Here is a 57,671-nt window from a genome sequence, read left to right as displayed (position 1 = left end):
CGTTGGTCGGCCACGCGAACGACAGGTCGGCCCCGATCGACCGCGAGTCCATCACGATGTACGCGCCGCCGTACGCCTTGCGCACGACGAGCTGGACGCGCGGCACGGTGGCGTTGCAGTAGGCGTACAGGAGCTTGGCGCCGTGCCGGATGATGCCGTTGTGCTCCTGGTCGGCGCCGGGCAGGAAGCCGGGCACGTCGACCAGCGACACCAGCGGGATGTTGAACGCGTCGCACATCTGGATGAAGCGCGCGCCCTTCTCCGAGGCGCCGATGTCGAGCACGCCCGCCAGGTGCTTGGGCTGGTTGGCGACGATGCCGACGACGTGGCCGTCGAGGCGGCACAGGCCGGTGATGAGGTTGGGCGCCCAGTTGGCGTGGAACTCGAAGAACTCGCCGTCGTCGACGATCTCCTCGATGACCGACGCCATGTCGTACGACTGCGCCGGATCGGCCGGCACGAGGTCGACGAGCGCGTCGGTGGGACGGTTCGGCGGATCGGCGGGCACCACCGAGGGCGGCAGCTCGCGGTTGTTGGCCGGGAGCAGCGACATCAGGTAGCGCACGTCCTCAAGGCACGTGACCTCGTCGGGGTGGACGAACCCGGCGACGCCCGACCGGCTCCCGTGCACGCCCGCGCCGCCCAGGTCGTTCTGGCTGATCTCCTCACCGGTGACGGCCTTGACGACGTCGGGGCCGGTGATGAACATCTGGGCGGTGCCCTCGACCATGAACACGAAGTCGGTCAGCGCGGGCGAGTAGGCGGCGCCGCCCGCGCACGGGCCGAGCATGACGCTGATCTGCGGGATCACGCCCGACATGCGCACGTTGCGGGTGAAGATGCCGCCGTATCCGGCGAGCGCCGTGACGCCCTCCTGGATGCGGGCGCCGGCGCCGTCGTTGAGGCTGATCAGAGGCACCCCGGCCGCCTCGGCCAGGTCCATCGCCTTGTGGATCTTGGTGGCGTGGGCCTCACCGAGCGCCCCGCCGAAGATGCGGAAGTCGTGGGCGTAGACCATGACGTCCCGGCCGAAGATCTTGCCCCACCCGGCGACGACGCCGTCGGTGTGGGGGCGCTTGCGCTCCAGGCCGAAGCCGGTGGCGCGGTGCCGCCGGAACACCTCGATCTCCACGAACGATCCGTGGTCGAGCAGCACGTCCAGGCGTTCTCGGACGGTGAGCTTGCCCTTGGCGTGCTGGCGCAGCGTCGCCTCTTCGTCCGGGCCTCGCAGGACGCTCTCCCTGATGAGCGCCAGCTCGGCGATCCGGTCCCGCATCGTCTCGACCGGCAGCCGGGCCGATGCGGGGACCTTTCCGATCTCCTCCTGAATGTGCACGCGATACCTCCGGGTCAGGTCGTCAACGGGCTGCCGAACTCCAAGCTGGGCGGAAGGTCCGCCCTGCGGGTGACGTTCAGCTTCTTGTACGTCTGGGTCAGGTGCTGTTCGACCGTGCTCACCGTGATGTAGAGCTTTCCGGCGATCTCACGGTTGGTGTATCCGGCCGCCGCCAGCACGGCCACCCGGCGCTCGGCGTCGGACAGTCCCGCGGTGGGGGCCGGCGCGGCGTCGGGGGTCTTCTCGTCGGCGCCGTCGCGCAGGAGCTTGCGGACCAGCGGTTCGGCCTGGCACTCCTTCGCGACGCTCAGGGCCCGGCCGGTGATCATCCCGGCGCGGCGGTACTCCCCGAGTGCCTGGTAGGCCTCGACCAGGTCCAGCAGGGACCGGGCGAGTTCGTAGCGGTCGCCGCCCACTTGGAGCAGCTCCGCCGACTGGCGCAGCAGCATCGGCCGGTGCCGGATCTCGCCGGTGGCGGCGAGAACGCGCATCGCGATGCCCTGCACCCGCTTGGTGGCCGGGCCGCAGCGGCGCAGCTGCGACTCGACGAGCTGACGGGCCTGGTCCTGTCGCCCGGTGCGCAGGCACGCCTCCGCGGCGTCGATCCGCCACGGGAGGAAGCCGGGCACGTCGAGCTCCCACTTGCGGACCAGCTCGCCGCACGCCTGGAAGTCGCGCAGCGCGGAGGTCGGGTGACCGGTTGCCAGGCTGTAGCGGCCCCGGGCATAGAGGTAGTGCAGGCCGTAGCGGGTCTCGAACATCGCGTCGGGGACGGGACGGTCGAGGAACTCGGCGCCGGTGTCGTAGCGGCCCATGGCGGTGGCCGCCAGCACGAGGCCGGAGATCGGGCCTCCGACGGCGACGCCCCAGCTGGTGGCGGGGATGGTGGCGAGCGCCTGGCGGGCGCTCTGCTCTGCGGCCGGCAGGTCGCCCTGACGGATCGCGATCTCCGCCCTGATGGCGTCGAGCCGGGCCTGACGGCTCGGCGCGTGCCGGGAGGCGGCTTCCACGCTGAACAGGTCGCACCAGGTGACGGCCCGGTCGCAGGCCCCCGCGTAGGTCAGCGCGAGCAGGGCGCTCTCGACGGTGTCGAGGGACGTCTCCTCCAGGCGCGACCCGCGCAGCAGCCGGTCGACTCCGTCGGCGAGCCCTTCGCGCGGGCCCCGGGTCAGCACTTCGGCCAGCGCCGAGGTGGCCTCCAGCCGACGGCTGGCCGCCACCGACATCGCCGCGCGCCTGACCGGCTCGCCGCCGAACGGGCCGGGAGCCTCCGGGTGGGCGGCGCGCAGTTCGGCCAGGAACGACGGATGGGTGACGCGCAGCCACGGGTGGGCGACGGCCAGCTCTCCGGCGGTCTCGGCGTCCGACAGGTCGGCGTCCGTGGCCAGGTGCTCCAGGACCTCGCGGGCGTCGGTGGTGCGGCCGTGCCACAGCAGCGCGCGGGCCAGCACGGCGGCGTCGCCGCCCCGCAGCTGCCCCCGCTGGAGGGCGCCGGTGAGCTCGGCCAGGTGGGCGGCCGGGGCTCCCGGGTTGATCCGCCACTCGGCCCTGACCAGCATCGTCAGGATGCGCATCCGGTGCTGCTCGTCGGTGCACTCGCGGGCGGCGAGCTGGAGATAGGCGACGCCGGTCTTGACGCGCCCCTCGCGCAGCGCGCCCCTGGCGGCGTCCTCCAGCACCGGCACCACCCACGGGGCGCCGATGGGTCCGGCCTGGAGCAGGTGGTCGGCGACGGCGGCGGGTGCCGCGCCGCCCTCGTGCGCGAGCCGTGCGGCGGCCCGGTGGAGGTCGGCCCGCTCCAGGGCGCCGATGTCGGTCAGGACCGCGGCCCGTCCCACCTCGTGGCGGAACGCGCCCCCGCCCACGACGCCGCAGGCGGACAGGGCCTGCAACGACTGCGTCACGCCGGTCTGGGTCAGCCCGAGCAGCACGGCGAGCGACTCGGTGCTGCCGAGAACCGCCAGGCCACGCGCGACCTGGAGGGTCATCGGCTCGCCCCGGTGCAGGCACGACAGCACGGCCTGCCCATAACGGTCGCCGACGACCAGCTCGGCCGGCGGCTCGGACGCGTTGCGGGCGACGCTCTCGTAGTCGTCCATGAGGGCGGCGGCCAGCAGCGGGTTGCCGCCGGACATGGCGAACCAGTCGGACGAGAAGCGGTTGGCCACCGGACGGCCGAGCCGCTCGGCGACCAGTGCGGTGACACCGGACGCCGACAGCGGCGCCAGGTGGATGCGCCGGGCGTGCGGCTGGCGCATCAGCTCGGTCTGGAAGAAGGTCTCGATGTAGCGGCCGTGGTCGGGGTGCCCGAACACGGCGACGATCCGGGCGAACCGCACCCGCCTGGCCAGATAGGCCAGGCACAGCAGCGACATCCGGTCGGCGTGGTGGACGTCGTCGACCACGATGAGCAGCGGATGGCGCTCCGATAGTTCCAGCAGGATCGTGCACAGCGCGTGCACGACCTGGACGTCGACGGGCTCCATCACGGCGCCGGTCGGGTCGTCGTCGTGCACCTCACGCCCGGCCGCCAGGGCCGCGCTCTCGGCCATCAGGCCCATCGCGCGCTCGCGGTCGTCCGGCGTCAGCGGGGCGTCGAGGATCAGCTGGCCCAGCACCCCGAGGGGCAGGTTCTGCTCCGCCCGCGATCCCGATGCGGTCACCGCCAGGACGCCGAAATCGGACGCCCGTTCGGCGAAGTCGTACAGAAGTTCGCTCTTACCGGTGGCGACGGTGCCGGTCAGCAGTGCGACCCGGCCCTTGCCCGACCTGGCGTCCGCTGTCAGTCCTTCGAGCGCGGCGAACGCCTCCGCTCTCTCCACAAGGCCCATGGCCTCCCCCTCTGCTCAGGGATTCCCATTACTCTGGCGATATGGAGGCTATGGGCCGCCGGTTTTCTGGGATTATCATTCGGCTATCCGAGCCCGCCGAGCCACCCCTAACGTCACGCATTGGGCGTAGAGCGGAAACTTCTCTGGGGTCGTTCAGGGGTCGTCGGGGAGGCCCCGCGTTTTCGCTGGTGGCGGTCGTTTTCCCTGACAGCGTTGGGATTGCGGCCGTCTTGACATGCGGTCTGGAGCATTCCGACAAGCCATTGTTTCGATAACGTGGACACGAGAAGTCTCGAACACGAGGGAGCTATCGTGCACGCGTCTCCGTTACCAGGTACGGAATCGGTCCCCGAGGCAGGGTCTGCTCCCGCGCTGGAATTGGAGGGACTCAGCAAGCGGTTCGGCCCGAAAGTCGCGGTCGACCATGTGACCCTGTCCGTGCCCCCTGGATCGTTCTACGGTCTGGTGGGCCCCAATGGCGCCGGCAAGACCACATCACTGTCCATGGCCGTCGGCCTGCTCCGCCCCGACTCCGGCCACGCCCGCATCTTCGGGGTGGACGTCTGGGCCGACCCGATCGACGCCCGCGCCCGCGTGGGCGTGCTGCCCGACGGGCTGGCACTACCCGAGCGGCTCACCGGCCGTGAGCTGCTCACCTACCTCGGCCGCCTGCGCGGCCTCGACAAGGCCACCGCCGACGGGCGGGCCAAGGAACTACTGGAGATCCTCGAACTCGACCAGGCCGAACGGACCCTGGTCATCGACTACTCCACCGGCATGCGCAAGAAGATCGGCCTGGCCACGGCCATGCTCCACGGCCCGCGCCTGCTCGTGCTCGACGAGCCCTTCGAGGCCGTCGACCCGGTGTCGGCGCTGACGATCCGGGCGATGCTCAAGAGCTTCGTCTCGGGCGGCGGCTCCGTCGTGCTGTCGAGCCACGTGATGGCGCTGGTCGAGCAGCTGTGCGACCACGTCGCGGTCATCGACAAGGGCCGCGTCGCCGCCGCCGGGCCGCTCGACGAGGTCCGCGCGGGCGGCACCCTCGAAGACCGTTTCGTCGAGCTCGTCGGCGCCCACGTCGACGCTATGAAGGGGCCGTCATGGTTGGCGTCCTGATCGGCATGAAGCTGACGGTGCTCCGGCACTCGATCGGCGGTTCCCGCGCCGCGGGCATGGTGATGGGCGGCCTGGCCGGGCTGATCCTGGCCATCGGCACGATCGTGGTGGCCGGCACCGACATCGCCTCCCCCGAGGTCAACGCCGACCTGCTCGCCGGGCTCTTCGCGGTCTGGCTGTTCGGCTGGATGCTCGGCCCCATCTACACCGGCGGCGGCGACGAGAGCGTCCGGCCCGAGCACTTCTCGCTGCTGCCGGTCAACCCGCGCAAACTGGCCTTCGGCCTGCTCGGCACGGCGTTCGTCGGCATCGCCCCGATCATCAGCCTGATCGCCTTCTCGGCCCTGGCGGTCTACTCCACGGCCCACGGCGTGGCCGGTTTCACGGTCGCGCTCGTGGCGATCCCGCTCCAGCTGGTGCTGGTCGTGGCGCTGTCGCGGCTGATGATCGGCGTGCTCGGCGTGGCGGTGCGCTCGCGCATCGGCGCGATCCTGGCCGCGCTGGTCAACTCGTCGATGAACGTCATCCTCAACCAGTCGTGGGTGCTGGTCTGGGCGGTCGTCCAGCTCGACCTGCTGCAATACGGCCTGCCCGACGCTTTCTCCACCACCGTGCACTGGCTCCCGTCGGGCTGGGGCATGGCGGCCGTCGACGCCGCCGGCCGCGGCGACTGGCTCGTCGTCGCCGCGGCCCTCCTCGGCATCTGCGCGATCATCGCCCTGTCGCTGCTGGTCTGGTCGGTCCTGCTGGTCCGCCGCACCACCACCAAGCCGCTCCACTGGGTCCCCCAGGGCAGCGGCGCCGAAGGCGGCTTCCTCGACCGCGTCGCCGCCCGCGGCGCGACCGGCGCGGTGGCGGCCAAGGAGTTGCGCACCTGGTCCCGCGACCTGATGCGCACCCACCTGCTGTGGTTCGCCATCTTCTTCGGCCTGCTCTACACGATGGTCCCGATCATCATCGACTGGTACGGCATGCTGCCGTGGGCCGGAGTCCTGGTCGTCGTCATGGCCGCCGCGACGTCGGCGAACCTGTTCGGCCTCGACGGCACCTCGCTGTGGCTGAACCTGGTCACCCCCGGCACCGAGAAGGCCGAGGTCCGCGGCCGCCAGATCGCGTGGCTGCTCCGCGTCGCCCCGGTCGCGATCGTCTTCACCGTCGCCGGCACCATCATCGGCGGCGAGGGCTGGACCTGGCCGTGGGCCCTGTCCATCCTCGGGGCCGTCCTGGGCGGCGGCGCGGGCCTGATCGCCTTCGTGTCGGTCTACATGCTGGTCCCGGTGACCGAACCGAACAAGCGCAGCGGCAACCCGCTGGAGGCCGGCAACATCTTCGGCCAGGTCATCATGATGCTCTTCCTGGTCATCGTGACCGCTCTGCCCGCGGCCGGGTTGTCCTACCTGGGCGACCGCTTCGACCTGCCGGTCGTGTCGTGGCTCGCGGTGGCGGTCGGGGTCGGAACCGGGGCGTGGCTGGCGGTGTGGCTCGGGCGCCTGGCCCAGCAGCGGCTTGCCTTGAAGGGCCCGGAACTCCTCAGCCTGATGCGCTCTGGGGGGACCGTGACGCCCGGTTCTTCCGACGACGCGACGTTGTCGGTGGGGCGGCCTAAGGTGAAGCTGCCTCCTGGGAAGCAGGCGTTGGTGTTCTTCCTGTGGGTGGTGTGCTGGATTCCGCTGTTCCCGCAGGGGCTCGTGCCGTTGTGGCTCATCTTCAACGATAGCGAGACGAAGCTCTGGTTCCTCGCCTTGCATCTGGAAGATCCTTGGCGGGTACCGGTGGCGGTCGCGTTCGTCGTGGTCGGCATCGCGATGATGTGGTGGGGAACCGCCATCCAGAACCGCCACGAGAAGGCGGTCCGGGAGCAGCAGGACAACGCACCGGAGGACAACGGGCACGATCGGGACTTGGAGAGCGTGCACTGACAGCTTCCACCTGAACGACCAGAGGGCGACCCAAAGGGCCGCCCTCTTCTTTTTGTGTAGTTTGTGTACAGTTTTCAACTGCACAAATAAGGACAAAACCCATATTGCGTCTGGGGATACATCTCGCACTTCACTCTTTGCTTCGATACCCTGGCGGCTTTGGCCAAGCGAACAAGGAGTGCGGCCCGGGATGCTGCTGTCAAGAATCAGGGCGAGTAAATTCCTTTCCTTCGAGGAACTGGATCTGACCCTTGAACCGGACCTGACGATCATCACCGGCCCGAACGGAGCCGGAAAGACCAATGTCGGCCGATGCCTCGACATCGTTCGCTCCGTCATGGAGCACATCTCCGGAAATCCGAAAGTGGACTCGCTACACACCTACCTGTCCGCAGGCCGAGACGGCTCGCCCTCATTCGACGTTGCCCTCGATATTACGCTCGACCAACCATGGGAGAAGTCCCTAGTTCAGAAATTCATCCAGGCCGCGTTTTCGACCGGTACATATCGAAACTCCGAGCTCTCCACCGAGATCGACATGCATGCCCGCAACAAAATCACCTTGGCTTCGGTCGCTCCCCTATGGTCGGGAAGGTTAAAGATCCACTTCGATGCCATGAACCCAGCCCCATGGAGTGCAGCCTGGGAGTTCGAACACTGCGGGGAGAAGTGGATAATTTATCTACACAACGGCCCTCGAGAAGGATACCTGCACTCCACTTCGGCCTCGCCATCAGAAATTGCCCAAAAAAGCAGGATCGAAGTCGCCGATTTCCTGCTTGATAGGTCCATAGCCCGGAACCCACGAGAACTACTCACCCACACGATCAACATCGAAGAGATCGACCTTTCGGCCGCACTCGTCAAGTTTCCAGATTCATTGATAGATTTAGTATGTGGAGCCGTTAGCCCAAAGGTAAACTTACCTCTCAGCCTGATGGAGCTGGCCACCGAGCTGGATATGCAGCCCTACGAACACGGTTTCCAATTCGGTAAAGTCATAGCATGCATCCTTCGCAGAGCCACCATTCTAACAGCGAACCGTCGTGTTCCGACCAGAAGGACTTTCGGCGTGGGTGAAATGAACTCGTTCATGGATCTGCGCGATGGTAGCAATATCGGAATGCGCCTCTTCCAGCTCAAAAATGGAAGCGCCACGCAACGTGAGACCTATGCCGCGATAGAGCACACCTTTACCTGGCTCACCAACCGGAAATTCGGACTACGCACGTCCCACGCAGCCAGCGAGAAGGCTCCAAGCGTAACTATCGAGCCGACGGTGATCACCCCAACTGGGGAGATACCACTCGAACTCTCGGGCGCAGGAATAGAGGAAGTTGCCGTGCTGAGCACCTTGCTCGCCGGCCCGCCGGGGCGCTTCTTTCTTCTAGATGAGCCCGCAGTCCACCTGGAACCGACGATGCAGCGCCGGGCAATGTCTGCATTCCGTAAGGCCGGCCAGAGTCTGATCATCACGCATAGCCCGGACATGGTGCCGGTTTCCGGAATTGATGATCTGCGGGGAATCGTCCGCCTGGCGCCTGGTCCAAAAGGCCCACTGGTCAAGCGCATCAGTGACGTCTCCGACGACGACCTGACTCGGTGGCTGCAGCTGCTGGAGCCCACTCACGTTCGTGCGCTTCTGTTCGCCTCTCGGGTCATCCTTTGTGAGGGGTCTACCGAGGTCGGCGCACTCGCACAGTGGTGGCAGGACACGGCCGGCCTGGGTCTTCCCGATCCTGAAGCGGCGAATATTCCGATCATCACCGTCAATGGAGACAAGGCGTTCGGGGGCTACATCGACTATCTCGACGCCTTTGGAGTCCCCTGGGCTGTCGTCGCCGATGGGCCGGCACTGCTGCCTGACAGCGTCTTGGCCAGATGCCTCAAGAAGAAGGACCGCCCGGCAGGTGGCCAGCCCACCCGCGAGGATTTCGCCGAGTGGAAAGCCCATTGGGCCAGGGCGGGTGTTTTCACTCTCGCCGATGAGTTCGGCAACGATCGCGATAAACAAGGCGAATTCGAGGCTTTCCTCGACCGGACCAACCCACAGCTTTTCGAGCAGGCCAAGAAAGAGTGGGGGCGCAGCAAGCCCCAGGTAGGCAGGTTCTTCGCCATGCGGCAAGCACGGCCCAAGGAGATTGACGACCTCTACATCGCCATCATGAATCACTTCGGCAATTCATGAGCTCAATTCGTACAGAAAAAGGAAGTGCGGGCCCTTGCGCGGACCCGCACTTTTCGATCATGCCGTGACGGGGAATTCCAGCAAGCCGCGGATCACGCCCGACTTGCGGCGCTTCACCTCGCCGGCTCGCTTCATCTCCGGCAACCGTTCCGCCAATGCGCGGAAGGCCACATCGCCCTCTAGGCGAGCCAAGGGCGCTCCGGCGCAGTAGTGGGCGCCGCCTGAGAACGCCAAATGGTCAGCCGGGTTCTCGCGGGTGATGTCGAAAGAGTTCGGGTCGCTGTAGACGCGGGGGTCACGGTTGGCGGCCGCGTTGATGATGGCGACCACCTCGTCGACGCCCAACGACACGCCGCCGACTTCCACCTCCTCATGTGCCACCCGTACCTGGATCTGCACCGGGGTGTCGAACCGCAACGACTCCTCCACCGTCGCCGTCGAAAGGCTCGGGTCGTTGGTCAGGAGGTCCCACTGGTCGGGGTTGTCGAGCAGGGCCAGGATGCCGCTGCCGATCATGTTGACCGTCGTCTCGCTGCCGCCCAGGGACAGCATGGTGCAGATGGTCACGGCCTCGGGCACCGTGAGTTTGTCGCCTTCCAGCGCCTTCTGGATGCGGCTGATGACATCCCCGGCCGGGCGCGCCGAGCGCTCTTCGATCAGTTCGGCGACCAACGTGTTCATGCCCTCGATCGACTCCGCCAGGTCACGTGCCGCGGGCAATGTCAGGTTGCCGTCGAGGGTGTGGGTGAGTCCCTTGCAGAAGCGCTGGAACTGGGGGCGCTGCTCCTCGGTGATGCCGAACAGGCTGGCGATCACGTTGACGGGGACCTGGCGGGCGAAACTCTCCATCAGGTCGAACTCGCCGCTGGTGTCGATCTTGTCGATCAGGTCGTGGCAGAGTTTCTCGACCTCCGCGCGGTACTGCTCCACGACGCGCGGCAAAAAGGCGGGGGCGGCGATGCGGCGGAGGCGGTTGTGGTCGGGGGCGTCCATGCCGACGAAGGAGTTGTCGAACTGGGGCACCGACGGGGCGACCCGGCGGCCGTCTTTGAAGCGGACGCCGAAGCGGCGGTCGCGGGACAGTTCGTGGGCCAGGTCGTGTTCGGCCGTCACCCACGTGCCCAGGCGGCTCTTCGACATCGGGCCGTAGGCGCGGATCTTCTCGTAGACGGGATATGGGTCGTCGAGGCCGCGTAAGACCAGGGCATACGGGTCGCCCAGGGCGCCTACCGACCACAGGGCGGCCTTCGACTTCCTCAGGTGGGAGCTGAGCTCACTGTCCGACAAGACTGTCATCGCGCACCTTCCTCTGCGAGGTCAGGAAACGGTTGATCACGGCGATCACGTCGGCCGCGTGGGGGGTCAGGAAGAAGTGGCCGCCCGGGTAGACGCGCAGGTCGAAGGCTCCCTCGGTGTGGTGCTGCCAGGCGCGGGCCTCCTCGACGGTGGTCTTGGGGTCGTTGTCGCCGGTCATCGCGACGATCGGGACGGTCAGGCGCTGGTTCGGGTCGCAGACGTAGGTCTCGATGGCGCGGTAGTCGTTTCTCGTCGCCGGGAGGACCATGCGCAGGACCTCCTCGTCGCCGAGGAGGCTCGCGTTGGTGCCGCTGAGGCGGATCAGTTCGGCGACCAGGCCGTCGTCGCTGCGCTTGTGGACGTTCTCGGTCCGCTTCGTCGACGGCGCGCGGCGGCCCGACGCGAAGATGCCGACCGGTGGGGTGCCGGCCGCTTCCAGGCGTAACGCCACCTCGTAGGCCAAGGCCGCGCCCATCGAGTGGCCGAACAGGGCCGTGGGGCGGTCGACCCAGCGGGACAGCACCTCGGCGATCCGGTCCGCCAGGGTCATCAGGTCGGGGATCAGCGGTTCGCTCCGGCGGTCCTGGCGGCCCGGATACTGGACGGCCAGGACGTCCACCTTGGGCGACATGATCGAGGAGACGGGCAGGTAGAAGCTCGCCGAGCCGCCCGCGTGCGGGAGGCAGACGAGGCGGGCGGGGGCCTTCGGCGCCGGATGGAACCGGCGGATCCACAGGTCGTCGTTCATGCGGTCTGCTCCTTCAAGGTGGGGACGGCCGCGGTCAGCCAGTCGTTCACGGCCGCGGCGACGGCGCCCGCGTGGGCGCCCATCATGGTGAAGTGGTCGCCAGGGGTGTCGACGGCCGTGTGGTCGTGGGGCCAGGTGGCCTGCCAGCCGTCGACGGGGGTGCCCAGGGGGTCCGACGCGCGGACCAGCAGGACTGGGGCGGCCAGCGGTTCGGGCTTCCACTCCATGAACAGGCGGGCGTAGGCGGTGCTCGCGGTCAGGCGGTGGTCGTCCAGGGGGACGGTCGTCTCGGCCAGGACTCCCCCGGCCAGCTCTGACTGCCAGCCGGTCAGGACCTCGCTGAACGGGGGGTAGACGTCCACCAGCACGAGTCCGGCGGGGCCCACTCCGGCCTCCTCCATGTGGCGGGCCAGGGCGTGGGCCATGATCGCGCCAGCCGAGTGGCCGACGAGGACGAACGGGGTGGTGCCGACCGCGTCCACGATGGTTCTGGCCTGGGCTCGGAGGGCTACCTCGCCGGTGGCGGGGAGGTCCTCTCCTGCCGCGAAGCCGGGTAATGCCACGGCGTCGACCTGGCGGAGGCCGCGCAGGCCCGCCGCGAAGCGGGCGAACTCGTGGGGGCCGCCCGCGGCCGTCATGCCGCTGCAGCCGATGATCACCGGGTGGTCGGGGCCGGAGGAGAGTCGTACGAGATCGGGAGTGACCTCACTCGGGTCGGTGAAGACCGGGCGGAACTCCGAGGCGTCGGAGACCAGGGTCATGAAGTCGTCGAGGCGGTCGGTCTCGGCGGCGCGGCGGTAGAGCAGGCCGAGGATGCCGCCGTCGCCCCTCGGCGCGGGGGCGGTGAGTTCGGCGCCGAGGAACTTCGCGAGCAGAGCGGGCGTGGGGTGGTCGAACGTGAGGCTGGCCGGGAGGTCGAGGCCCGTCGCGACGGAGAGGCGGCGGCGCAGCTCCAGGGAGGCCAGCGAGTCGAAGCCGAGTTCCAGGAAGCGGCGGCCCGGCTCGATCTCGGCCGGGTCGTCGTGGCCGAGCACCGCCGCCGACAGGGTCACCACCGCTTGGAGGAGGTCGCCCTCGGGGCGGTCGGCGAGGATCGGGGTGCGCTCGGCCTGCACCGGCGGCGCAATGGGGAGGCGCACGCCGGGCCAGAAGCGGCGGCGCTGGAAGGCGTAGGTCGGCAGGTCGACCGGGTTTCCGGGCTCCGCCCACCGCACGGGCACGCCGTGGACGTGGAGTTCGGCCAGCGCGGTCAGGAAGGTCCGCTGTTCGGGCCGGCCCCGGCGCAGGCACGGTGCCTGAACGGTGGCGCCCGCGTCGGCGGCCATCGCGGTGAGCACGGCGTCGGGGCCGATCTCCAGGTACGCCGTGACCTCCCGTGCCGCCAGCTCGCGCAGTGTGGCCAGGAAGCGGACCGGTTCGACGATGTGCGCGGTCCAGAAGCCGGGTGTGGTCACGTCGCCGTGGGCGACGAACGGGATGCGCGGCGGGTGGAAAGTGACCTTCCCGGCGATCCTGGCGAAGTCGGCGAGGATCGGCTCCATCAGGGGCGAGTGGAAGGCGTGCGAGACCTGGAGGATCTTGGTCTTGCGGCCCGCCTCCGACCAGAAGCCGGCGACCGAGAGCACCGCGGCCTCCTCCCCCGACACGACCACCGAGGCCCGGCCGTTGACGGCGGCGATGGCGGTGCGGCCGGTGAGGGTGCCGCGCACCTCCTCCTCGGACGCCTCGATCGCGGCCATCGCCCCGGCCTTCGGGAGCGCCTGCATGAGCGCGCCCCGGGCGCCGACGAGCGCGCACGCGTCGTCCAGGGTGAGGACGCCCGCCGCGTGGGCGGCGGCGAACTCGCCGATCGAGTGCCCGGCGACGACGTCGGGGGTGACGCCGAACGATCCGGCGAGCCGGAACAGGGCGACCTCGACGGCGAACAGCGCCGCCTGGGTGTGCGCGGTCTCGTCGAGCCCCTCGCCCGACCAGACGACGTCGGCGAGGCCGGGGAACCGGGCGCAGACCTCGTCGAACGCCTCGCGGTAGACGGGGTAGGTGTCGTAGAGCTCGCGTCCCATGCCGGGACGCTGGGCGCCCTGGCCGGTGAACAGGAACGCGACCTTCGCCTCCTCCACCGCGACGCCCTGGACGGCGCCGCTGGGGCTGTCACCCCGGGCGATCGCGTCGAGCAGGTGCGCGTGGTCGTCGCCGAGGAGCACGGCGCGGTGCTCGAACGCGGTGCGGGCGGTGGCGAGCGCATGCCCCACGCCCTGATGGCCGACCTTCGATTTGAGCCTTAACGCTTGAGCACGCAACGCCTGGTGGGTGCGGCCGGAGATCACCCACGGGACGTCCTCGTGGACGACCGGTTCGACAACCGGCGCCTCTTCGAGGATGACGTGGGCGTTGGTGCCACTGAAGCCGAACGACGACACCCCGGCGCGGCGGGGGCGTTCCCCGCGCGGCCAGGCGGCCGGACGGGTCAGCAGTTCCACGCCCGACCAGTCGACGTGCGGCGACGGCTCGTCGACGTACAGGGTGCGGGGCAGTTCCTCGTGCGCCAGGGCCAGGACCATCTTGACGATCCCCGCGACCCCGGCCGCCGCCTGCGTGTGGCCGATGTTCGATTTCACCGAGCCGAGCAGCAGCGGCTCGTCGCGGTCGCGGCCGTAGGTGTCGATGAGGGCACGGGCCTCGATGGGGTCGCCGAGGGTCGTCCCGGTGCCGTGGGCCTCGACGGCCGACACGTCGGCGGGGTCGAGCCCGGCGTCGGCGAGGGCCTGCCGGATCACCCGGCGCTGCGAGGGGCCGTTGGGGGCGGTGATGCCGTTGGAGGCGCCGTCCTGGTTGATGGCGGAGCCCTTCACCACCGCGAGCACGCGATGGCGGTTGGCGATGGCGTCGGAGAGGCGTTCGAGGAGGAGCACGCCGACGCCCTCGGACCATCCGGTGCCGTCGGCCCCGGCCGCGAACGCCTTGCACCGGCCGTCGGAGGCGAGCCCGCGCTGGCGGCTGAACTCGACGAACGCCGACGGCGTGCCCATCACGGTCACGCCCCCGGCCAGGGCGAGGGTGCAGTCGCCGCGCCGCAGCGACTGGGCGGCCAGGTGGAGTGCCACCAGCGACGAGGAGCAGGCCGTGTCGATCGTGACGGCGGGCCCTTCCAGACCGAGGGTGTACGACACCCGTCCCGACAGCACGCTCGCCGCGTTGCCGGTGCCGAGGTAGCCCTCCACGCCCTCGGGCGGGGCGCTGAGCACCAGCCCCGTGTAGTCCTGGCCGTTGGTGCCGGCGAAGACCCCCGTACCCGAACCCTTGAGAGAACGGGGGTCGATGCCCGCTCGTTCGACGGCCTCCCACGACGTCTCCAGGAAGAGGCGCTGCTGGGGGTCCATCGCGAGGGCCTCGCGCGGGGAGACGCCGAAGAACGCAGCGTCGAAGTCGGCCACACCCTCCAGGAAGCCGCCCTCGCGGACGTAGGAGGTGCCGGGGGTGTCGGGGTCGGGGTCGTAGAGGGAGGCCAGGTCCCAGCCCCGGTCGTCGGGGAGCGGGCTGAGGGCGTCGCCGCCGTTGGCGAGCAGCCGCCAGAACTCCTCGGGGGTCGTGACGCCGCCGGGGAACCGGCAGGCCATGCCGACGATCGCGATGGGCTCCCGGTCGGCCGCCTCCAGGTCGGTGATGCGCTGCTTGGCGGCGTGCAGGTCGACCATCGCCCGCTTGAGGTAGTCGCGGAGTTTCTCTTCGTTCGTCATCGGAGCTCCTTGTCGAACAGCTCGAAGAGCTCGTCGTCGGTCGCGGTGTCGAGGCGGTCGGCGTACAGGCCGGTGTCGCCGGGGTCGCGGAGCCGGGCGAGCAGGGCCTCCAGTCGGGCGGTGACTCCGGCGCGGTCGTCTTCCGCGAGGGCGGCGAGGCGGGTCTCCATGCCGTCGAGCTCGGTCCGCCTGCTCTCCTCGGCGCTGGGCAGCACCTCGGCCAGAAGGTGGGCGGACAGGTCGGCGCAGGTCGGGTGGTCGAAGACGAGCGTCGCCGGGAGGGTCAGGCCGGTGGCCGTACCGAGCAGGTTGCGCAGTTCGACCGCCGTCAGCGAGTCGAAGCCGAGCTCCTTGAACGACTGGCCGGGCCGCACCTGGTCGGCCGACTCCATGCCGAGCACCGCCGCGACCCGCGACCGCACCAGCGACAGCACCGCCGCGGGGCGCTCGGCCTCGGGCAGGGCGGCGAGCCGGTCGGCCAGCGGGGGTTCCGCGGTCGTCCCGGCCACGGCGAACGCGGCGATCAGCGGGCGCGGCCTCGCCGCGGCGTAGGCGGGGGCGAAGCGCGGCCAGTCGACGTCGGCCACCACGCCGGTGGCCTGCCCGGACGCCAGCAGGCGGCCGAGCGCGGCGACGGCCCGGTCGGGACGCATGGCGGGCAGCCCCCTGGCTTTCAGGCGTTCGCCGATCTCGGCTCCGGCCATGCCGCCTTCGGCCCAGGCGCCCCACGCGACCGAGGTCGCCGGGAGTCCGCGCGCCCTGCGGAGTTCGGCCAGGGCGTCGAGGTAGGCGTTGGCTGCGGCGTAGTTGCCCTGACCGGCGGCGCCGAGCGTCCCGGCGATGCTGGAGAAGAGCACGAACGCGTCGAGGTCTCCGGTGAGTTCGTGCAGGTTCCAGGCGGCGACGGCCTTGGCCCTGGCGACCGTGGCGAACCTGCCCGGGGTGAGCGATTCGATCACGCCGTCGTCGAGGGTCCCGGCCGCGTGGAAGACCGACCTGACGTCGTGCGCGGCGAGCAGTTCCTTCAGTTGTGCACGGTCTGCGGCATCGCAGGCCGCGATGGTGACGGCGACCCCGGTGGCCTCCAGCTCTGCTTTGAGGCGGTCGGCGCCGGGGGCGTTCGGGCCTCGGCGGCTGGTCAGGAGGAGGTGATCGGCGCCGCGACCGGCGAGCCAGCGGGCGACGTGGGCGCCGACCGAGCCGGTGCCGCCGGTGATGAGGGCGGTGCCCGAGGTGGTCCATTCGGCGGTGGGCAACGGGCCTGACCTGGTGAGGCGGCGGGCTCTGACGCCGCCGTCGATCGTGAGGTCGTCTTCGCCGGACGCCAGCGCGGCGCGCAGCAGCGACGCGTCCGGGGCGTCGGGGATCTCGACGAGGCCGCCCCAGCGGTGGGGCTGTTCCAGGGCGGCGACCCGGCCGAGGCCGCGGGTCATCGCCTGGTCGGGGTCGCCCTGGCGGGTGAGCGCCCAGAGCGGGGCGCTCAGCCCGGCCGTGGCCAGGGTCGCGGTGGCGGCCAGGCCCGCCGGGACGCCCGGCGCGATCGGGCGGGTGTCGAGGGCCAGCAGCGAGAGGACGCCGGTGGCGTGGGCGTGGTCGGGCAGGCCGGTCCAGTCGGGGTCGAGGGCGTCGACGGCGAACGGGATGACGTCGTCGCCCTGCTCGCGCAGCGCCTCGGTGAGCCCGGCGTCGGCGGTGCCGGGGGTGATGACCAGCCAGGTCGCCTTGCCGGGCGGCACCGGGTCGAGGTGCTGCCAGGTGACGTCGTAGTGCCAGGGCGACTCGGCGGCGCGGGCCGGGGCCGGCCAGTAACGCTGCCGCTGGAAGGGGTAGGTCGGCAGGTCGGCCTTTGGGCCGGGGAGGATCCGCGACCAGTCGACGTCGACGCCCCGGGTGAACAACCGGCCGACGGCCATGAGCAGGGTGGCGGCCTCGGGGCGGTTCCGGCGCTGGGTGGCGACGGCGCCCTCGGCCATGGCGGCGAGGACGGCGTCGGGGCCGATCTCGACGAACGTGGCCTGGGGGAAGCGCTGGAGGGTGTCGTGGAACCTGACGGTGTCGCGGACGTGGTTCACCCAGTAGTCGATGGTCCGGCCACCCTCGAAGGGGATGGTCGGGTCGTGGAAGGTGATTCCTCCGATGGCCTGGCGGAAGTCGTCGAGCATCGGGTCCATCAGGCGCGAGTGGAAGGCGTGGGAGACGGTCAGGCGCTTGGTCTGCTCGAAGCGGGCCGCCTCGGCCAGGACGACGGTCTCGTCGCCGGAGATGACGACCGAGTCGGGGCCGTTGACGGCGGCGACATCGACGTCAGGCGAAATTTCGCCCGCCGTGGCCTTTATCGCGACCATGGCGCCGCCCTTCGGGAGGGCCGACATCAGGGAGGCGCGGGCCGACACCAAAGTGCAGGCGTCGTCGAGCGTCAGGACGCCCGCCACGTGGGCGGCGGCGATCTCGCCGATCGAGTGACCGGCGACGGCGTCCGGTGTGAGGCCCCACGACTCCAGGAGCCGGTGGAGGGCGACCTCGAAGGCGAAAATCGCGGGCTGGGCCCAGCCGGTGTCCTCGGGGTCGTCGGTGGTGAGGTCGAGGCGCGACCAGATCTCGTCATGGGCGGCGGCGAAGACGGGGTAGGCCGCTTTGAGTTCCTCGCCCATGCCGGGGCGCTGGGAGCCCTGGCCGGTGAAGAGGTAGACCAGCGGGCCGGTGGGGGCGGCCTCGCCGGTGACGACTCCGGCCTGGTCGCCGAGCGGGAGACGTCCATCAACGTGGTCGTCTGCCAGCACGACGGCGCGGTACTCGAACGCGGTGCGGGCGGTGAGCGCGGCGGCGACCTTCGCGTGGTCGGTACGACCGCGCAGGCCGGTGGCCAGCGCCTTCAGGGCTTCGGAGGTGCGGGCCGAGAGCGGCCAGACCGTGACGCCCGGTTCTTCCTCGACGGCGGGAACGGGAGGGGCCTGTTCGAGGATGGTGTGGGCGTTGGTGCCGCTCAGGCCGAACGACGACACCGCGGCGCGGCGCGGGCGGCCGGATGAGGGCCAGGCGCGGGGTTCGGTGAGGAGTTCGACGGCTCCGGCGGTCCAGTCGACGTGCGGTGACGGCTCGTCGACGTGGAGGGTGGCGGGCATCTCGGCGTGCTGGAGGGCGAGGACCATCTTGATGAGTCCGGCGACCCCGGCGGCGGCCTGGGTGTGGCCGATGTTCGACTTGACCGAGCCGATTCTGACCGGTTCGTCGCGGTTCTGGCCGTAGGTGGCGATGAGCGCCTGCGCCTCGATCGGGTCGCCGAGCGAGGTGCCGGTGCCGTGGGCCTCGACGATGTCGACGTCCTTGCCGGTCAGACCGGCGCTGGCGAGCGCCTGCCGGATCACCCGCTGCTGGGCGGGGCCGTTGGGGGCGGTGAGACCGTTGGAGGCGCCGTCCTGGTTGACGGCCGAGCCGCGCACGACCGCCAGGACCGGATGCCCGGCGGCCAGGGCGTCGGAGAGGCGCTCGACCACGATCATCCCGGCGCCCTCGGCGAACCCGGCGCCGTCGGCGGCGGCGGCGAACGCCTTGCAGCGGCCGTCGGAGGCGACTCCGCGCTGGCGGGTGAACTCGACGAACAGGCCCGGCGTGGACATGATCGTCACACCGCCCGCGAGAGCCATCGAGCACTCGCCGTTGCGGAGCGCCTGGACCGCCATGTGCAGGGCGACCAGCGACGACGAACAGGCGGTGTCGATCGTGACGGCGGGACCTTCGAGGCCCAGGGTGTACGCGATCCGCCCCGACAGCACACTCGCGGTGGTGCCGGTGCCGAGGTAGCCGCCGAGGTCCTCGGTGGCGTGCATGAGCAGTGGGAGATAGTCCTGGCCGTTGGTGCCGGCGAACACCCCGACCGGCGCGCCCTTGAGCGTGGCGGGGTCGAGACCGGCCCGTTCGACCGCCTCCCAGGCGACCTCCAGCAGGACGCGCTGCTGCGGGTCCATCGCGAGGGCCTCGCGCGGGGAGATGCCGAAGAAGGCCGGGTCGAAACCGGAGGCGTCGTCGAGGAAACCGCCTTCGAGCGACTCGCTGGCGATGCTCTCCAGCTCCCAGCCCCGGTCGCCGGGGAACGGCGCGATGCCGTCGCGCCCTTCGGACAGCAGCCGCCACAGGTCGTCGGGCCCCGTCACGCCGCCGGGGAACCGGCAGCCCATGCCGATGATCGCGATCGGCTCGTCGGAGGCGGCCACCACCGCCGCCTGCTGCTCGGCTTCGCCGTCGCCACTGAGTTCCCTGCTGATGTACGCCGCCAGCGCCTTCGGCGTCGGATGGTCGAACACCAGCGTGGCGGGCAGCCGGAGCCCCGTGACCAGGGCCAGCCGGTTGCGCAGCTCGACGGCGGTCAGCGACTCGAAGCCCAGCTCCTTGAACGCCCGGCCGGGGTCGACGGCATCGCCCGACTCGTGACCGAGCACCTCGGCGACCTGCCCGCGTACGACGTCGAGTAGATCCTTGCCGGAGAGGGCCGGCATGGCGGGCTCTTCGCTGCGGCGGCCCGCGAACTCGGGGAGGTCGGCGAGCAGGGGGCGGAGCGGGGCGCGGCTCCAGTCGATGTCGGCGACCGCGACGAACGTCTCGTCGCAGGCGAGGGCCTGGTCGAGCAGGGTCAGCGCCTTGGCCGGGTCGAGGGGGGTCAGGCCACGGCGCTTCATCTGCTCTTCGACGACGTCGTGACCGGCCATGCCGTCGCCGGCCCAGTGGCCCCAGCCGATCGAGGTGGCTTTGAGGCCCAGCGAGCGGCGGTGGTGGGCGAGGGCGTCGAGATAGGCGTTGCCGGGGGCGTAGTTGCCCTGGCCCGCGACGCCGTAGGAGCCGGCGAAGGAGGAGAACAGGACGAAGAAGGCCGGGTCGGTGGTGAGTTCGTGCAGGTTGCGGGCGGCGTCGACCTTGACCCTGAGGACCTTGTGGACCTGATCGGCGGTGAGGGCGTCGATGACGGCGTCGTCCAGGATCGCGGCGGTGTGGATCACTCCGCTCACCGGGTGCCGTTCCAGCAGGTCGGCGAGCTGGTCACGGTCGGAGACGTCGCAGGCGACGACGGTGGCGCCGAGTTCCTCGGCCAGTTCCGCAGCCCCCGGAGCGTCCGGGCCCGAGCGGCTGACCAGGAGAAGGTCCCGGGCGCCCTTGTCGTGGAGCCAGCGGGCGACCTGGGCACCGAGCGCGCCGGTGCCACCGGTGACCAGGATCGTGCCCTCGGGCATCCAGTCGCGCGGAGTGCGGGCCGGTCGCGTCCCGTGGACGAGACGGCGGGCGAACACACCCGATGGCTTGATGGCGAGTTCGTCCTCGTCGGAGGCGAGCGCCGCCGCGAGGTGGGCGGGGTCGTAGCCGTCGGAGAGGTCGATCAGGCCGCCCCAGCGGTCGGGGTGCTCCGTCGCGACGACCCGGCCGAAGCCCCAGATCATGGCCTGGTCGGGGCCCGCCTGCGGGTCGGTGACACACCAGAGCGGAGCCGCGACCCCGGCATCGCCGAGAGCCTGGACGAGGGTGAGCGTCGCGGGCAGCGTGTCGAGCAGGGAGATCACCCCGTCGACAGAGGTGAGCGCTTGCGCGTGGGCCGCGCGGTCGGCGGGGGCGAGCTCATCGTCAGTGGGAGCGAGCGTCTGCGCGTAGGTCGTGCGGTCGGGGGTGCCGAGTTCGAGGACGCGGGCGCCGCGCAGGGCGGCGGGGAGGCCGCGGTCGGGGGCGCCTTCCGGCACGATGACCAGCCAGTTTCCGGGCAGCGGGCGGGCCGGGAGGGTGACGGGCTTCCAGACGATCGTGTGGCGCCAGGCGTCGGTCTCGCTGTGCTCCGACCTTGCGCGTCGCCAGGCCGACAGGGCGGGGAGGACCTCGTCGAGGGCCTCCCTGGAGACGTCGAGGTCGAGGTCGCCGTTGTCGACGGCCTGCCAGAACGCCGCGTCCGCCGGTTCCGCCGCGGGGGCCGCCGGGGCGGCGACGGGCCAGAAGCGGCGGTGCTGGAAGGCGTAGGTGGGGAGGTCGGCGGGGGTGCCGGTGGTTCGCCAGTCGACGCCGACGCCCGTGACGTGGGCCTGGCCCAGTGAGAGGAGGAAGCGGTCGAGGCCGCCCTGGCGGCGGTGCAGGGTGCCGAGCACGGCCGCCTCGCTGCCGGTCTTCCTGAGGGTGTCCTCGATGCCGACGAGGAGGCCGGGGTGGGGGCTGACCTCGATGAAAGCGCCGTAGCCCGCATCGCCGAGCGCGGTCACGACCTCTTCCAGCCGAACGGTGTTGCGGAGGTTCCGGTACCAGTACTCGCCGGTCATCGTGGTCGTGTCGAGCCAGTCGCCGGTGACCGTGGAGAAGAACGGCACATCACTGCTCTGTGGCGAGATTTCGGCCAACAAGCGGATCAGGTCGTCGTGGATCTCTTCGACGTGGTGCGAGTGGCTGGCGTAGTCGACCGGGATGACGCGAGTTCTCGCTTCTACCGAGGCGCGGAGTGCTTCGATGGCGTCCACGTCGCCGGAGACGACGACCGACGACGGGCCGTTGACGGCGGCGATGGAGAGGCGGTCGCCGAGGTCCAGTTCCGACGCGGGCAGGGCGACGGACATCATGCCGCCGCGCCCGGCCAGCGCCAGGATCGCCTTACTCCGGAGGGCGACCACGGCGGCGGCGTCCTCGATCGAGAGCGCGCCCGCCACGCAGGCCGCGGCGATCTCGCCCTGGGAATGGCCCACCACTGCGGCGGGCTCGACACCGTAGGAGCGCCACAGTTCGGCGAGGGAGACCATCACGGCCCACAGCACCGGCTGCACCACGTCGACCCGCTCCAGCTCACCGCCCCGGGCGACCTCGATGAGGTCCCAGTCGATGTGCGGGCTCAGCGCGGCGGCGCACTCTTGGAGGCGGGTGGCGAAGACCGGGGAGGTGTCCATCAGTTCGGCGGCCATGCCGACCCACTGCGACCCCTGGCCGGGGAAGACCATGACGGGGCGGTCGCCCAGAGACGTACCGCGAACGAGATTGTCGGCGGCGCGCCCGGAGGCCAGTGCCTCTAGGCCCGAGCGGAGGGCGGCGCGGTCGCCGACCACGACGGCGCGGTGGTCGAGCAGCGCGCGGGTGCTGACCAGCGCGTGGGCGACGTCGGCGATCGGCGCCTCGGTGTCGAGCAGGCGGAGCGCCTGGCCCGCGACGGCGTCGGGCGACTTCCCGGAGAGCACCCACGCGACCGGGCCGGTGTCCTCTCTCGTCTCGGTCGTGGCGGTTTCCGGGGCCTGCTCCAGGATCGTGTGGACGTTGGTGCCGCTGAACCCGAACGACGAGATCGCCCCCCGGCGGGGACGGCCGGTCTCGGGCCACGGCATCGTGTCGCGGACCAGCTCGACGTCGCCGAGGGTCCAGTCGACGTGGGGCGTGGGCTCGTCGACGTGCAGGGTCTTGGGCAGGACGCCGTTCTGGAGCGCCAGCACCATCTTGATCACGCCGGCCACACCGGCGGCGGCCTGGGTGTGGCCGATGTTCGACTTCACCGAGCCGAGCCACAGCGGCTCCACGCGGTCCTGGCCATAGGTGGCGAGGAGGGCCTGCGCCTCGATGGGGTCGCCGAGAGTGGTTCCGGTGCCGTGGGCCTCGACGGCGTCGACATCGGCGGTGGTCAGGCGGGCATTCGCGAGGGCCTGGCGGATGACGCGCTGCTGAGACGGGCCGTTCGGGGCGGTCAGGCCGTTGGACGCGCCGTCCTGGTTCACGGCCGAACCTTTGATCACCGCGAGGACCGGGTGGCCGTTGGCCTGGGCGTCGGACAGCCGCTCGACGACCAGCAGGCCCGCGCCCTCACCCCAGGAGGTGCCGTCGGCGGACGCCGCGAACGCCTTGACCCGGCCGTCGGCGGCCAGCCCGCGCTGGCGGGAGAACTCGACGAAGGTACCCGGAGTGGACATGACGGTCACCCCGCCCGCCAGCGCCAGCGTGCACTCGCCCTGGCGGAGGGCCTGCACGGCGAGGTGCAGGGCGACCAGCGACGCGGAACAGGCCGTGTCGACCGTAACGGCGGGCCCTTCCAGACCGAGGGTGTACGACAACCGTCCGGACACCACCGAGGCCGCGTTGCCGGTGCCGACGTGGCCCTCGACGAGCTGGCGGGTGGCGAGCAGCAGGTTCGCGTAGTCCTGGCCGTTGGTGCCGACGAAGACTCCGGTACGACCGCCCTTGAGCGACAGGGGGTCGATGCCGGCCCGTTCGAACGCCTCCCACGAGGTCTCCAGGAGGAGCCTCTGTTGCGGGTCCATCGCGAGGGCCTCGCGGGGCGAGATGCCGAAGAAGTCGGCGTCGAAGTCGCCCACGCCGTGCAGGAAGCCGCCTTCGCGGGTGTACGACGTGCCCGGGTTGTCGGGGTCGGGGTCGTAGAGGGCGTCGACGTCCCAGCCCCGGTCGGCCGGGAGGTCGGTGATGGCGTCGCGGCCTTCGACGAGCAGCTTCCAGAGGTCCTCGGGCGAGTCGACGCCGCCGGGGAACCGGCAGCCCATGCCGACGATCGCGATGGGCTCGTCGTCGGCGACGGTGACGACGGCCTCGACGGCCCGGTCGCCGGTTCCGGTGAGACGTCCGTCGAGGTGCTCGGCGAGGGCGGCGGGGGTCGGGTAGTCGTACACCAAAGTCGGAGGCAGTTTCAGCTCCGTCGCCACTGTGAGCCGGTTGCGCAGCTCGACGGCCATCAGCGAGGTGAACCCGAACTCGGTGAACGCCCTGGCGGGGTCGACACCGGCGGGGTCGTGCCCGGCGACCAGGGCGACGGTCTGCCGGACCAGCGCGCCCATGTCCGCCACCTTCGGCGGCGCGGCGCTCTCCTGGCGGGTCTCCGCCAGGTCGGCCAGCAGGGGGCTGGGGCGGACGGCGGTGAAGCCGCGGGCGAACACGTCCCAGTCGACGTCGGCAACGGTGAGCAGCGCGTCGCCGTTGGCCAGCGCCTTGGCGAGCGCCCCCACGGCGAGGTCCGGCGGCATCGGGGTGAGCCCCGCCCTGACCAGCCGCTCCCCCACTTCGTCGGCGGCCATCCCGCCACCGGCCCACGGACCCCAGGCGATGGCCGTGCCCGGGAGGTCGTTCTCCCGCCTGGCCTGGACGAGAGCGTCGAGATAGGCGTTGGCGGCGGCATAGTTGGCCTGCCCCGCCGACCCGACCGCACCCGCCAGCGACGAGAAGACGACGAAGGCCTCGACGTCGCGGGCGAGCTCGTGCAGGTTCCACGCGGCGACACACTTGGCCGTGACGACGGCGGCGACCCGCTCGGGCGTGAGTGCGTCGACGACCCCGTCGTCGAGGACCCCGGCGGCGTGGAACACGGCGGTGATGGCGTTGTCGTGCAGCAGCGCTTCGAGCTGGTCGCGGTCGGCGACGTCGCAGGCGACGACGCCGACGTTGGGCTCCTGGAGCAGCTCCGCCGCGCCGGGGGCGTCGGCGCCCCGGCGGGAGACGACGATGACCCGCTCGGCACCGTTCCGCGCCAGCCACCTGACGACGTGCGCGCCGACCGCGCCCGTTCCGCCGGTGACCAGGACGGTGCCCCGGGGGGTCCAGCCCGCGGAGCCGGTGGCGGGACCGGCCTTGGCCAGCCTTCTGGCGAAGACGCCGGAGTCGCGGATGACGACCTGGTCTTCGGTGCGGGTGGCGAGGACGGCGGGGATCCGGGGGTCTTCCAGGTCCTGTACGTCGATGAGCCCGCCCCAGCGGTCGGGGTGCTCCAGCGCGACGGACCGGCCGAAACCCCAGGTCATGGCCTGAACGGGGTCCGACTCACCGGAGGTGAGGCACCAGAGGGGGGCGGAGATCCCGGCGTCGCCGAGGGCTTGGATGAGGGTCAGGGTGAGGACCAGACCGGTGGCGATGTCGGGGGGCGTGTCGACGAGGTGGGGTGGGGTGGCGAGTCCAGAAATATCCGGCGCCTGCACCGCGCCACGGACGCCCTCGGGTGAAGCCGAGAACTCCAGACCTGGACGAGCGGTGTGCTCCTGCTGGCCCGTGTGATCCACGTTGTCTGCGCCACTCGGATCCTGTGCGCGGCCGGCACCCTCCGCATGAGCCAGGCGCTCCTGTCGATCTGGGCCGTCGACCCGGGCTGCCGACTCCCCACGAGTCTCTACCTGGCCCGGAGCGTCCGCGGGGATCGGGCGCTTCGCGCCCGAAATTTCGGTGTATCCGACCCCAGACAGGGCGGTCAGGGAGATGACCCCCGTGACGTCGCCGATCTCGCGGAGGCGGGCGGTCATTTCCGCGCGGTCGGCCGTGGCCTCCACCGTGACGACGCGGGCGCCCGCGCGGGTGAGGGCGGCCGCCAGCCGAGAAACTCCTGGTTCCCGCGCGGGGACTACGGTCAGCCAGGTGCCCGTCAGGATCGGGGGCGCGGGGGGTACCGAGGTCCATTCGGCGCGGTAGCGCCAGCCGTCGAGGCGGGTGCGGTCGGCGCTGTCGCGGTGCCAGGCGGTCAGGGCCGGGAGGACGGCGCTCAGGGGGTCGTCGGCCGAGACGTTCAGCAGGCCGGGGAGTTCGCCGCGCTCGACCGCCAGCCAGAAGGCCGAGTCGGCGGTGTCGGCCCGGAAGGCGCCCTCGGGCTCCTCCAGCCAGTAGTGGGCGTGTTCGAAGGCGTAGGTGGGGAGTTCGGTATGGGTGCCGCCGGGGAAGGCGGCCTTCCAGTCGACGGTCGCACCGTGTGACCAGAGGGCGCCCAGGCCGCGATAGAAGGCGGTCACCTCGGGCTGGTCGCGGCGCTGGGCGGCGAAGCCGTCGAGGGCGTCCGGCAGCATGGCCGACAGGACCGCGTCGGGGCCGATCTCCAGCACCCGGGCCACGTCGAGCGAACCGGCCGCGTCGGCGAACCGCACGGTGGCGCGGACGTGGCGGACCCAGTACTCGGGGTCGGTGACGTCGGCGCCGACCTCGACCGCGGAGACCATGGGGATCTTCGGGGGGTCGAGGCGCAGTCCCCGGACGACGCGGCGGAAGGCGTCGAGCATCGGGTCCATGAGGCGGGAGTGGAACGCGTGGGAGACCGGCAGACGCCGGGTCTTCTCGAACCGCGCCGCCTCGGCCAGGACGGCCTCTTCCTCCCCGGAGATGACGACCGAGCGGGGGCCGTTGATCGCGGCTATGTCTACATTTCCTGAAATGTCGCCCGCTGCGGCCTGGACGGCCACCATCGCGCCGCCCCTTGGAAGCGCCTGCATCAGGGCACCCCTGGCCGTGACCAGCGCACACGCGTCTTCGAGCGAGAGCACCCCGGCCACGTGGGCCGCCGCGATCTCGCCGACCGAGTGGCCACCCACGACATCGGGCGTCACCCCGAACGACTCGACCAGCCGGTAGAGGGCGACCTCGAAGGCGAACAACGCCGGCTGCGTGACCTCGGTCTCGTCCAACCGCGCCCCGGTCGCGATCGCAGCGGCCACGTCGAGCCAAGTCCCGAGTTGGGCGCAGACCGCGTCGAAGGCCTCGGCGAACACCGGGAACGCCGCGTACAGCTCGCGGCCCATCCCCGCCCTCTGCGCGCCCTGCCCGGTGAACAGGAACGCCGTTTTGCCGCGGCGTGCTCGTACACCCTCGATCGCGGCCAGTCCGGTGGGCAGCCCCTCGCGGTCGGCGACGACGACGCCACGCCATTCGAAGGCGGTCCGCCCGGCGAGCGACCAACCGGCGTCGTGGATGTCGTCGAAGGAGGAGGCCTGGAGCCGAGTCGCCTGGAGGAGGAGCCCGGACGAGGTCCGGCTCGACACCACCCAGGGCACGACCGGCTCATGACCTGAAATTTCGGAAATGTCCAGGCCGGGCGTAGCAGGCTCAAACACCTGGCCTGGACCACCGGCCGGACCAACGCCCGAGCCATCAGCCAGGTCCTCGGTCGAGCCGCCAGCTGTGCCACCGGCGAATCCACCCGCCACGGCACCAGTCGAGCCACCGGCTTTGCCACGAGCCACGCCATCACTTATGTGACGAGCCGAGCCCTTGCCTGAGCCATCAGGCGAAACACCGGTCGCACCACCAGCACCGCCGCCAGTGCTACCGGACACACCGCCAGACACGCCGCCGGGCGCGCCGCCAGAAGTAGCACCGCCAGAAGTAGCACCGCCAGCCTTGCTAGCCGCGGCGCCAGACGTTGCACGACCAGGGCCACCGGCCACGGCGCCGGCTGTGCTGCCGGGTGCGGGTTGCAGAGCCGGGGGTTCTTCGATGATGGCGTGGGCGTTCGTGCCGCTGAAGCCGAACGACGACACCGCCGCTCTCCTCGGGCGGTTCCCTGCGGGCCACTCTCGGGGTTCGGTGAGGAGTTCGACCGCGCCCGCCGACCAGTCGACCTGCGGCGTCGGCTCGTCCACGTGCAGGGTGCCGGGCAGCATCCCGTGGCGCATGGCCATGATCATTTTGATCACGCCGCCGACACCCGCAGCCGCCTGCGTGTGGCCGATGTTGGATTTCAGCGAGCCCAACCGCAGCGGTTCCGTGCGGTCACGACCATAGGTCGCGATGAGGGCCTGGGCCTCGATCGGGTCGCCCAGCACCGTGCCGGTGCCGTGGGCCTCGACGGCGTCCACGTCGGCGGGGGTCAGGCGGGCGTTGGACAGCGCGGCGCGGATCACCCGCTGCTGCGCCGGACCGTTGGGGGCGGTCAGGCCACTGGAGGCGCCATCTTGGTTGACCGCCGAACCGGCGACGACCGCGTAGACGGGGTGGCCGTTCTTGCGGGCGTCCGAGAGGCGTTCCACGACCAGGACGCCGACGCCCTCCGACCAGCCCGTTCCATCCGCCGAGGCGGCGAAGGACTTGCAGCGGCCATCGGCCGCCAACCCTCGCTGTCGGCTGAAGTCGAGGAAGGCCGCGGGGCTCGACATCACCGTCACGCCGCCCGCCAGGGCCATCGAGCAGTCGCCCTGGCGGAGCGCCTGGACCGCCAGGTGCAGGGCGACCAGCGACGACGAGCAGGCCGTGTCGACCGTGACGGCCGGACCTTCCAAACCGAAGGTGTAGGCCACACGTCCGGAGACGACGGAGCCCGAGTTGCCCGTACCGAGGAAACCCTCGACGCCCTCCGGCAACGCTCGCAGGCGGGAGGCGTAGTCGTGGTACATCACGCCAGCGAAGACGCCCGTCGACGAGCCCTTCAACGCCGAAGGGTCGACGCCCGCGCGCTCCAGCGCCTCCCACGACACCTCCAGCAGCAGCCGCTGCTGGGGGTCCATGGCGAGGGCCTCACGTGGGGAGATGCCGAAGAAACCGGCGTCGAAGCGGGCGGCGTCGTGCAGGAAGCCGCCCTCCTTCACGTAGGAGGCGCCCTCGGTGCCGGGGTCGGCGTCGTACAACCCCCCCAGGTCCCAGCCCCGGTCGGTGGGGAAGGCCGAGACGCCGTCGCGGCCGGCGGCGACGAGGTCCCACAGGTCCTCGGGCGAGCGCACTCCGCCCGGGTAGCGGCAGGCCATGCCGACGATCGCGATGGGTTCGCGGTCCCGCTCCTCCACCTCGCGGAGCCGCTGGTGCGCCTCGTCGAGGTCGGCGGTCACCCACCGCAGGTACTCCCGCAGCTTCTGTTCGTTCGCCACCAAGCCACCTACTCAGTCGTGGGTCCGCGATCAGGCCTTGCCGAACCGTCGGTCGATGAAGTCGAAGATCTCGTCGTCGCTGGCGGACTCCAGGGAGGCCGCGACGCCGACGAGGGAGCCCTGGACGTCGTCCCATCGGGACAGGACGGCCTTGAGGCGCTGGGTGATGCGTCTGCGGTCGTCCTCGTCGGGGGCGATCTCGGTGAGCGCGCCGGCCGAGAGCGTGGAGAGGGCCGATTCGAGCCGGTCGAGCTCCTCCAGGAGCGGCACCGGGGGCGGGCCCTCCTGCGGGACCAGCAGGTCGCGCAGGTGCGCCGCGAGCGCGCCGGGGGTCGGGTAGTCGAAGACGAGGGTCGCGGGGAGGTGCGAGCCGGTCACCGCGCCGAGGCGGTTGCGCAACTCGACGGCCATCAGCGAGTCGAAGCCGAGTTCGCGGAACGACCGGTCCTCGTCGACCGCGCCCGCGGTCGCGTGGCCGAGCACCCCGGCGACCTGGAGGCGCAGCGTCTCCAGGATCGCGGCATCGCGTTCGGCGGCGGGCAGTCCGGCCAGGCGGCGGGACAGGTCGACCACGGCCTCGGCGTCTCGGCGGACGCGGGGTTTGACCAGGCCGCGCAGCAGCGGGGGGACCGTCGCCGCCGACCTGAGCGCGGCCGTGTCGAGCCGCATGGGCGACAGGACCGGGCCCGCGTCGGCGGACAGGGCGTCGTCGAGCAGGGCCAGGCCCTCCTCGATCGACAGCGGCAGGACGCCACCGCGACCCATCCGCCGGACGTCCGCGTCGGCGCCGTGCTCCTCCCACAGGCCCCACGCCAGGGAGAGCGCCGGGGTGCCGTGGGACCGGCGGTGACCGGCGAGGGCGTCGAGGAAGGTGTTGGCGGCGGCGTAGTTGCCCTGGCCGGGGGCGCCGAAGACGCCGGCGACCGAGGAGAAGAGGACCAGCGGCACCTCGGGCAGCAGCTCGTGCAGGTTCCAGGCGGCGTCGATCTTGGGCCGCAGCACGTTCTCCAGCCGTTCGGGGGTGAGGGAGAAGAGCACGCCGTCGTCGACGACCCCGGCCGCGTGGACGACCGTGCCCACCTCGGTGGTGGCCAGCAGCGCCTCGACGGCGTCGCGGTCGGCGACGTCGCAGGCCGCGCCGGTGACGGTGGCGCCGAGTGTGGTGAGCGAGTCGACCAGGTCGGGGCCGGGGCCCCGGCGGCTGGTCAGGACCAGGTCGGTGACGCCGTGTTCGGTGACCAGGTGGCGGGCGATGGCGCCGCCCAGCGCGCCGGTCGCGCCGGTGACCAGCACCGGGCCGCGCAGTTCGATCGGCCGTTCGCCGCCGGTGGCGACGCGGGCCAGTCGCGGGGCGAGGACCTTTCCTTCGCGTACGGCCACCTGCGGTTCGCCCGAGGAGATCGCGGCGGCCAGGGCCGTCGCGTCGAAGGCGTCCACCAGCACGATCCGGCCGGGGTGCTCCGACTGGGCCGAGCGCACCAGGCCCCAGACCGCGGCGAACGCCAGGTCGGTGACCGCCTCGTCGGGGGTCGGGGCCACGGCGCCCGTGGTCATCAGGACCAGGGTCGACTCGGTGTAGCGGGGGTCGGAGAGCCACGACTGGAGGAGGGTCAGGGTGCCCTGGGTGGCGACGCGGGCGCCGAGGGCCACGTCGTCTTCGACGATCTCGGCGAGGTCGCCGTTGTCGAGGCTGCAGTGGGCCACCACGACCGGGGGCACCGGGGTGGTCGACTCGTCGAGGGCGAGCAGGTCCGCGTGGCGGTCGACCACGACGTCCGGGCCGAGGTCGAGGGCGGCCTCGCCGAGCAGCGCCCAGCGCACCGGGCCGGTGACGCCGGGGGCGGGGACCGGGACCCAGTCGATCTGGAAGAGCGACTCGTGCCGGGCGGTCCCGGCGACGGCGAGCTGCTCACGGGAGACGGCCCTGGTCACCAGGGACGTGACGGTGGCGACGGGGGCTCCGGTGTCGGCCGAGGCGAGGTCGACGGTCGTGCCGGTGTCGCCGGGCGTGAGGCGTACCCGAAGACGGGTGGCGCCCGTGGAGTGGAGGGCGACGCCGGTCCAGGCGAAGGGCAGGCCGTGCTCGCGGGAGCCCGAGCCGAGGAAGGCGGTGTGCAGGGCGGAGTCGAGGAGGGCCGGGTGCAGCGCGAATCCGGCGGCGTGGGCGGGGTCGGGCAGGGCGACCTCGGCGTAGAGGACGTCGCCGTCGCGCCAGGCCGCCTTCAGGCCCTGGAAGAGCGGGCCGTAGGAGAACCCGGCCTCGGCGAGCCGGTCGTAGAGGTCCTCGGAGTCGGCCTCGCTCGCACCAGGCGGCGGCCAGGCGGTGAGGGCCTCCCCCGCACGGTTCAGGGGGCTGAGCAGGCCGTCGGCGTGGCGGGTCCAGGGCTGGTCGTCGGCGTCGGGTCGCGAGTGCAGGGTGACGGTACGCCTTCCGCTCCCGTCCGGCGCCCCGACCACCAGCTGGAGCTGCACAGACACGCCTTCGGGCAGTACCAGCGGCGCTTCGAGGGTGAGCTCGTCGACCACCGGGCAGCCGGTCCGCTCACCGGCGTGCAGGGCCAGTTCGAGGAAGGCCGACCCGGGTAGCAGCACGGTGTCCATGACGGCGTGGTCGGCCAGCCACGGATGCGTCGCCGTCGACAGGCGGCCGGTGAACAGCACCCCTTCGCTGTCGGCCAGCGGCACGGCCGCCCCGAGCAGCGGGTGCCCGGCACCGGCGAGCCCGGCGGAGGTGACGTCGCCCGGCGGGGCCGGGGGCGCCTCCATCCAGTAGCGCTCCCGCTGGAACGCGTAGGTCGGCAGGTCGACCCGGTCTCCCGAGGCGATGGCGGCCCAGTCGACGGTCGTACCGCCGACATGCAGTTCGGCCAGCCCGGCCAGCAGGGCGGCGGGCTCGTCGCGCCCGGCCCGGCTGAGCGCGACGAACGCGGCGGGCCGGCCGGCGCACTGCGCGGCCATCGCGGTCAGCGTCGCGTCGGGCCCGACCTCGACGAACGTGCCCACGCCCGCGTCGAGCAGCGTGTTCACCCCGTCGGCGAACCTGACCGCCTGCCGCACGTGCCGCACCCAGTAGTCGGGCGACGTGAGGTCGGTCGCGATCGTGCCGGTGACGTTGGAGACGACGGGGATTTCCGGGCTGCTGTACGTGAGCCCGGCGGCGACCGCGCGGAAGTCGTCGAGCATCGGGGACATCAGCGGCGAGTGGAAGGCGTGGCTGACGGCGAGCCGGTGGGTGCGGCGGCCCTGGTCGGCGAACCAGGCGGCCAGTTCGGTGACGTCGTCGTCGGGGCCCGAGATCACCAGGGAGCCGGGCCCGTTGACGGCGGCGACCGCGACCTTCGCCTCGCCGGTGAGGGCGGCGAGCACCTCGTCCTCGGTGGCTTGGACGGCGATCATCGCACCGCTCGCCGGGAGGGCCTGCATGAGCTCGCCCCGTGCCCTGACCAGGGTGCAGGCGTCGTCGAGCGAGAAGACGCCCGCGATGTGGGCGGCGGCGATCTCACCGATCGAGTGCCCGGCGAGGTGACCGGGCCGCAGGCCGAGCGACTCGGCGAGCCGGTAGAGGGCGACCTCGTAGGCGAAGAGGGCGGCCTGGGTGTACCTGGTCTGGTCGAGCCCCTCACCGGTGGCGATGGCGTCGGCGAGCCCGTCGAAGCGGGCGACGATGCCGTCGTAGACCTCGCGGAACAGGGGGAACTCGGCGGCCAGTTCCCGGCCCATACCGGCGCGCTGGGCGCCCTGGCCGGAGAACAGCACGGCGACCTCGCCCGGCTTGGCGACGCCGGTGATGACACCGGTGATGACGCCGGGGTCACCTGCGGCGAGCGCGGCCAGCCCTTCGGGTCCGGTCACGGCGGCGCGGTACTCCAGGGGGGCGCGGGTGGTGGCCAGGGAGTAGGCGACGTCCCGCGAGTCGACGTCATGGGTAACAAGATGATCGGCCAGCCGGGCGGCTTGAGCGCGCAGAGCCTCAGGGGACCTCGCCGACAGCAACCACGGCAAAGGCGATGAAAGCCCGGAAGGTGTCGCGGTGGCAGCGGCGCCGGATGCCGCCCGGGCGTGCGCGCCGGAACCAGGTGCCGAGGAACCGGGCGAAACAGCCGTTCCCCGTTCCGGATCGAACGGCCGCCGGATTCCGACCGGTGCGGCCGGGGGCTCCTCCAGGATCACGTGGGCGTTGGTGCCGCTGATGCCGAACGACGAGATACCCGCCCGCTTGGGCCGGTCCACCGAGGGCCAGGCGACCTGGTCGGTGAGGAGTTCGACCTCGCCCGACGACCAGTCGACGTGGGGTGAGGGCTCGTCCACGTGGAGGGTCTTGGGGAGGGTCTCGTGGCGCATGGCCATGATCATCTTGATGATGCCCGCCACGCCCGCGGCCGCCTGGGTGTGCCCGATGTTCGACTTGATCGAGCCGAGCAGCAGCGGCGTCTCCCGCTCCTGGCCGTAGGTGGCGAGGAGGGCCTGGGCCTCGATCGGGTCGCCCAGCGGGGTCCCGGTGCCGTGCCCCTCGACCACGTCCACATCGGTGGTGGTGAGCCCGGCCGCCGCGAGCGCCTGCCGGATGACCCGCTGCTGCGAAGGACCGTTCGGGGCGGTCAGGCCGTTGGAGGCGCCGTCCTGGTTCACCGCCGAACCGCGAACCACCGCGAGGACCCGGTGCCCGTTCCGCACCGCGTCGGAGAGGCGCTCGACGACGAGCACGCCCGCGCCCTCGGCCCAGCCGGTCCCGTCGGCGGCGGCGGAGAACGCCTTGCAGCGGCCGTCGGTGGCGAGCCCGCGCTGGCGGCTGAAGTCGACGAAGGTCCCCGGAGTGGACATGACGGTCACGCCACCCGCGAGGGCCATCGTGCACTCGCCGCGCCGCAGCGACTGGATCGCCCAGTGCAGCGCCACCAGCGACGACGAGCAGGCGGTGTCGACCGTGACCGCCGGGCCCTCCAGCCCGAAGACGTAGGAGAGGCGGCCCGAGATGACGCTGCCCGAGTTGCCGGTCCCCAGATACCCCTCGACGCCGCTCGGGATCGCGGGCAGCCGGGAGGCGTAGTCGTAGTACATGACCCCGGCGAAGACCCCGGTCCGCGAACCCTTGAGCGTCGCCGGGTCGAGGCCGGCGTTCTCGAACGCCTCCCACGACGTCTCCAGCAGCAGCCGCTGCTGCGGGTCCATCGCCAGGGCCTCGCGCGGCGAGATGCCGAAGAAGGCGGCGTCGAAGTCGGCGGCGTCGTGCAGGAACCCGCCCTCGCGGACGTAGGTCGCGCCGGGCCGCTCGGGGTCGTCGCTGAACATTCCGGCCAGGTCCCAGCCCCGGTCGGTCGGGAAGCCGGAGACGCCGTCGCCGCCGGTCGAGACGAGCCGCCACAGGTCCTCGGGCGAGCGCACCCCGCCGGGATAGCGGCAGCCCATGCCGACGATCGCGATCGGCTCGTCGGCCGCGACGGCCGTCTCGGCCGCGACGGTCTCGACGGGGATCGCGAGCAGCAGGCCGCGCAGGTGCCCGGCGAGCGCGGCCGGGGTCGGGAAGTCGAAGATCAGCGTGGCGGGCAGCCGGGTGCCGACGGCCGCGCCGAGGCGGTTGCGGAACTCGACCGCCATCAGGGAGTCGAAGCCCAGCTCGGTGAACTGCTTCCCGCCGTCGATCGCGTCGGTCCCGCTGTGGCCGAGCACCAGAGCCGCTTGTGTACGGACCAGCGTCAGCAGTTCCCGGTCCCGCTCCGCCTCCGGCAGGCTCGCCAGTCGACGGGCGAGCGAGGCCCCGGCGGCGGAGATCTGGGTGCGGCGGGCGGGGACGCGTACCAGACCTCGGAAGATCGGCGCGACGCCGTGCTCGGCGGCGCGCGACCGGATCAGCGCGGTGTCGAGGTGGACCGGCACGAGCAGCGCGTCACCGGCGGCGCGGGACTGGTCGAACAGGCGCAGGCCGTCGTCGTGGGTGAGCGGCGCGAGCCCGGCGTCGGAGAGGCGGCGTAGGTCGGCCTCCTCCATGCGGCCCGACATGCCGCTCTCGGCCCACAGGCCGAACGCGAGCGACTGCGCGTGGAGACCTGAGGCGCGGCGGTGGGCGGCGAGCGCGTCGAGGAAGGCGTTGGCGGCGGCGTAGTTGGCCTGGCCGGGGCCGCCGAAGATCGAGGAGGCGGAGGAGAACATCACGAACAGGCCCGCGTCGGGGGCGAGTTCGTGCAGGTGGAGGGCGGCGTCGACCTTGGGCCGGAGCACGCCGTCGACCTGGTCGGGGGTGAGCCCCTCGACCACGCCGTCGTCGAGCACACCGGCGGCGTGCACCACGGTTCCGACCCGGCGTCCGCCGATGGCCGCCTCTAGGGCGTCGCGGTCGGCGACGTCACAGGCCACGGCCTCATAGGTGACCCCGTCGACGTCGACGGAGCCGCCGCTGCGGCTGAGCAGCAGCAGGTCGCGGGCGCCGTGCTCGGTGACGAGGTGGCGGGTGATCAGGCGGCCGAGCGAACCGGTGGCGCCGGTAACGACGACGAGCCCGTCGGGGTCGAGCGCCGGAACCGGGCCGCCCGTCGTGGCGCGGGCCAGCCTCGGGGCCAGCACCTTGCCGTCGCGGACGGCGACCTGCGGTTCGCCGGTGCCGACGGCCTCCAGGACGTGGCCGGGCCCATCGATGTCGAGCAGCGTGAAGACGCCCGGGTGCTCCGACTGCGCCGAGCGCACCAGACCCCACACGGGAGCCTGGACGAGATCCTCGACCCCCTCCTCCCCCACGGCGACCGCGCGACGGGTGACGAACACCAGCCGCGAGTCCGCGAACCGGGGGTCGCCGAACCACGAGCGGATCATCGCCAGCACGCCCTGCACCGCGAGCCGGACGGCGAACGCGACGTCGTCCTCAGCGAGCTCGGGGTCGACGTGGCAGGGGAACAGCACGGTCGCGGGCACCTCGGCCCCGGCACCGACGGCGTCCTCCAGGGCGACCGGGTCGGTGTACCAGGCGATCGAGGGCCCGGCGAGCCCGAAGTCGGTCTCGCCGACGACGACGGTCGTCCCAGACGGGGTCTCGCGGGCGGGCACGGCCGCCCAGTCGATCCGGAACAGCGAGTCCTGCGCGGCCGGGGCCGCGACGTGGGGACGCATCGCCAGCGAGTCGACGCCGAGGACCGGGGCGCCCTCCTCGTCCCAGGCTTTCACGGCCACCGAGGTCTCGCCCGTGGGCGTCAGCCGCACCCGCAGCACCGAGGCACCCGGGGCGAGCAGGCTCACCCCGCGCCAGGCGAACGGCAGCAGCGGCTCGCCCGCGCCGTCGCGCAGCGAGAGGCCGTGGAGGGCGGCGTCGAGCAGGGCGGGGTGGATCGCGAACGCCGGGTCGGCCTCTTCCAGGGCGACCTCGGCGTACACCTCGGGGCCGAGCCGCCAGGCGGCGCGCAGGCCCTGGAAGGCGGGGCCGTAGCCGAACCCGGAGGCGGCCAGGGCGGGGTAGAAGTCCTCGACCGGGATCGCGGTCGCGTCGGCGGGCGGCCACGCGGGCGACGGCTCGATCGCCACGGAAGCGCTGGTCAGCACCCCTTCGGCGTGCCGGGTCCACTCGTCGTCACCGGTCCGCGAGTGCACCGTGAACGGGCGTCCGGCGTCACCGGCCGGGGCCACCCAGACCTGGATCTGAACGCCGCCCTCCTCCGGCAGCACCAGCGGCGCCTCCAGCGTGAGGTCCTCGACGCGGTCGCAGCCGACCTGCTCGGCGGCCTTCAGGGCGAGCTCGACGAAGGCGGTGCCGGGCAGCAGCACGGTGTCCATGACGGCGTGGTCGGCCAGCCACGGGTGGGTCGCCAGTGACAGGCGTCCGGTGAGCAGCAGCCCGTCGGCCCCGGCGGCCGAGACGGCCGCGCCCAGCAGCGGGTGGGCGGCCGGGGCGAGCCCGAGCCCGGCGGGGTCGCCGGCCCAGGTCGCGGGGGCGGGCCAGTAGTGGTCGGTCTGGAAGGCGTAGGTCGGCAGGTCGACGCGGCGGGCGCCGGTCGGGGCGAAGACGGCGGCCCAGTCGACGGCGACGCCCCGGGCGTGCAGCCGGGCCAGCGCCTCCATCAGCGCCTCGGGCTCCGAGCGGTTGCGGCGCGTCGCGGGGGCGAACACGGGGTCGTCCCCGGCGCAGTCCTGCGCCATCGCCGACAGCACCCCGTCGGGGCCCAGCTCCAGGTAGGCGGTGACCCCGGCGCGGTCGGCGGCGGCGATCCCGTCGGCGAACAGCACCGCCTCGCGGACCTGCCGGACCCAGTAGCCGGGTTCGGCGATCTCGGGGGTCACGGAGCCGGTGACCGTGGAGACGATCGGGATCTTCGGGGTCGTGTACGTCAACCCGGCGGCGACCGCGCCGAACTCCGCCAGCATCGGGTCCATAAGAGCCGAGTGGAAGGCGTGCGAGACGGCAAGGCGCTTGGTCTTCCCGAAGCGGGCGGCCTCGGCGAGGACGGTGGCCTCGTCGCCGGAGACGACGACCGAGCGGGGCCCGTTGACGGCGGCGATGTTCCCGGTGACCTCGCCCGGCGCGGCCTGGACGGCGACCATCGCGCCGCCTTCCGGCAGGGCCTGCATGAGGGTGGCGCGGGCGGCGAGCAGCGTACAGGCGTCGTCGAGAGTGAGCACGCCCGCGCAGTGGGCGGCGGCGAGCTCACCGACGGAGTGCCCGATCAGGTACGACGGGGTCACGCCCCACGACTCGACCAGCCGGAACAGCGCGATCTCGAAGACGAACAGCGCGCTCTGCGCCAGGACGGTCCGGTCGAGGTCGGCGCCCTCGAAGACCAGGGAGCGCAGCGGCAGCCCGAGCTTCGGCTCCAGGGCGGCGCAGACCTCGTCGAAGGCGTGGGCGAAGGCCGGGAACGCGGCGTGCAGTTCCCGGCCCATGCCCGGCCGCTGTGCGCCCTGCCCGGTGAACAGGAACGCGGCCTTGGCCCGGACCCTCATCGCGTCGTGGACGAGCCCCCGCTCGTCCGGCCCTCCGGCCAGCGCGTCCAGCATCCGCAGCGGGCGCTCGCCACCGGGCGCGGCGAACACCGCGCGGTGGTCGAGGGCGGCGCGGGTGGTGGCTAGTGAGAAGGCGACGTCGAGGGGGTCCAGCTCGGGGTGCCGGTCGAGGTGCTCGCGCAACCGCGCGGCCTGCGCCCGGACGGCCTCGGGCGTGCGCCCGGAGAGCAGCCACGGCAGGAAGTCGGGCCGCGTCGGAGCCGTCGTCTCGGCCGGTTCGGGGGCCTCTTCGATGATCGTGTGGACGTTCGTGCCGCTGATGCCGAACGACGAGACCGCCGCGCGCTTCGGGTGGCCCGTCTCGGGCCAGGGGCGGGTCTCGGTGATCAGCTCGACGTTCCCGGCGGCCCAGTCGACGTGCGGGGAGGGCTCGTCGACGTGCAGGGTCTTCGGGAGGGTCCCGTGGCGCATCGCCATGACCATCTTGATGACGCCGCCGACGCCGGCGGCGGCCTGGGCGTGGCCGATGTTCGACTTGATCGAGCCGAGCCAGAGCGGCTCGGGCCGGTCCTGGCCGTAGGTCGCGATGAGGGCCTGGGCCTCGATCGGGTCGCCGATGACGGTGCCGGTGCCGTGCGCCTCGACGGCGTCGACCTCGGCGGGGGCGAGCCCGGCCGACGCGAGCGCCTGGCGAATGACCCGCTGCTGGGAGGGGCCGTTGGGGGCGGTCAGGCCGTTGGAGGCGCCGTCCTGGTTCACGGCCGAGCCGCGGATCACCGCGAGCACCTGGTGCCCGTTCGCGATGGCGTCGGAGAGCCGCTCGACGAGCAGCATGCCGACGCCCTCGGCCCAGCCGGTGCCGTCGGCGGAGGCCGCGAACGACTTGCACCGGCCGTTCCCGGCGAGACCCTGCTGCCGCCCGAACTCGCTGAACATGCCCGGCGTCGCCATCACCGCGACGCCGCCCGCGAGCGCCATCGTGCACTCGTCGTTGCGGATCGCCTGGCAGGCCAGGTGGAGCGCCACCAGCGACGAGGAACACGCCGTGTCGACCGTGACGGCGGGCCCTTCGAAACCGAGCGTGTACGCGATCCGCCCCGACGCCACGCTCGTGGTGGTGCCGGTGAGGACATGCCCGTCGACGCCCTCCACGAACTGCAGCACCGAGGTGTAGCCCGACGACGACGCGCCCACGAAGACACCGGTCCTGCTGCCCTTCAGCGTGCCGGGGTCGATGCCCGCCCGCTCGAAGGTCTCCCAGGAGGTCTCCAGGAGCAGCCGTTGCTGCGGGTCCATCGCCAGCGCCTCACGGGGGGCGATGCCGAAGAACCCCGCGTCGAAGGAGGCCGCCTCGTCGAGGAACCCGCCCTCCATGACGGAGTCGCCCCAGCCACGGTCACGCGGCACCGAGACCACGCCGTCCCGGCCGTCGCGTACCAGCTCCCACAGGTCCTCGGGCGACCGGACGCCTCCCGGGAACCGGCAGCCCATCCCGACCAGCGCGATGGGCTCGTGCTCACCGGCCTCGAACTTGCGCAGGCGCTCGCGGGTCTCGTGCAGCTCCGCGGTCACGCGCTTCAGGAAATATCGCAGCTTGTCGTCAGTCACGGGGTCTCACCTCTTGGGCGCGCGATCAACATCAGGAGATTCCGAACTCTTTGCCGAGAAGGTCGAAGACCTCGTCGTCGGTGGCCGACTCGAGGCCGGACATCGAGGCCGTGGCGGCCGTGGTGCCGTGCCGGGACAGCAACGCCTGGAGCCGCGCCAGGACGGCCGCCTGGTCGTCACCCCCGAGGGCGGAGACGAGCGAGTCGAGCCGGTCGAGCTCCCTGAGCACCGGTTCCGCCCCCGCCATCTCGGCGGGAGCGATCTCGGTGAGCAGATGGGCGGCGAGCGTCTCGGGGGTCGGGTGGTCGAACACCATCGAGGCCGGCAACCGCAGGCCCGTGGCGACGTTGAGCCGGTTGCGCAGCTCGACGCTGGTCAGCGAGTCGAACCCGAGCTCCTTGAACGCCCGGTGCGGCGGAACCTTGTCGTATCCCAGGACGGCCGCCGCCTGCCCGCAGACCAGGTCGACGAGCACCTGCTCCCGCTCGTGTACGGACAGCCCCGCGAGCCGCTGCGCCAGCGAGGGCCCCCGCTCGGGAGCGGACTGCGCGGCCGACCGCCGGGTGCGGACCAGCGACCGGAGCAGATGAGGCACCGGCCCCCCGGCGTCGGCGATCTCCAGTCGCATGGGGACCAGGAGCGGGCGGGGGGCGTTGACGGCCAGGTCGAACAGGACCATGCCCTCGTCGTGGGACAGGGCGTTCATCCCGCCCCGGCTGAGGCGGCCGGTTTCGGCGTCGCCGAGCGTGCCGCCCATGCCGCCGCCGGCCCACAGACCCCAGGCGAGCGAGGTCGCCCTGAGCCCCAGGGAGTGGCGGTGCGCGGCGAGGGCGTCGAGCGCGGTGTTGGCGGCGGCGTAGTTGCCCTGCCCCGCGGCCCCGAACGTGGCGGCTGCGGAGGAGAACAGGACGAACATCTCGACGTCCCCCGCGAGCTCATGCAGGTTGAGCGCGGCCTGGACCTTGGGCCGCATGACCTTCACGAGCCGCTCGGGCGTGAGCGACCCGATGGTCGCGTCATCGAGCACCCCGGCGGCGTGCACGACCCCGGCGAGCCTCTCCCCCGCGAGCAGCTCGGCCAGAGCCTCATGGTCGGAGACATCACAGGCAGCGGTACGGACGAACGCGGCGACCATTTCGGCACCCTGGCCGCTCTGGGCGGCGTCCTCTCGGGCCGGGTTGAAGGCGGTGGCGCTTTGGGCGATGCCTTCCAGGTCGGCTCGGCCTGAGCGGCTGACCAACAGCAGGTCGGTGTGGCCTTGGGCGAGGAGGTGGCCTGCGAGGACGGTGGCGAGGGCGCCGGAGCCGCCGGTGATCAGAACCGTGCCAGCCTTGTCGATCGGGGCGGGGACCGTGAGGACGACCTTGCCGATGTGCTTGGCCTGGGAGACGAAGCGGAAGGCGTCGGGGGCCCGGCGGACATCCCAGGTTTTCACCGGCAAGGGGGTGAGGGCGCCTGACTCGAAGAGCCTTCCCAGGTCGGCGAGGAGGTCGCGGATGCGGTCGGGGCCCGCCTCGGAGAGGTCGAAGGCTCGGTAGCCCTCCCCCGAGCGGATGTCGGTCTTGCCCATTTCCAGGAAGCGGCCACCCTTGTTCAGCAGGCCCATCGAGGCGTCGACGAACTCGCCCGCCAGGGCGTTCAGGACCACGTCCACCTGGGGGAACTCGGTGGCGAAGTCGAGGGTGCGGGAGCTCGCGACTCCCGCCAGGCCTTCGAGGACGTGCTGCTTGGACTCCGACGCGGTGCCGTAGATCTCGGCGCCCAGGTGCTTCGCGATCTGCACCGCCGCCATGCCGACACCGCCCGCCGCGGCGTGGATCAGGACCTTCTCGCCGCGCTTCAAGGCGGCGAGGTCGGTGAAGGCGTACAGGGCGGTGAGGAAGACGATCGGGATCGAGGCCGCCACCTCGAACGACCAGCCTTCGGGCATCTTCGCCAGAAGACGGCCGTCGGTCACGACCTGAGGGCCGAAGCCGCCTTCGGCCATGCCGAACACGCGGTCTCCTGGAGCGAACGGGGTGTCTTCGCCTGCTTCCAGGACCACGCCGGCGACTTCGCCGCCCAGGAGTCCGGCCTCGCCCGGGTACATCCCCAGTGCGTTGAGCACGTCGCGGAAGTTGAGACCCGCAGCTCGTACACCCACTCTGACCTCGGTGGGGAGGAGGTCGGCGGCCTCATAGGGCGTGAGGGTGAGGGCGTCGAGAGTGCCCTTGGCGGGGGTGTCGAGGCGCCAGACCTCGCCCGGGACGGGGAGGCCCAGGTCGGCGCGGGCCAGGCGGGGGACGGACGCCACGCCGTTCCTGATCATGAGCTGGGGTTCGTCGGTGGCCAGGGCGGCGGCGTAGGGGCTGCCGTCGGTGTCGACCAGGACGTAGCGGCCCGGGTTCTCCGACTGGGCCGACTTCACCAGGCCCCACGCGGCGCTCAGCGCGACGTCGCCGGGGAGGGCGTTGCGGGTGACGAAGGCCAGGCGGCCGGGGGCGTCCCAGGTCTGGAGGATCTCCAGCGTGCGGCGGGCGACGTCCTCGGGGGTGCCGGGGGCGATCTCGGTGATCGTCACGTCGGCGGGGAGGTCGGCGTCGGGCAGGTCGAGCGGGGTCCAGTCGACCTGGAACAGCGCGTCGGAGGAGGTCGCCGCCCGGGGCGCGGCCATCGGGCGCAGCAGCAGCGAGCCGACGGTGGCGACGGGTTCGCCGGTGGGGTCGGCGACCGCCAGGGTGATCGCGTCGGCGCCGCGCGGGGTCAGCCTGACCCTCAGCGAGGTGGCGCCGGAGGCGTGCAGGGTGACGTCGCTCCAGGTGAACGGCAGGCCGCCGGTCACGCCTTCGGCGAGGAAGGTGCCGTGCAGGGCCGCGTCGAGGAGCGCCGGGTGCAGGCCGTAGGAGGCGGTGTCGGTGGCCGGGGTGGCGATCTCCAGGTAGACGTCGGCGCCGTTCCGCCAGGCGGCCCGGACCCCCTGGAACGCGGGGCCGTAGGCGAAACCGGGCAGGTCGTCGTAGAAGCCGCTGACGTCGATCGGCTCGGCGCCGGCGGGGGGCCAGACGTCGAGGCGCTCGCCGGTGGACGTGCCGGGGATCAGGGTGCCGGTCGCGTGGCGGGTCCAGGGGCGGTCGGCGGGGGCGTTCTCCGCGCGGGAGTGGACGGTGATCGTCCGGCGCCCCTCGTCGCCGGGTTCGCCCACGACGACCTGGAGGTGGGCCGCGCCGTCGACGACCAATGGCGCCTCGATGGTCAGTTCCTCTACGGTGCCGCAACCGGCCTGGTCACCGGCCCTGACGGCGAGCTCGGCGAAGGCCGTGCCGGGCAGCAGCACCTGTCCGCCGACGACGTGGTCGGTCAGCCACGGCTGGGTCTGGGGCGAGAGCCGTCCGGTCAGGACGACCTGGCCGCCTTCGGCCAGCGGCATGGCGGCCTGGAGCAGGGGGTGTCCGGCCGGGGTCTGGCCGAAGCCCGAGGGGTCGCCGATCCAGACCGCCTGCTTCGGCCAGTACGACCGGCGCTGGAACGCGTAGGTCGGCAGATCGGCGTGCCGGGCCCCGGCGAAGAAGGTGGCCCAGTCGACGTGGGCGCCCGAGACGTGCAGCCGGGCGATCCCGTCGACGAGCGCCTTGGCCTCCTGCCCCTTGCGGACCAGCGGCACCCACGTGTGGTCGCCCTGGACGCACTCCTGCCCCATCGCGGTCAGCACCGCCTCGGGCCCGATCTCGACGAACCGGATGACCCCCTCGGCCTCCAGCCAGGCGACGCCTTCGGCGAACCTGACGGCGTCCCGGACGTGCCGCACCCAGTAACCGGGCTCGGTCACGTCGGCGAGCTGGCCGGAGACGATCGGGATGTGCGGCTGGCTGTACGTGAGCCCTTCGACGACCCGGCGGAATTCCGCCAGCATCGGGTCCATCAGGCGGGAGTGGAACGCGTGGGAGACCGTGAGGCGCTTGACCTTGCGGCCCATCGCGGTGAACCGCGCGGCCTCGGCCTCCACGATGTCCTCGGACCCGGAGATGACCACCGACTGCGGCCCGTTGATGGCGGCGATGTCCACGTCAGGCGAAATTTCGTCATGTGCGGCCTGGACCGCCACCATCGCCCCACCGGCCGGAAGCGCCTGCATCAGCGCACCCCTCGCAGCCACCAGCGTGCAGGCGTCCTCCAGCGAGAGCACCCCGGCCACATGCGCGGCCGCGATCTCCCCGACGGAATGCCCCGCCAGGAAGTCGGCTCGCACGCCCCACGACTCGACGAGCCGGTAGAGAGCGACCTCGAAGGCGAACAACGCGGGCTGCGTGACCTCGGTCTCGTCCAGCCGCTCACCGCTCGCCATGGCGTCGGCCACGTCCAGGCGGGTGCTCGCGTCGAGCTGGGCACAGACCGCGTCGAAGGCCTCGGCGAAGACGGGGTAGGCGTCGTAGAGCTCCCGCCCCATCCCCGCCCGCTGCGCACCCTGCCCGGTGAACAGGAACGCGGTGCGCCCATCGGGCCGGGCGACCTGAGAGGCGGACCGGCCCTCGATCAGCGCGTCGAGCCCGGCCACCAGAGCCTCGCGAGTGGCTCCGGAAACAGCGGCCCGATGCTCCAGTGCGGCCCTCCCAACCGCAAGCGTGCGCCCCACATCAGCCAGATCCGGCTCCGCGACATTCGGGTCTGCGACCCCGGCGCCCGAAGAGGTCCGCTCGATCGTCGTGTCGCGGCCGACTGTGAGTGGCCGGTCCGTGTCGGCGATGGCGGTGCGGAGGCGGCGGGCCTGGTCGAGCAGGGCGGGTTCGTCGTGGGCCGACAGGATCCACGGCACGACCGGGAGGGTGATGCCGTCGGGCTGGGCGGCCGGTTCTCCGGCTTCGATGATCGTGTGGACGTTGGTGCCGCTGATGCCGAAGGAGGACACCGCCGAGCGGCGGGGGCGGCCGGTCTCCGGCCACGGGGCGGCGGCGGTGAGGAGTTCGACGGCGCCCTCGGTCCAGTCGACGTGAGGGGTAGGGGTGTCGATGCCGAGGCTGCGGGGCAGCACCCCGTGGCGCATCGCCATGACCATCTTGATCAGGCCCGCCACGCCCGCCGCCGCCTGCGTGTGGCCGAGGTTCGACTTGATGGAGCCGAGGCGGACGGGCTCGGTGCGGTCCTGGCCATAGGTGGCGATGAGGGCCTGGGCCTCGATCGGGTCGCCCAGGCGGGTGCCGGTGCCGTGGGCCTCGACGGCGTCCACGTCGGCGGGGGTCAGGCCGGCGTTGGCGAGGGCCTGGCGGATGACCCGCTGCTGCGATGGGCCGTTGGGGGCGGTGAGGCCGTTGGAGGCGCCGTCCTGGTTGACGGCGGTGCCGCGAACGACGGCCAGGATCTCGTGGCCGTTGCGGCGGGCGTCGGAGAGGCGCTCGACGAGGAGGAGGCCGACGCCCTCGGCCCAGCCGGTGCCGTCGGCGGCGGCCGCGAAGGGCTTGCAGCGGCCGTCGGCGGCGAGACCCTGCTGCTTGGAGAACTCGGCGAACATGCTCGGGGTGGCCATGACGGTGATGCCGCCCGCCAGCGCCAGCGTGCACTCGCCCGACCGGAGCGACTGCACCGCCATGTGCAGCGCGACCAGCGACGACGAGCACGCCGTGTCGACGGTGACCGCCGGGCCCTCCAGACCGAACGTGTAGGCCACGCGGCCGGACACGACGCTGGTGGCGCCGCCGGTCAGCAGGTGGCCGTCGAGGCCTTCCGAGGGGTCGGCGCCGGTGCCGTATCCGGCGGAGGCGGCGCCGACGAAGACGCCCGTCTGGCTGCCCTTCAGCGTGGCGGGCTCGATTCCGGCCCGTTCGAACGCCTCCCACGAGGTCTCCAGCAGGAGCCGCTGCTGCGGGTCCATCGCCAGGGCCTCGCGCGGGCTGATGCCGAAGAAGGGGGCGTCGAAGGCGTCGGCGTCGTGCACGAAACCGCCGAGCCTGATGTACGCGCCTTCGGTCGTCAGGTCCCAGCCGCGGTTGACCGGGAAGCCGGTGATGCCGTCGCGCTCCTCCGCGACGAGGGCCCACAGGTCCTCGGGCGATCTGACGTCGCCGGGGAATCGGCAGCTCATGGCGACGATGGCGATCGGCTCGTCGGTCGAGGCGACCGCGACCGGTCCGGCCTGCGCCGCTTCGCCGCCCAGTAGTCGTTCGCCCAGGTGGGCGGCGAGGGCGACGGGGGTCGGGTAGTCGAAGACGAGGGTGGCGGGCAGCCGCTCCCCCATCGCCGCGTTGAGCCGGTTGCGCAGCTCGACACTGGTGAGCGAGTCGAACCCGAGCTCCTTGAAGGCCTTTCCGCCCGGTACGGCCTCCGCCGAGGCGTGTCCCAGCACGATGGCCGCCTGGCCGCGTACAAGATCGGTCAAAGCCTTTTCGCGGTCGGCGGGGGCGAGCCCGGCGAGCGTGCGCGCCAGGGAGGAGGTCGCGTCGGCGGCCGAGGCGACCGCACGGGCGGGACCCCGCACGAGTGAGCGCAGCAGCGGATGGACCGGGCCGCCCTGCATGGCGCGCAGGTCGAGATGCATCGGCAGCTGGAGCGCCTCGTCGGCGCGCAGGGCCAGGTCGAACAGCGCGAGCCCGTCGGCGATGGCCAGGGCCGACATGCCGCCCCGCGAGATGCGCCCCTTCTCCGAGTCGTCGAGCAGACCGCCCATCCCGCCACCGGCCCAGAGGCCCCAGGCCAGCGAGTGGGCGGGGAGTCCCAGCGATCGGCGGTGGGCGGCGAGGGCGTCGAGCGCGGTGTTGGCGGCGGAGTAGTTGCCCTGCCCGGCGGCACCGAACGTGGCGGCGGCCGAGGAGAACAGCACGAACATGGCGACGTCACCGGCCAGCTCGTGCAGGTTGACCGCGGCCTGAACCTTGGGCTCCAGCACCTTGGCCAGCCGCTCGGGTGTCAGCGACTCGATGACCCCGTCGTCGAGCACCCCGGCGGCGTGGACGACCCCGGCGAGCGTCTCACCCGCGAGTAGATCCGCCAGAGCCTCACGATCGGAGACGTCACACGCGGCGGTACGGACACATCCGGCGACCTGACCGACGGCCTGAACGGTTTCGTCGTACTTGGCCCAGGTCTGGGCGATGCCTGCCAGGTCGGCCCGGCCTGAGCGGCTGACGAGCAGCAGGTCGGTGTGGCCTTGGGCCAGCAGGTGGCCGGCCAACACCGTGGCGAGGGCGCCGGAGCCGCCGGTGAGGAGGATGGTGCCGGTCTTGTCCACCGGTGCGGGGACCATGAGGACGACCTTGCCGATGTGCTTGGCCTGGCTGACGAAGCGGAAGGCTTCCGGGGCCCGGCGGACGTCCCAGGTCCGGATCGGCAGTGGTGTCAGGGCGCCCGATTCGAAGAGGCTTCCCAGCTCGGCGAGGAGCTCGCCGATGCGCTCGGGCCCGGCCTCCGAGAGGTCGAAGGCACGGTAGCCCTCCCCCGAGCGGATGTCGGTTTTGCCCATTTCCAGGAAGCGGCCACCCTCGTTGAGCAGGCCCATCGAAGCATCGACGAACTCGCCCGCCAGGGCGTTCAGGACCACGTCGACCTGGGGGAACTCGTTGGCGAAGTCGAGGGTGCGGGAACTGGCGACTCCGGCCAGGCCTTCGAGGACGTGCTGCTTCGATTCCGAGGCGGTGCCGTAGATCTCGGCGCCCAGATGACGCGCGACCTGGACGGCGGCCATGCCGACCCCGCCCGCCGCCGCGTGGATCAGGACCTTCTCGCCGCGCTTCAGGTCGCCCAGGTCGGTGAAGGCGTACAGGGCGGTGAGGAAGACGATCGGGATGGACGCCGCCACCTCGAACGACCAGTCGTCGGGCATCTTCGCGAGCAGGTGGTGGTCGGTCACGACCTCAGGGCCGAAGCCACCCGCCGCCATGCCGAACACCCGGTCCCCCGGCGCGAACGGCGCGTCGGCGCCCACCTCCAGGACCACGCCGGCCGCCTCGCCGCCGAGCAGCCCGGCCGGGCCGGGGTACATGCCCAGCGCGTTGAGCACGTCGCGGAAGTTCAGGCCCGCGGCGCGCACACCGACCCGCACCTCGTGCGGCTGGAGCGCGGCGCGCTCGATCGGCGCGAGGGTGAGGCCGTCGAGGGTGCCCTTGGTCTCGATGTGCAGGCGCCACGGGACGTCAGGCGGCACGAGGCCGCCGGAGTTGCGCATCAGGCGGGGGGCGAAGGCCCGGCCGTCGCGCAGCATGAGCTGAGGCTCGTCGAGGGTGAGGGCGTGGTCGAGCGGGGTGCCGTCGGTGTCGGCGAGGACGAAACGGCCCGGGTTCTCCGACTGGGCCGACTTCACCAGGCCCCACGCCGCGTTCAGCGCGACGTCGCCGGGCAGCGCGTTGCGGGTGACGAAGGCCAGGCGGCCGGGTTCGTCGTTGGCCAGCCAGTCCTGGATGAGCGTCAGGGCCGTCTCGGTGACCTCGGCGACCGTGCCGGGGGCGAGGTCGGCGATGGTGACGTCGTCGGCGATGGTGTCGGGGAGGGCGACCTGCGTCCACTCGACCCGGAACAGCGAGTCGGCGACCGTCGAAGGAGCCGTGGCGCGTTCGGCGGGGCGGACCACCAGCGCGCCGATCGACGCCACCGGCGCCCCCGCCGGGTCGGTGACCAGCAGCGACACCGTGTCGGGGCCGGTCTGGGTGAGGCGGGCCCGCAGGCGGGTGGCGCCCGAGGCGTGCAGGGCGACGTCGGTCCACGAGAAGGGCAGACAGCCTTCGCCGTCACCGAGGCGCTGGAGGAACGCCCCGTGCAGGGCGCCGTCGAGCAGGGCCGGGTGGAGGCCGAAGCGGGCGGCGTCGGCGTGGTCGTCGTCCGGGAGCGCCACGTCGAGGTAGACGGCCTCGTCGAGGCGCCAGGCGGCGGTGATGCCCTGGAAGGCGGGGCCGTAGTCGAAGCCGAGGGCGACCAGGCCCGGGTAGAGGCCGGTGACGTCGACCGGCTCGGCCCCGGCGGGCGGCCAGGTCGTCAGGGTGCCGGGACCGCTCGGGGCGGTCACGGCCAGGGTTCCGGCGGCGTGCCGGGTCCAGGGGGTGTCGTCGGGGGCGGTCTCGTCGCGGGAGTGGACGGTCACCGACCGGCGGCCCGAATCGTCGGGGACGCCCACGGTGACCTGCACGCGCACGCCGCCCTGGTCGGGCAGGGGCAGCGGCGCGGCCAGGGTGAGGTCTTCGACCACTCCGCAGCCGACCTGGTCACCGGCCCTGATGGCCATCTCGACGAAGGCCGTACCGGGCAGGATGACGCGGCCCATCACGCGGTGGCCGGACAGCCACGGCTGGGTCTGCGGGGACAGGCGGCCGGTCAGCACCACGCCGCCCTCGGCGAGGGTGACGGCGGCGCCGAGCAGCGGGTGCCCTGCGGGGGTCTGGCCGAGTCCGGCGGCGTCCCCGGCCCAGACTGCGGGCCTGGGCCAGTAGCGGGTGCGCTGGAAGGCGTAGGTGGGCAGGTCGACGGGGGTCGCGCCGGTGAACAACGCCGTCCAGTCGACGGTGCCGCCCGCGACGTGCAGGCGGGCGAGCGCCTCGACGGCGGTCTCCGGTTCGGGGCGGCCCTTGCGGCAGACGGGGATCCAGGCGGCCTCTCCCGTGTACGTCTCCTGCCCCATCGCCGTCAGCACCGCGTCGGGGCCGACCTCGACGAACCGGGTCACGCCCTCGGCCTCCAGGCGGCGGATGCCGTCGGCGAACCGAACGGTGTTGCGGACATGGCCGACCCAGTAGGCGGGGGTGGTGACGTCGCCGTGGGCGACGAACGGGATCACCGGCTCGTGGAAGGTCAGGGTGGCGGCGACGCGGTGGAAGTCGGCCAGCATGGCGTCCATGTGGGCCGAGTGGAAGGCGTGCGAGACCGTCAGGCGGCGGGTGCGGCGGCCCATCGCGGCGAAGCGCGCGGCCTCGAAGATGACGGCGTCCTCGTCGCCGGAGACGACGACCGACCGGGGGCCGTTCACGGCGGCGACGTCGAGGCCCGACGAGACCTCGTCCTCGGTGGCCTGGACGGCGATCATCGCGCCGCCGGGCGGGAGCTCCCGCATCAGGGTGGCCCGCGCGCCGACCAGGGCGCAGGCGTCGTCGAGGGACAGCACGCCCGCGACGTGGGCGGCGGCGAGTTCGCCCACCGAGTGGCCGGCGACGTGGTCGGGGGTGACGCCCCACGACTCCAGCAGGCGGAACAGGGCGACCTGGAAGGCGAACAGGGCGGGCTGGGTGGTGCCGGTCTCGTCGACGTCGGAGCCGATGATCAGGCGGTCGGCGACGTCGTCGTGGGCCTCGGCGAACGCCGGGTAGGCGTCGTAGAGGCCGCGTCCCATCGCGGCGTGCTGGGAGCCCTGGCCGGTGAACAGGAACGCGGTGCGGCCGGGCATGGTCACGCCGGTCAGGCCGCGGCCTTCGGCGATGGCGTCGAGGGAGGCCTTCGGGTCGGGTCCCAGGGCGACCGCGCGGTGCGGGAGGGCGGCGCGGGATCGTACAAGGGAAAGGCCCACGTCGGCGGGGTCGAGGGTGGAGACCTCCAGCCGGTCGCGCAGGCGGCGGGCCTGGTCGCGGAGCGCGGCCTCGGTGCGGCCCGAGAGCGGCCAGGCGACGACCGGCACCGGCTCGCGATCGTCGGCGGGTTCGGCGGCCGGGGCCTGCTCGATGATCGTGTGGACGTTCGTGCCGGAGATCCCGAACGACGAGATGCCCGCCCGGCGGGGGGCGCCGGTCTCCGGCCACGGGGTGGCCTCGGTGAGCAGGTCGATCGATCCGGCGGTCCAGTCGACGTGGGGCGAGGGGGCGTCGACGTGGAGGGTGGGCGGGAGGAGGCCGTACCGGATGGCCTGGACCATCTTGATCACTCCGGCCACTCCGGCGGCGGCCTGGGTGTGGCCGATGTTCGACTTGACCGAGCCGAGCAGGAGCGGGCGTTCGCGGCCCTTGCCGTAGGTGGCGAGGAGCGCCTGGGCCTCGATGGGGTCGCCGAGTTTGGTGCCGGTGCCGTGCGCCTCGACGGCGTCGACCTGGGTGGGGTCGAGCCCGGCCGAGGCGAGGGCCTGGCGGATGACGCGCTGCTGGGAGGGTCCGTTGGGGGCGGTCAGGCCGTTGGACGCGCCGTCCTGGTTGACGGCCGAGCCCCGGACCACGGCGAGGATCTCGTGGCCGTTGCGCCGCGCGTCGGAGAGCCGTTCGACGACGAGCACGCCGACGCCCTCGCCCCAGCCGGTGCCGTCGGCGGCGGCGGCGAACGCCTTGCACCGTCCGTCGGGGGCCAGGCCGCGCTGGCGGGAGAACTCGATGAACAGCCCCGGCGTCGACATGATCGTGGCCCCGCCCGCGAGGGCCAACGTGCACTCGCCCTGGCGCAGCGCCTGGGCGGCCATGTGCAGCGCGACCAGCGACGACGAGCACGCGGTGTCGACGGTGACCGCCGGGCCCTCCAGCCCGAGGGTGTAGGAGACCCGGCCCGACAGGACCGAGGCGGTGGTGCCGGTCGCGACATAGCCTTCCGCGCCGTCGGCGCCGCCGCCCATCAGCAGCGTCGCGTAGTCCTGCCCGTTCGTGCCGGTGAAGACTCCGGTACGCGATCCTCGCAGCGACGACGGATCGATGCCGGCCCGCTCGAGCGCCTCCCACGAGGTCTCCAGGAGGAGCCGCTGCTGCGGGTCCATCGCGAGGGCCTCGCGCGGGGAGATGCCGAAGAACTCGGCGTCGAAGTCGCCCGCGGCGGTCAGGAACGCGCCCTCACGGGAGTGCGAGGTGCCCGCGCGGTCGGACCCGGCGTCGTGGTCGAGGTGCCAGCCCCGGTCGGCGGGGATCTCGGTGACCGCGTCGCCCCCTTCGGCGAGCAGCCGCCACAGGTCCTCGGGCGAGGCGACGCCGCCGGGGAACCGGCAGCCCATGCCGACGATGGCGATCGGCTCGTCGTCGGCGGCGGTGACGACCGCGGTGTCGTCGGTTCCGTCGTCGCCGAGCAGTTCGCGGTGGAGGAACTCGGCGAGGGCGGCCGGGGTCGGGTGGTCGTAGATCATCGTGGCCGGGAGGCGGAGGCCGGTGGCCGCGCCCAGCAGGTTGCGCAGTTCGACGGCCGACAGCGAGGTGAACCCGAGCTCCTTGAAGGCCCGCTCCCCCGCCACCTCCAGCGCCGTCTCGTGCCCCAGCACGGCCGCCGCGTGCCCGGCGACCAGGTCGAGCAGGTAGTCGGCGTGCCGGTTCGCGGGCAGGTCGCGCAGGGTGTCGCGGACGGTGTTGCCCTTTTCGGTACGCGGCGGCGCGCCGTGGTCGACGAGGTCGGCGAGCACCGGGGCGGTGAACGCCCGCCCGAACACCGGCCAGTCGATGTCGGCGACGGCGACGTTCGTGTCCCCGTTCTCCAGGGCCTGGGCCAGTGCCTTGACGGCCTTGGCCGGGTCGAGCGCGGCGACCCCGCCCCGGCGCAGCCGCTCACCGATCGACGGGTCGGCCGCCATGCCCTTGTCGGCCCAGGGGCCCCAGGCGATGGACGTGGCCGGGAGCCCGAGGTCGTGGCGATGGTGGGCCAGCGCGTCGAGGTGTGCGTTGGCGGCGGCGTAGGAGGCCTGACCGGCTCCGCCGAGCGTGCCCGCCAGCGAGGAGAACAGGACGAAGGCGTCGACGTCTCCGGCGAGGTCGTGCAGGTTCCTGGCCGAGGTGACCTTGGCCTTGAGGACGGTGTCGAGCCGCTCGGGGGTCAGCCCGTCGATCACGCCGTCGTCGAGCACACCGGCGGCGTGGAAGACGGCGGTGACCGGGGTCTCGGCGAGCAGTGCGGCCAAGGCGTCCCGGTCGGCGACGTCACAGGCGACGACGTCGACCCTGGCCCCGGTCAGGGAGGCCTGGAGCTCGACGGCGCCCGGGGCGTCGATCCCCCGTCGCCCGGCGAGGACGATCCGGGCCGCGCCGTTGTCGGCCAGCCACCGGGCGACGTGCGCCCCCAGAGCGCCGGTTCCGCCGGTGACCAGCACGGTCCCGTGAGGCCGCCAAGCGGGAGCGGAGCCCTTCGCCGCACCCGACATTTCCGATATGGCGGGCATCGGCGATGTCGCGGTGGTGTTCGTGGCCCGTGCCAGTCGGCGGGTGAGGATGCCGGTGTCGCGGATGGCCAGTTCGTCGTCGGTGGTCGTTCCGGCCAGCACTCGGCGCAGGTGCTCGACGGCGGCGGTGTCGAGGATCGGCGGGAGGTCGACGAGGCCGCCCCAGCGGTCCGGGTGCTCGCGGGCGGCGGCGCGGCCGAGCCCCCAGATCTCGGCCTGGGCCGGGTCGGTCAGCGGGTCGCCGGTCCCGGTGGAGACGGCGCCACGGGTGGCGACCCACAACGGCGCGGAGATTCCGGCCTGGACGAGCGCGAGAGTCCTGGCCAGACCGCGCGTGACGGCGGTGTGGCCGTCTTCGATCGCGGTGTCGAGGGCCAGCGTGGAGAAGACCCCGTCGAAGGGGCCGAGCACGGCCAGCTCCTCGACGGTGGGAACGGTGGTCAGGTGGACCGCGTCGGTGAAGACCTCACCGAGCCAGGTCCCGGCGGTCTCGGGGGTCTCGCCGGTGGGCACCGATCGGTCGATGGGGCCGCCGATGACGAGCCAGCGGCCGGTGACCTGGGCGTTCAGGGTGAGGGGGGTCCAGTTCACCTGGTAGCGCCAGGTGGTCACACTCTCCGGGCGGACCGGGGGGTCGGCCCAGAAGCGGCGGCGCTGGAAGGCGTAGGTGGGCAGGTCGACGTGGGGGCCGGGCCCGCCCGCCAGGGCGGTGCGCCAGTCGTAGTCGACGCCGTTGACGTGCAGCCCGGCGAGGGCCAGGACGAAGGAGGACAGCTCGCCCCGGTCGGCGCGCTGGGCGGGAAGGGCGACGGCCTCGGTCTGGTCGGCGGCCATCGCGGTGAGCACCGCGTCGGGGCCGATCTCCAGAAATGTCGTGACATCCGAGAGCCCGGCCATTGTGTCGGCGAACCGCACCGTGTCGCGCACGTGGCCGACCCAGTAGCCGGCGTCCCGGCCCGCGTCGAAGGTGACTCCGCCGTCGTGGGCGGTGGCGAAGGGGATGGACGGGGCGGAGAAGGTGAGGCCCGCGATGGCGGCCCGGAAGCCGTCGAGCATCGGGTCCATCAGGCGGGAGTGGAAGGCGTGCGAGACCTTCAGCCGCCGGGTCTTCTCGAACCGCGCCGCCTCGGCCAGAACCTCGGCCTCGGCCCCGGAGATGACGACCGCGTTCGGCCCGTTGACGGCGGCGATGTCGACACTTCCCGAAATTTCGCCCGGCGCGGCCTGAATGGCGACCATCGCCCCACCGCCCGGAAGCGCCTGCATCAACGAGGCACGGGCCGACACGAGTGCACAGGCGTCGTCCAGAGAGAGAATCCCGGCACAGTGCGCCGCGGCGATCTCCCCGATCGAGTGCCCCGCCACGACATCGGGCCGCACCCCGAACGACTCCAGCAACCGGAACAGCGCCACCTCGAACGCGAAGATCGCAGGCTGAGCAACACCGGTCTCGTCAAGGAGCCCACCGTCCGCGCCGCCGTTGTCCGCCAGGCCGTTGCGGACCTGGTCGAAGGCTTCGGCGAAGGCGGGGAAGGTCGCGTAGAGCTCTTGGCCCATGCCCTCGCGCTGTGAGCCCTGGCCGGTGAAGAGGAAGGCCAGCTTGCCGTCGGGGCGGGCGGTGCCCGACACGACTCCCGGGTGGGGGCGGCCTTCGGCCAACGCGGTCAGGGCCGGCTCGTCGCCTGCCAGCACCGCCGCGCGGATCGGGAGCTGCGTTTTCTGGGACAGGCTGAACGAGGGGTTCGTGGCGGGAAGGGTGGCGCGAAGCCGTACAGCACCCTGTTTGAGGGCCTCTGCGGTGGCGGCGGTGAGGAGCCAGGCGCGGCCCTCTGCCACCGCGGCCGGTTCTTGTGCCGGGGGCTCTTCGAGGATGGTGTGGGCGTTGGTGCCGCTGAAGCCGAAGGAGGAGACGCCCGCTCGGCGGGGACGGTCGCCCGCGGGCCACGGGACGGGCTCGGTGAGGAGTTCGACCGCGCCGGACGACCAGTCGACGTGGGGTGAGGGCTGGTCGACGTGGAGGGTGCGCGGGAGCAGGCCGTGGCGGAGGGCCATGACCATTTTGATCACTCCGGCCACGCCCGCGGCGGCCTGGGTGTGGCCGAGGTTCGACTTGACCGAGCCGAGCCAGAGCGGCTCCTCGCGGTCCTGACCGTAGGTCGCGAGCAGGGCCTGGGCCTCGATGGGGTCGCCGAGCGAGGTGCCGGTGCCGTGGGCCTCGACGGCGTCCACATCTGCGGGGGTCAGGCGGGCGTTGTCGAGTGCCTGGCGGATCACCCGCTGCTGCGCCGGCCCGTTGGGGGCGGTGAGGCCGTTGGAGGCGCCGTCCTGGTTGACGGCCGAGCCCCGGACGACGGCCAGCACGGGGTGACCGTGGCGCAGGGCGTCGGAGAGGCGTTCGACGACCAGCATGCCGGCGCCCTCGCCCCAGCCGGTGCCGTCGGCTCCGGCGGCGAACGCCTTGCAGCGGCCGTCGGCGGCCAGGCCGCGCTGGCGGGAGAACTCCACGAAAGCGCCCGGAGTCGACATCACGGTCACGCCGCCCGCGAGCGCCAGCGAGCACTCGCCCGAGCGCAACGACTGGACCGCCAGGTGGAGGGCCACGAGCGACGCCGAGCAGGCCGTGTCGACCGTGACGGCGGGGCCTTCAAGACCGAAGGTGTACGCCAGCCGCCCGGACACCACGCTCGCCGCGTTGCCCGTGCCGAGGAAGCCCTCGACTCCCTCGGCGGTGGAGGCGAGCGAGACGTAGTCCTGGCCGTTGGTGCCGACGAAGACGCCGGTCCGCGACTCGCGCAGGCCGTGCGGGTCGATGCCGGCCCGCTCCAGCGCCTCCCACGACGTCTCCAGCAGCAACCGCTGCTGCGGGTCCATCGCGATCGCCTCGCGGGGCGAGATGCCGAAGAACGCCGCGTCGAACGCCGCCACGTCCCGGAGGAAACCGCCCTCACGGGCGTAGGAGGTGCCGGGGTGGCCGGGGTCGGGGTGGTAGAGGTTGTCGACGTCCCAGCCGCGGTCGAGCGGGAAGCCGCCGACGGCGTCGGCACCGGCGGCCAGCAGCTCCCACAGGCCCTCCGGGGAGTCGGCGCCGCCGGGGAAACGGCAGCCCATGCCGACGATCGCGATGGGCTCGTGCCCGGCGGCCTCGGCCTCCTTCAACCGGCGACGCGTCTGGTGAAGATCGGCTGTCACCCGCTTGAGGTAGTCGAGGAGCTTCTCTTCGTCCTTCATTTCGCGGTTTCACCTGGCCTTAGGAGTTTTACAGCTCGTTGTCGATGAAGTCGAAGAGCTCGTCCCGTGAGGCGTCCCTGAGGCGCTCGGCGACGTCGTCCCCGGTGTCCTGCGGGCCCGACCAGCGGGCCAGGAGTGCCTGGAGGCGGGCGGTGACCTCGTCGCGGGTGCCGTCGTCGGCCTCCGCGCCGGTGAGCGCGCGCTCCAGCCGGTCGATCTCGGTGAGGAGCGGGTCGCGTTCCCGGGGCAGTTCCATGCCCAGGTAGCGGGCCAGCGCCCGGGGGGTCGGGTAGTCGTAGACGAGGGTGGCGGGCAGCCGCAGCCCGGTGGCCGCGCCGAGCACGTTGCGGAACTCGACGGCGGTCAGCGAGGTGAACCCGAAGTCCTTGAACGGACGCCCCGGCTCGACGCTCTCGTGCCCGTCGTGGCCGAGCACGGCCGCGACGTGGGCCCTGACGGTCTCCAGCAGGATCTTGTCGCGGTCTTCCTGCGACGCCCCCGCCAGACGCGCGGCCACGGCCGCGGCCGGGGAGTTGGCGCCGGTCGTCTGGCCCGCGAGGGCCTCCAGAACCGGCCGGACCTCGGGCAGGTCGGCGATCAGGCGGCCCGGACGGATCGCGGCGTATCCGGGCGCGAACCGCTCCCAGACGACGTCGGCGACCATCCCGACCCCGGCGTTCATGGCGGTCACGGCCGAACCGGGCGCCATCGGGGGCAGGCCGCCCCTTCTGGCGCGGTTCTCGGTGCCGTCGGCGGCGGCCATGCCGCCTTCGGCCCACGGGCCCCAGGCGATGGACGTCGCCCCGATGCTCTGGGCGAGCGCGTCGAGGTAGGCGTTGGCGGCGGCGTAGTTGCCCTGGCCGGCGGCGCCCAGGGTGCCGGCGATCGAGGAGAACATCACGAACGTCTCCAGGCCGGGCAGCAGGTCGCGCAGGTTCCGGGCGGCCAGCGCCTTGGCCCGCAGCACGGTCTCGTAGCGGGCCGGGGTCATCGCGTCGAGCACGCCGTCGTCGAGCACACCGGCCGCGTGGACGACCGCGTCGACCCTGACCGTGCCGAGGAGCGCGGCGAGCTGGTCGCGGTCGGCGACGTCGCAGGCGGCGAAGGTGACCTCGGCCCCGCTGGCTCTGAGCTCTTCGGCCACGGGCGTCTCCAAGCCCCGGCGGCCGACCAGCACCAGACGCTCGGCCCCGTTGGCGGCGAGCCAGCGGGCGACGTGGCCGCCCAGCGCGCCGGTGCCGCCGGTGACGAGCACGGTGCCCGACGGCGTCCACGGCACGCCCGGCGCGGCGTGCGCCAGGCGGGCGGCGCGCAGGCCGTCGGCGGTCAGGGTGAGCTGGTCCTCCTCGCCCGTGAGGGCGGCGACCAGGCGGGACTTGGCGGTGTCGTCGAGCGCGGCGGGCAGGTCGATCAGGCCGCCCCAGCGGTCGGGGTGCTCCAGCGCGGCGACCCGGCCGAGCCCCCAGACCATCGCCTGCTCGGGCTCGGTCGTGTACGCCCCCGACGTCGCCGCCCACAACGGCGCCCCGACCCCGGCGTCACCGAGGGCCTGGAGCAGCGCCGAGGTGGCCGCGAGCCCGGCCGTGGTGGCCTCGTGGCCCGGCAGGATGCGGGTGTCCAGCGCCAGCAGGGACAGCACGCCCAGCGGGCCGGGCACGTCCGCGACCAGCGCCGCGAGGCTTTCACGGGTGGCGGTCAGGGTGTCGACCGGGATGGTGAGCACCTGGGCGCCGTGGGCGCCGAGCGCGTCGGCGGCCTGGACGGCCAGGTCGTGCCCGGCGTCCGGGACGACGACCAGCCAGGTGCCGGTCAGCTCGGCCCGCCGGTCGGCGACCGGCTTCCAGTCGATCCGGTAGCGCCAGCCGTCGACGGCCGTCCGCTCGGAGCGGCGCCGCCGCCACGACGACAGCACCGGCACCAGCCCCGCGAGGGCGTCGCCCTCGACGTCGAGCGTGGTGGCCAGGCTCTCCAGGTCTTCGCGCTCGACGGCGTCCCAGAACGCGGCGTCGACGGGGTCGGCGACCGGCAGGGCCGGGGCCTCGGGCCAGTAGTGACGGCGCTGGAAGGCGTAGGTCGGCAGAGCGACCGGGGCCGCCTCGGGGATCGGCCAGGAGACCGGGGTGCCGTGGACGTGCAGCCAGGCGGCGGCGGTCAGCACCGTCTCGACCTCGCCGCGGTCGGCTCTGGTGGCCGGGATCAGCAGCGCG

12 protein-coding genes (2 of these 12 cut by a window edge) are annotated in these 57,671 nt (G+C 72.4%); 3 read left to right on the top strand and 9 right to left on the bottom strand.

Annotated elements, in window-relative coordinates; genetic code table 11:
* Together ACYQ78_RS06060 and ACYQ78_RS06055 are read right to left on the bottom strand one after the other, a co-directional pair.
* A protein-coding gene (locus ACYQ78_RS06060) for an acyl-CoA carboxylase subunit beta (protein WP_459799759.1) crosses the window boundary here: on the bottom strand, window positions 1-1,276 show its 5' portion. 269 nt of this gene lie to the left of the window's left edge; only the first 1,276 of its 1,545 coding nucleotides appear in the window; its start codon is at window positions 1,274-1,276; the stop codon falls past the left edge of the window.
* A gap of 74 nt (window positions 1,277-1,350) precedes the next feature.
* Window positions 1,351-4,167 carry a helix-turn-helix transcriptional regulator gene (locus ACYQ78_RS06055; RefSeq protein WP_459799670.1) on the bottom strand — a complete coding sequence of 939 codons (2,817 nt, stop codon included), beginning with the start codon at window positions 4,165-4,167 and terminating at the stop codon, window positions 1,351-1,353.
* 312 nt (window positions 4,168-4,479) lie between these two features.
* Here ACYQ78_RS06055 and ACYQ78_RS06050 point away from each other — a divergent pair, with 312 nt between their 5' ends.
* The 3 genes from ACYQ78_RS06050 to ACYQ78_RS06040 all read left to right on the top strand — a co-directional run bounded on the left by ACYQ78_RS06050 (window position 4,480) and on the right by ACYQ78_RS06040 (window position 9,390).
* Window positions 4,480-5,283 carry an ABC transporter ATP-binding protein gene (locus ACYQ78_RS06050; protein ID WP_459799669.1) on the top strand — a complete coding sequence of 268 codons (804 nt, stop codon included), beginning with the start codon at window positions 4,480-4,482 and terminating at the stop codon, window positions 5,281-5,283.
* A complete protein-coding gene (locus ACYQ78_RS06045) occupies window positions 5,268-7,202 on the top strand; it encodes a hypothetical protein (protein ID WP_459799668.1) in 1,935 nt (644 codons plus the stop codon). The genes ACYQ78_RS06050 and ACYQ78_RS06045 overlap by 16 nt, the downstream gene beginning before the upstream one ends.
* A 190-nt stretch (window positions 7,203-7,392) precedes the next feature.
* Window positions 7,393-9,390 (top strand): AAA family ATPase, encoded by a 1,998-nt coding sequence (locus ACYQ78_RS06040; RefSeq protein WP_459799667.1) that lies wholly within the window; start codon window positions 7,393-7,395, stop codon window positions 9,388-9,390.
* 57 nt (window positions 9,391-9,447) lie between these two features.
* Here ACYQ78_RS06040 and ACYQ78_RS06035 read toward each other — a convergent pair whose 3' ends face one another.
* The 7 genes in view from ACYQ78_RS06035 to ACYQ78_RS06005 are tightly spaced (at most 31 nt apart) and all read right to left on the bottom strand, a layout consistent with a single transcriptional unit that may run on beyond the window.
* Complete coding sequence (locus ACYQ78_RS06035; RefSeq protein ID WP_459799666.1) at window positions 9,448-10,686, bottom strand: cytochrome P450; 1,239 nt, start codon at window positions 10,684-10,686, stop codon at window positions 9,448-9,450.
* Window positions 10,664-11,434 carry a thioesterase II family protein gene (locus tag ACYQ78_RS06030; protein WP_459799665.1) on the bottom strand — a complete coding sequence of 257 codons (771 nt, stop codon included), beginning with the start codon at window positions 11,432-11,434 and terminating at the stop codon, window positions 10,664-10,666. The genes ACYQ78_RS06035 and ACYQ78_RS06030 overlap by 23 nt, the downstream gene beginning before the upstream one ends.
* Window positions 11,431-15,171, bottom strand: coding sequence for a type I polyketide synthase (locus ACYQ78_RS06025; protein ID WP_459799664.1), 3,741 nt, complete (start codon window positions 15,169-15,171; stop codon window positions 11,431-11,433). The genes ACYQ78_RS06030 and ACYQ78_RS06025 overlap by 4 nt, the downstream gene beginning before the upstream one ends.
* Window positions 15,168-28,718 (bottom strand): type I polyketide synthase, encoded by a 13,551-nt coding sequence (locus ACYQ78_RS06020; protein WP_459799663.1) that lies wholly within the window; start codon window positions 28,716-28,718, stop codon window positions 15,168-15,170. Before ACYQ78_RS06020 ends, ACYQ78_RS06025 begins: the two co-directional genes overlap by 4 nt.
* A gap of 30 nt (window positions 28,719-28,748) precedes the next feature.
* Entirely contained in the window at window positions 28,749-39,245 is a 10,497-nt protein-coding gene (locus ACYQ78_RS06015; protein ID WP_459799662.1) for an SDR family NAD(P)-dependent oxidoreductase, read from the bottom strand.
* 31 nt (window positions 39,246-39,276) lie between these two features.
* Window positions 39,277-55,464: an SDR family NAD(P)-dependent oxidoreductase gene (locus tag ACYQ78_RS06010; RefSeq protein ID WP_459799661.1), complete on the bottom strand. Its 16,188-nt coding sequence runs from the start codon at window positions 55,462-55,464 to the stop codon at window positions 39,277-39,279.
* Window positions 55,465-55,492: 28 nt separating this feature from the next.
* Window positions 55,493-57,671, bottom strand: the final stretch of a protein-coding gene (locus tag ACYQ78_RS06005; RefSeq protein WP_459799660.1) for a type I polyketide synthase. Its footprint extends 12,755 nt past the window's final position; 2,179 of the gene's 14,934 nt are visible here — the last part of the coding sequence; its start codon lies off the right edge, out of view; its stop codon occupies window positions 55,493-55,495.

This window comes from Herbidospora sp. RD11066, from assembly GCF_054661255.1.
Note: the sequence above shows the minus strand (reverse complement) of the source record. Positions and strands in the feature narration are given on the sequence as shown.

Excerpts from the sequence above, each read along its gene's own strand:
- ACYQ78_RS06035 (WP_459799666.1), bottom strand. The coding sequence starts at position 10,686 with ATGACAGTCTTGTCGGACAGTGAGCTCAGCTCCCACCTGAGGAAGTCG.
- ACYQ78_RS06025 (WP_459799664.1), bottom strand. The coding sequence starts at position 15,171 with ATGACGAACGAAGAGAAACTCCGCGACTACCTCAAGCGGGCGATGGTC.
- ACYQ78_RS06055 (WP_459799670.1), bottom strand. The coding sequence starts at position 4,167 with ATGGGCCTTGTGGAGAGAGCGGAGGCGTTCGCCGCGCTCGAAGGACTG.
- ACYQ78_RS06010 (WP_459799661.1), bottom strand. The coding sequence starts at position 55,464 with ATGAAGGACGAAGAGAAGCTCCTCGACTACCTCAAGCGGGTGACAGCC.
- ACYQ78_RS06040 (WP_459799667.1), top strand. The coding sequence starts at position 7,393 with ATGCTGCTGTCAAGAATCAGGGCGAGTAAATTCCTTTCCTTCGAGGAA.
- ACYQ78_RS06045 (WP_459799668.1), top strand. The coding sequence starts at position 5,268 with ATGGTTGGCGTCCTGATCGGCATGAAGCTGACGGTGCTCCGGCACTCG.
- ACYQ78_RS06030 (WP_459799665.1), bottom strand. The coding sequence starts at position 11,434 with ATGAACGACGACCTGTGGATCCGCCGGTTCCATCCGGCGCCGAAGGCC.